The sequence below is a fragment of the Arenimonas aestuarii genome (assembly GCF_054781715.1).
Window position 1 is genome coordinate 168,539 of the sequence record NZ_BAAGTW010000006.1, and the last position, 56,809, is coordinate 225,347.

The following is a 56,809-nucleotide window of genomic DNA, read 5'->3' on the forward strand; positions in this document are numbered from 1 at the left end:
GCGAACGCGGCATCGAGGTCGTGCTGCTGTTCGGCTGCCGTACGCCGCAGGAACTGCTTTATGGCGAAGACTTCCGCGCTTTCGCCGCCGCCAACCCGGGATTCCGTTTCGTGCCCTGCTTCAGTCGCGAGCTGCCCGCCGATGCCGCCCCGGACGACCGGCGCGGCTACGTGCAGGATGCCCTGGCCGACTTCGCGCCTTCGGCCGAGGGCGACATCGCCTACCTGTGCGGCAACCCGAACATGGTCGACGCCTGTTTCGAGACCCTGAAGGCCGCCGGCCTGCCGGTTCCGCATATCCGCCGCGAAAAATACGTCAGCAGCAAATAAGGCCGGTTCCCGCGTCACGTTTCGGCGTCCCGGGACGTCTGTCATCCTGTGGGCCGCTTTTGGCCCGGATGGGAGAGTCCATGAAATCCTCGCTCTTTACGCTGGCGCTTGTGGCGCTGCTGGTACCGCCCCAGGCGGAAGCCCGCAGGATCGGCCAGCTTGAATTCACCGACTGCGACCTGGCCCAGCCGGGTACCGGCGCCACCAGCCGGTTCGAGTGCGCCACCCTTGAAGTGCCCGAAAACCCCGACGCCCCCGACGGCCGCAAGCTGGTGCTGAAGGTCGGCCTGGCCCCGGCGCGCTCGTCCGAACCCGCCTCCGACATGGTGCTGTTCATCGCCGGCGGGCCCGGGCAGTCGGCCACCGAGACCTTTCCTTCCGCCGCCGGGGGATTCGCCCGCCTGCGCGAGAAGCGGCACGTCGTGTTCATCGACCAGCGCGGCACCGGCGAAGGGCATCGGCTGGCCTGCGATTTCCCGGAGGAGATGGCCGAGATCGCCGGATCGGACGAAAAGCAGGTGGAGATGGCCCTCGATTGCCTCGCGTCCTTCGATGCAGACGTTGCGCAATACACCACGTCGGTGGCGGTGACCGACATCGAGGCGCTGCGCCAGGCCCTGGGCGCGCCGGCGCTGAACGTGTACGGCGGCTCCTACGGCACCCGCGTTGCCCAGGAATACGCGCGCCAGTATCCCGACGGCGTACGCAGCCTGCTGCTCGACGGCGTGGTGCCGCCCGGACTGGCCCTGGGCAGCGAACACAGCATCAACCTGGAAGCTTCGCTCAAGGCCATCCTCGGACGCTGCGCCGGCGAACCCGCCTGCCGCGACGCGTTTGGTGATCCGTATCGCACGCTGTATGCCCTGCGCGACCGCGCCCGTGCGAACCCGTCGACGGTGCCGGTGCCGGACCCGCGCACCTTCATCACCCGCGAGCTTCGCCTCGACGAATCGGCGGTGGCGGTTATCGCCCGCCTGTTCGCCTACGCCCCGGAAACCGCCGCCCTGCTCCCGCTGCTTCTCGACGAAGCGCACAAGGGCCGGCCGCAGCCGCTCCTGGCCCAGGCGGCGCTGATCTACGACGAGCTGACGGGGCAGATCAACCACGGCATGCAGCTGTCGGTGATCTGCGCCGAGGATGCGCCGCGCCTGGCCGAACGCAGCGAAGACGCCGAACTGATCCTGGGCAACGCCATCGTCGGCGTCACGCTCAACCAGTGCAGTGTCTGGCCAAGCGGCCCGGTGTCGGAGAACTTCCGCGAACCCTTGGCCAGCGAGGTGCCGACGCTGTTGATGTCGGGTGAGCTCGACCCGGTGACGCCTCCGGGCTACGCCGACGAGGTGGCGAAATCGCTGCCGCGTTCCCGCCACCTGGTCGGCAAGGGCCAGGGCCACATCCTGCTTTCGCGCGGCTGCACGCCGCGCCTGGCGGCCGAATTCGTCGATTCGCTCGATCCGGCCGGCCTCGATACGGCGTGCCTCGACGTGCTCGACGCCTCACCCTTCTTCCTGGATTACAACGGAGCCGCGCCATGATCGAGGTCCTCGACCTGCACAAGGCCTTTGGCAAGGTCCAAGCCGTGGACGGCGTCAGCTTCCGCGCCAACGACGGCCAGATCACCGGCCTGCTGGGGCCCAACGGCGCCGGCAAGACCACCTCCCTGCGCATGCTCTACACCCTGCTGCGGCCCGACCGTGGCCAGGTCCTGGTGGACGGCGTCGATGCCGCCAAGGATCCCGAGGCGGTGCGCCGCCGGCTGGGCGTGCTTCCCGATTCGCGCGGTCTGTACAAGCGCCTCAGCAGCCGCGAGAACATCCGCTACTTCGGCCGCCTGCACGGCATCGACGACGCCACCATCGCCGCACGCACGCAGACCCTGGTGGAGGCGCTGGACATGGGCGACATCATCGACCGGCGCACCGAAGGTTTTTCCCAGGGCCAGCGGGTGAAGACCGCGATCGCCCGCGCGCTGGTGCACGACCCACGCAACGTGATCCTGGACGAGCCCACCAATGGCCTGGACGTGATGGCCACGCGGGCCATGCGCCGATTCCTCCACCAGCTGCGCGACGAGGGCCGGTGCGTGCTTTTCTCGAGCCACATCATGCAGGAGGTGGCGGCGCTGTGTGACCGCATCGTCATCATCGCCCACGGTCGCGTCGTGGCCGAAGGCACGGCGGACGAACTGCGCGCCCAAACCGGCGAGAGCAATCTTGAAGACGCCTTCGTCAAGGCGATCGGCACCGAAGAAGGACTGATGGCATGAGCGCCGCGACTACTGTTTTCCTGAAGGAAGTCACCGAGAACCTGCGCGACCGCAAGACGGTCTTCAACGCCCTGGTGATGGGGCCGCTGCTGGGCCCGATCTTCTTCGTGATGATGATGAGCTTCATGATCACGCGCGAACTCTCCAACGCCGAAAAGCCGATGGCAGTGCCCGTGGTCGGCGCCGAACACGCGCCCAACCTGGTTGGCTGGCTGAGGCAGCAGGGCGTGGAAATCCAACCGGCGCCCGATGATTCCGAAGCGGCGGTGCGCGCCCGCGACGCCCGTGCGGTGCTGCTGATCCCGGCCGACTACCCGGAACGCTGGCGCGCCGGCGAAACCGCGCAGGTGGTGGTGCTGCACGATAGCTCCGACCGCGATGCCAGGGCGCCAGTGTCACGGCTGTCGGCACTCCTCGACGCCTACGCCAGGCAACAATCGGCGCTGCGGGTCAGCGCCCGCGGCCTGCACCCGGCGGTCCTGTCGCCGGTGGTGGTGGCCCAGCGCGACCTGGCCAGCACCCAGCAGCGCGCCGGCCAGTTGATGAGCTTCCTGCCTTACCTGCTTGTGCTGGGTGCGTTCCTGGGCGGCATGTACCTGGCGATCGACACCACGGCCGGCGAACGCGAGCGTCAGTCGCTCGAACCCTTGCTGGCCAGCCCGGCCTCGCGTGCGCAGATCGTGCTGGGCAAGCTGGGCGCCACCTTCGGTTTCGCGATGGTGTCGATGATGCTCAGCCTGGTGGCTTTCGCCGTGGCGTTCCAGTTCATCCCGCTCGACAAACTGGGCATGAAGGTCGAGTTCGGCGCCAGCCTGATCCTTCGCGCCGGCCTGCTGATGGTGCCGCTGGCCCTGGTTTTCGCCGCACTGCAGACCGTCGTCGCGGCGTACGCCAAGAGCTATCGCGAGGCCCAGACCTACCTGTCGCTGCTGATGCTGCTGCCGATGATCCCCTCGGTGCTGCTGATGGTGTCGCCGATGAAGGGCGAGCTGTGGATGTCGGCCACGCCACTGCTCTCGCAGAACCTGCTGATCATGGCGCTGGCGCGCGGCGAAACCGTGTCACTGCTGGATTTCGCGCTCAGCTTCGGCTGCACGCTGGGCCTGGCTGTCCTGGTGGTCTGGCTGGCGGTGCGGATATACCACCGTGAACAGCTGGCGGTGTCTGCCTGAGCCAGCCCGCTTGCAGGAAAAATAAAAGGCCCGGCGAATGCCGGGCCTTTCTTGTTTCCAGCTTCCGCGGGGTTTACGGGCGGAAGGTGAAGGTGCGGGTGATGGTGGCCGGGCCGTCCATCGGCTCGAAGCGCCAGTCGCGCACGGTGTTGAGCACTTCGCGGTCGAAGGTGCCACGCGGCTGCGAGCGCGTGACGCTGACGTTGGTCACCTCGCCGCTGGCGGCGATGGAAATCTCCACGGTGACTTCGCCGGACACGCCGCTGCGGTAGGCCGCACGCGGGTAGGAAGGCTGTGGCGCACGTACGGCCACCGGGTTGCTGCTGCTGGCCAGGTCGGGGCGCGCCGGTTGCGTCGGTGCCGGTGCCGGCGTAGGCGTGGCCGGCTGGGTCGGGGCCGGGGTGGCCGGCTGCGCAGGCTGGGTCGGGGCCGGGGCGGCCGGCTGGGCCGGCTCCGCCTGCGCCGCGGCGGCGGCAGCCGCGGCGGCGGCAGCGGCCTGGTCGGCGGCACGCTGGGCGGCCAGTTCGGCATCGCGTTCCCGCTGGGCGGCGCGCTCGGCTTCCTGTTCCGCACGTTCGACCACGCCGGCGCGTCCCTTGGCGATGGAGTCCTTGATGCGCGGCAGGGCCGGCGTCTGGGCGTCGGTGCGTTCGACCAGGGCGCGCAGGCGTTCGGCTTCGACGAAGTCCTCGCGGCCGATGGCCTGTTCGGCGGCGATGATGGCGTAGGGCATCAGGTCGATGAGGGCACTTTCTGCAGACGCGTCCGGCTTTTCGCTCTTCTCGCGCAGGGTCAGGTAGTACTCCATGGCGTTGTCGCCAGCGGGCGCGTAGAGCCGCTGCTCGCGCAGGGCCTGGGAACCCCGGCTGCGCAGCTCATCGACGCTCAGGTTGGCGAGCGCGGCTTCGGCGGCCTCCTGGGCTTCCATGGCCGCGAGTTCCTCGGCGCTGGGTCCGGCGGGCTGGGCGGCGGCCGGGGGCTTGCCCGCAGCCGCGTCCGGTTCCGCCTCGTCCTTGGAGCAGGCGGCAAGGCTGAGGCCCAGGGCAAGGGCGATGGCCCAGCTCAAGGCACGGGAGGAGGCGGGCATAGACGCGGTCATTAGGTTTTCCCCTGAAAAGTTAACAAACCATGACGTTCAGCACATAAGAGTTTGGCCGGTTTGTCAAGGCGAAATCGTTATGGGCTGCGATCCGGCTCACGGTTTGGCCCAGCCGGGCCGACGGCCGGGCCCTACTTGCCTATGCAGAAGTCCGCGAAGATCCGCCCCAGCAGGGCGTCTGCGTCAATTCGGCCGGTGATTTCGCCGAGGGCGTCCTGGGCCCGGCGCATTTCTTCCGCCGCCAGCTCGCCGGCTCCGTGATGGAGCTGTTTCGCGGCCTGGGCCAGCAGGACGGCGGCCCGGTCCATGGCTTCGAGGTGGCGGGCCCGCGCGCTGAAGGCGCCTTCGCTGCCCTCGCCCTGCCCGGCCGCGACGCGCAGGCGTCGGCGCAGGTCATCGAGGCCGTCGCCGGTGCGGGCGGACAGCCAGAGGTGTTCGCCGTCGTCGTGGCGTTCGCCGTGCACCTTCGCGCCGCTCAGGTCGGCCTTGTTGTGCAGCCACAACACGGGCACGCCGGCGGGCAGGTCCAGGCGCGCCGTGGCGGGTGCCTGGTCGTCGAGCACGGCCAGGACCAGGTCGGCGCGTTCGAGTTCGGCACGGGCGCGCCGGATGCCCTCGCGTTCGATCTGCTCGGGCGCGTCCCGCAGGCCCGCGGTGTCCACCAGGGTCAGCTCGATGCCATCCAGCAGGATCCGTTCGCGAAGCAGGTCCCGGGTGGTGCCGGCGATGTCGGTGACGATGGCGCGCTCTTCGCCGGCCAGGGCGTTGAGCAGGGACGACTTGCCGGCGTTGGGCGCGCCGGCGATCACCACGTGCAGGCCGTCGAGCAGGCGCTTGCCGCGGCCGGCATCGGCGCGCAGTCGGTCGAGGTCGCCGGCGACGCCACGCAGGCGTTGCTGCAGTTCCGGCGCCGCCAGGAAATCCACTTCCTCTTCGGGAAAATCCAGGGCGGCCTCGATCCATACACGCAGCGCCACCAGGCCCTCGACCACCGCATCAACCCGCCGCGAGAATTCGCCGTCGAGTGAGCGGCGGGCGGCGCGCAGCGCGGCTTCGCTGCCGGCGCTGACCAGGTCGGCCACGGCTTCGGCCTGGGCCAGGTCGAGCCGGCCCTCGAGGAAGGCGCGCTCGGTGAACTCGCCGGGCCGCGCGTGGCGGGCACCCAGGCCCAGGCAGCGGCGAAGCAGCCGCGCCAGCAGCAGCGGGCTGCCGTGGCCCTGCAGTTCCAGCACGTCTTCGCCGGTATAGGACTGGGGTCCCGGGAAGAACAGCAACAGGCCGTCATCGATGACCTCGCCATCGGCGTCGCGGAAGCGCAGGTAATGCGCGTGCCTCGGCGCGGGCGGCCGACCCAGCAGGGTCGCGCCGATGGCGCGACTGCCCGGTCCGCTCAGCCGCACGATGCCGACACCGGCCGCACCGGCCGCCGTCGCAATCGCCGCAATTGTTTCGCGTTGACTGGTCATGGAAGGCGATTTAGCCACGGATGAAAGCCGATGAACACGGACGGGCGCGGAAGCGGGCCATGGAAACGAACGGGGGCGGCCAGCATGGCCGCCCCCGGGGGACAGGATCCGTCGTGGCGCGCGTACTAGCCAGTGGTCGCCGGCGCGGGCTTGGTGCCGTGGCGCTTGGTGATGACCCACTGCTGGGCCAGGCCCAGGATGCCGTTGGTGCACCAGTACAGCACCAGGCCCGAGGGGAAGAAGGCCATCATCACGCCGAAGATCAGCGGCATCGCCGTCATCATCTTCTTCTGCATCGGGTCCATGCCCGGGGTCGGCGTCATCTTCTGGGTGAGGTACAGCACCACCAGGTTGATCGCCGGCAGGATGAAATACGGGTCGGGCGCGGTCAGGTTCTGGATCCAGCCCAGCCACGGCGCCTGCCGCATCTCCACCGACTCGAGCAACATCCAGTACAGCGCGATGAAGACGGGGATGGTCACCAGGATCGGCAGGCAGCCGCCGATCGGGTTGATCTTCTCCTTCTTGTACAGCTCCATCATCGCCATCTGGAACTTCTGCTTGTCGTCGCCGTAACGTTCCTTGAGCGACTCGATGCGCGGCTGGATCGCACGCATCTTGGCGAAGCTCTGGTACTGCTTGGCCGACAGCGGGTAAAGCACCAGCTTGATGATCAGCACCGTCAGGATGATCGCCCAGCCCCAGTTGGCGGTCAGGTCATGCAGGGGCTCGAGCACGTAGTCGAACATCGGCTGGGCGAGGAAGGTGAAGATGCCGTAGTCCAGGGTCAGCTTCAGTCCCGGCGCCACGTCCTGCATCTGCTCCTGGAGCTTCGGGCCCACCCACAGCGTGGCTTCGCGCGTGGTGGCGGTGCCCGGGGCGACCTCGAAGGGCGCACCGACACTGCGCACCAGGTAACGCGGCTGGCCGTTGCCCAGGGTCGCCAGCGAAAAGCGCTGCGGCTCGGCCTCGGCCGGCACCCAGGCCACAAGGAAGTGGTGCTGCAGCAGGGCGATCCAGCCGCCGGTGACGTCGAGGTTGAGCGGGCCGTCCTCGGCGAAGTCGTCGTACTTGCGCTTCTCGAACTTTTCCGACGGGCTGTACCAGGCGCCGCCAGTGAAGCTGTAGGCCTCGGGATTGGTCAGGGCCAGGCCCTTGGACTGGGCCACGGGCGGCACGCGCTGCAGCTGCTGGTAACCGTAACCACGCCAGGCGGCGGCGCCGTCGTTGCGGATTTCCTCGCGCAGGGTCACGGCGTATTCGCCGCGCTCGAGCACCCAGCTCTTGCGCACCGTCAGGCCGGTGCTCGGGTCGGTCCACAGCAGCGGGACCTCCAGGCGGTCCTGGCCGTCGGCGAGGCGGAAGTCGGTGCGGCCGCCTTCGGGGCGGAACAGCGCTTCGTGGTTGGGGGCATTGCCGGCGGTGGCGACCAGGCCGGACTGCGCGACCGAGAAACGCGCGGCATCGTTGTCGAACAGGCGCACCTTGCGCTCGGGTTCATCCTTGTCCACCGGGTACTGCAGCAGTTCCGCACCGACCAGGTTGCCGCCGCGCAGGTCCACGCGCAGGTCCAGCACGTCGGTGCGCACGCGCAGCAGGCCGGGGCTGGCCGCAGCCGGCCCGGCGGCCGCGGGCGTGCCGGCGGCGGCGGGCGCGCCGGGCAGGGCGACGGTGGCCGGCACGGCCGACGCGTCCGGTATCGCACCTTCTTCCGGCAGCGCCGCCGAAGGTTCGGGCAGGGCCGCGACGGGTGACGACTCGGCGGGGTTGGACTCGGCCGGACCCTTGTTCCATTCGAGGAACAGAAGGAAGGCAACGGCAAGCCAGGCAATCAGCAGGAAACTACGGGTCTGGTTCATGGGCAGGCTGCGGGCGCCGGGCAGAAGGCCGGGGCCGGCGGGAAGTCTCTGTCAGGAGTCGGTGGCGGGGCGCTCGCGCGCGTCCGGGGAGGCAGGCATTGTGCCGGCAGGGGCGGTGGGCTTCAACGACCGCGCCCTATCCAGCAGCTGCAGCCACTGTTCGCGCAGGCTCGGGTTGTCCAGCGCGGACGCCCCGGGCTGGGCGATCAGCACGTAGTCGCCAGCGGGCAGTCGGTGGCGTTCGCGGCGGAAGACGTCGCGGGCGATGCGCTTGATGCGGTTACGGCCGACGGCTCGTTTGTCCACTTTCTTGGACACGGCGACGCCGAGCCGGGGCTCGGCGGCCTCGGCCCGGACGTGGGCAAACAACCTCAGCTGTGGGCTGGAGAGCCGGCGACCTGCCTTGAACACCGCCTGGTACTGGGCGGATACGCGCAGACGCGCGTTCGGCGGGAAGTCGCTCGGCGGGACGGGCGGGAGTTTATTCACAGCCCGTCAGGCGGCCGCCGGGAAGCCGGCGGCGACGCGTCAGACCGCGAGGCGGGCGCGACCCTTGGCACGACGACGGGCGAGGATCTTGCGACCGTCGGCAGTCTTCATGCGGGCACGGAAGCCGTGGTCGCGCTTGCGCTTGAGGTTGCTGGGCTGGTACGTGCGCTTGGTGGCCATTGGGGCACCCCGGTTGGTTTTTGGGCGGAAAAGACCGCGGACTATAGCGGTTTCCCACCAGGGTCGTCAACTCTCGATTGCGTGGCGGACCGGGCGAGGCGGCGCTAGACTGCACGGCCCCGAACACTTATCCACAGCGCCGTCCGCGGAGCTGTCGCCCGGAATTTCGCTTGAACATGGATGCTGCCTGGCCTCGCTGCCTGGAACGACTGGAAGCCGAACTGCCCGCCGAAGAGGTCCACACCTGGCTTCGTCCGCTGCAGGTGGAAACCCACGCCGACGGCCTGACCCTCTACGCCCCCAACGAATTCGTGGTGGACCAGGTGCGCGAGCACTACCTGGCCCGCATCCGCGAGCTGGTGGCGCACTTCGCCGGCGCCCCCGCCGCCGTGGCCCTGGCCGTGGGCTCGATGCAGCGGGCGGTCGCCAGCCCACCCGTCGCCGCCCAGGCGACGCCGGGGCGGCCCCGCGCTGCCGGGGGCGCGGAATTCACCGGCAACCTGGACGCGCACTACACCTTTGAAAACTTCGTCGAGGGCCGCAGCAACCAGCTGGGCCGCGCGGCGGCGCTGCAGGTGGCGCAGAACCCGGGCAAGGCCTACAACCCGCTGCTGCTTTACGGGGGCTCGGGCCTGGGCAAGACCCACCTGATGTACGCCGCCGGCAACTTCATGCGCCGCAACAACCCGGGCATGCGGGTGCTTTACCTGCGGTCGGAACAATTCTTCAGCGCGATGATGAAGTCGCTGCAGGAGAAGTCCATGGACCAGTTCAAGCGCCAGTTCCAGCAGGTGGATGCGCTGCTGATCGACGACATCCAGTTCTTCGCCGGCAAGAACACCACCCAGGAAGAGTTCTTCCACACCTTCAACGCGCTATTCGACGGCAAGCAGCAGATCATCCTGACCTGCGACCGCTATCCGCGCGAAGTGGAAAACCTCGAAACCCGGCTCAAGACCCGCCTGACCTGGGGCCTGAGCGTGGCCATCGAGCCGCCCGACTTCGAAACCCGGGCCGCCATCCTCACCGCCAAGGCCGCCGAGCGTTCCCTGCGCCTGCCCGAGGACGTGGCCTACCTGATCGCCAAGCGCATGCGCTCGAACGTGCGGGACCTCGAGGGCGCGCTGAACACCCTGGCGGCCCGGTCGAACTTCATGGCCCGGCCGATCACGGTGGATTTCGCCCAGGAAACCCTGCGCGACCTGCTCCGGGCCCAGCAGCAGGCCGTGTCCATAAGCAACATCCAGAAGACCGTGGCAGACTACTACCAGCTGCGCATGGCGGACCTGTTGTCGAAGCGGCGGACGCGCTCACTGGCGCGCCCGCGGCAGATGGCGATGTCGCTGAGCAAGGAACTGACCGAGCACAGCCTGCCGGAAATCGGCGATGCTTTCGGTGGCCGCGACCACACCACCGTGATGCACGCCTGCAAGGTCATCCGCGAACTGCGGGAGATCGACGGCAAGCTTCGCGAGGACTGGGAAAAGCTGCTGCGCAAACTCAGTGAATAACGTGGAACGCCGCCCGTGGAACTCACCCCCGGGCGGACTGTGGATAAGTTGAGGGCAGTTTCAGGGGCGGAAAACTATCCACAGGTTTCCACAGGATCCCAAGGCCTCCGCGCACAGACTTGGCACTACGGTTTTTCGGTTATAAAACAAATGGTTGGCTGTGTTATCCCGCGATTTCGGCGACACTACCACCACCAGTTTTTGATTTATCCACTCATTGGAGCTTGGGGAATCGCATGCGTTTCAGCCTGACGCGAGAAGTTCTGCTCAAACCGCTGCAGCAGGTGGTCAACGTGGTCGAACGCCGGCAAACCTTGCCGGTACTGGCCAACCTGCTGGTGACGGTCGAAGGCGACAAACTGTCGATGACCGGCACGGACCTGGAAGTCGAGATGATTGCCCGTACCGACGTGGACGACGCCCAGGCGGGTGAAACCACGATCCCGGCACGCAAGCTTTTCGAAATCGTCCGGGCGCTGCCCGATGGCAGCAAGGTCACCATCAGCCAGTCGGGTGACAAGGTCACCGTGCAGGCCGGCCGTAGCCGCTTCACCCTGGCCACCCTGCCCGCCAATGACTTCCCGGCCGTCGAGGACCTGGACCTGGTCGAACGCGTCCGGGTGCCGGAAGCCGCGCTCAAGGAACTGATCGAACGCACTGCGTTCGCGATGGCCCAGCAGGACGTGCGCTATTACCTCAACGGCCTGCTCCTGGACCTGCGCGAAGACAGCCTGCGCTGCGTCGCCACCGATGGCCATCGCCTGGCCCTGTGCGAAGCACCCCTGCCCGCCGGTGCCCAGACCCGCAAGCAGATCATCGTGCCGCGCAAGGGCGTGCTGGAGCTGCAGCGCCTGCTGGAAGGCGGCGATCGCGAGGTCGAGCTGGAAGTCGGTCGCAACCACCTGCGCATGCGCCGGGAGGACGTCACCTTTACGTCCAAGCTGATCGATGGCCGATTCCCCGATTACGACGCGGTCATCCCGATCGGTGCCGACAAGGAAGTGAAGCTCGACCGCGAAGGCTTGCGGGCCGCCCTCCAGCGCGCGGCGATCCTGTCGAACGAGAAGTACCGCGGCGTGAAGCTCGAGATCAGCCCGGGCCAGGTGCGGATCGTGGCCCACAACCCGGAACAGGAAGAGGCCCAGGAAGAAATCGAGGCCGAGACCAAGGTTGACGGCCTGGGCATCGGTTTCAACGTGACCTACCTGCTCGATGCGCTCAGCGCCCTGCGCGAGGACACGGTCATCCTGCTCCTGCGGGACGCCAACTCCTCGGCCCTGGTGCGCGAAGCCAGCCACGAGCGCAGCCGCCACGTGGTGATGCCGCTGCGGCTGTGACCCGGCGGTTTGCTGCTCCTGATCACCGCCCGGCTTCTGCCGGGCGGTGTCGTTTCCGGTCCCCGCTACCCCGGGGCGCCGCTGCCCGAGGCCCCTGCCTGCCATGCGCCTGACCCGGCTTGACGTCCAGAACCTGCGTTGCCTGGCCGAAGTGCGCTTCACGCCCGTTGCCGGCCTGAACCTGGTGACAGGGGGTAATGGTGCCGGCAAGACCAGCCTGGTCGAAGCCATGCATTTGCTGGGTTATGGCCGGTCCTTCCGGGGACGGGTCCGGGACGGCCTGGTCCGCAGTGGCCAGCCGGCGCTTTCGGTCTATGCGGAGTGGCAGGACGGCCAGGGCCGTTCCCGTCGGGCAGGCCTGCGGCACACGGGCAGCGAATGGGAGGCGCGGCTGGACGGGGCGCCCGCCCCCAGCCTGACCGAGCTGTGTGCGGAACTGGCCGTGGTCAGTTTCGAACCCGGCAGCCACGAACTGATCGCCGGGGGCGCCGAACACCGCCGGCGCTTCCTGGATTGGGCCCTGTTCCACGTGGAACCGAGCTTCCTGCCCGCCTGGCGCCGGTATGCCCGGGCCCTGAAGCAGCGCAATGCCCTGCTCAAGCGTGGGCCGGCAGCCAGTGCCCTGGACCCCTGGGACCTGGAGCTGGTGGACTCCGGCCAGCGCCTCAGCAGCCTGCGCGCCGACTATCTGGCCAGGCTGGAGCCGGTGCTGGCCGCCACCGCCGCCGAATTCCTCCCAGAACTGGGCCAGGCCGGCATGGCCTTCCTGCCCGGCTGGCGCCAGTCGGAGCATCCGCTGGCCGACGCGCTCCTGCTGGCCCGGGATCGGGATCTGGCCCTGGGCTACACCAGCGTCGGTCCGCACCGGGCCGACTGGCGGGTCGATTACCCCGCATTGCCCGGGAAAGAGGCCCTGTCCCGTGGCCAGGAGAAGCTGACGGCCCTGGCCTGCGTGCTGGCCCAGGCCCGGGCCTTTGCCGCAGAGCGGGGCGAATGGCCCCTGGTTTGCCTGGATGACCTGGCGTCCGAGCTCGACCAGACCCACCTGCGCCACGCCCTGACGGCCGTCCTGGATTCCGGCGCCCAGGTCATCCTGACCGCCACGGACGCACCAGGCATCCTGACTGGCCCCCTGGAGCCCCAGGCAGTGTTCCACGTGGAACGCGGGCAGCTTCGTCCGGGCTGAGGCCGACGCCCGCCGTCTTCCGGTGGGGACTGCTGCCCGGAAGCGCAAGCCACCCACGCGGCGAACCCCCCCCCGCTTCGCCCTGGCTGGCCACAGGTGGCCGCCGAGCCTGAACCCGCTCCCCGGGAGCGCTTTTCGCCGGGAGCCCCGCGTGTGCCATGTGAAGCCGCCACGCGCTATACTCGGACACCTTATTTATAGGCGCGTTGTGCCGCCCCCACCGGGCCGCCAGCGGGCCGCCGTGGACCCGAGTACACGCCTCCGATGACCGACACACCGAATCCGCCGATCCCCGTCAACAACAACTACGACTCCAGCAAGATCACCGTGCTACGCGGCCTGGAAGCAGTCCGCAAGCGGCCCGGCATGTACATCGGCGACGTGCACGATGGCACCGGTCTGCACCACATGGTGTTCGAGGTCGTCGACAACGCCATCGATGAAGCCCTGGCTGGCCACTGCGACGCGGTGCTGGTCACGTTGCACGCCGACGGCTCGTGTTCGGTGTCCGACAACGGCCGCGGCATCCCGGTCGACATCCACAAGGAAGAGGGCGTTTCCGCGGCCGAGGTCATCATGACCGTGCTGCACGCCGGCGGTAAGTTCGACGACAACAGCTACAAGGTATCCGGTGGCCTGCATGGCGTCGGCGTGTCGGTGGTGAATGCGCTCTCGTCCAGCCTGTGGCTGGACATCTGGCGCGACGGCCAGCACTACCAGCAGCAGTACGCGCTCGGCGAGCCGATGTATCCGCTCAAGGAAGTGGGGCCTTCGGCCAACAAGAAGGGCACGCAGCTGCGCTTCCTGCCCAGCGCCGAGATCTTCACCGACGTTGAATTCCACTACGACATCCTGGCCAAGCGCCTGCGCGAGTTGAGCTTCCTCAACTCGGGCGTGCGCATCGAGCTCGTCGACGAGCGTGGCGAAGGCAAGCGCGACGTTTTTGAGTACGAAGGCGGCATCCGTAGCTTCGTGGAACACCTTTCGGCGCTAAAAACCCCGCTACATCAAACAGTTATCTCCGCTTCGGGCGAAAAGGACGGCATCGTCGTCGACATCGCGGTGCAGTGGACCGACAGCTACCAGGAAACGATGTTCTGCTTCACCAACAACATCCCGCAGAAGGATGGCGGCACCCATCTCATCGGTTTCCGCGCTGCGCTGACCCGCACGCTGAGCAATTACATCGAACAAAACGGCATCGCCAAGCAGGCCAAGATTTCCCTGTCCGGTGACGACATGCGCGAAGGCATGATCGCCGTGCTGTCCGTGAAGGTGCCCGACCCCAGCTTCAGTTCGCAGACCAAGGAAAAACTGGTCAGCTCCGAAGTGCGCCCGGCCGTTGAATCGGTCATCGGCCAGAAGCTCGAGGAATTCCTGCAGGAACGCCCGAACGAAGCCAAGGCCATCGCCGGCAAGATCGTGGACGCCGCGCGTGCGCGCGAAGCGGCCCGCAAGGCCCGCGACCTGACGCGCCGCAAGGGTGCGCTCGACATCGCCGGCCTGCCCGGCAAGCTGGCCGACTGCCAGGAAAAGGATCCGGCGCTGTCCGAACTTTTCATCGTCGAGGGTGACTCGGCGGGTGGTTCGGCCAAGCAGGGTCGCAACCGCAAGAACCAGGCGGTGCTCCCGCTGCGCGGCAAGATCCTCAACGTCGAACGTGCGCGCTTCGACCGCATGCTGGCCTCGGCCGAGGTCGGTACGCTGATCACCGCCCTGGGCACCGGCATCGGCAAGGACGAGTACAACCCGGACAAGCTGCGTTACCACCGCATCATCATCATGACCGACGCCGACGTCGACGGTTCGCACATCCGCACGCTGCTGCTCACCTTCTTCTACCGGCAGATGCCGGACCTGATCGAGCGCGGCCACGTCTATATCGGCCTGCCGCCGCTGTACAAGCTCAAGCAGGGCAAGAACGAGCTTTACCTCAAGGACGACGCGGCGCTCAACGCCTACCTGGCCAACAACGCCGTGGAAGGCGCCGAACTGCGGCCGTCCGAAGGCGCGCCGCCGGTGTCGGGTGCCGCCCTGGAAAAACTGCTGCTCGACTACATCGCCGCACGTGATTCCCTGGCGCGTTTCGCCCACCGCGTCGACACGCCGGTGCTCGAGGCCATGCTGGAAATGCCGCCGCTGTCCGCCGAAGGTTTCGCCACCCCCGGTGCGCTCGACACCTGGACCACCGAACTCGAACGTCGCCTCAACGCCACCGGCCTGGGACGCGCGCGCTACTCGGTGTCGGTGCAGGCAGGCAACGCCGAAGAGAACCTGCCGGCCGCCCTGGTCATCACCAAGCAGCACCATGGCCTGGCGTCCACGCAGACGCTGCCCGCCAGCCAGCTGCTTGGTGGCGAACTGCGCCAGCTCACGGAAGTCGCCACGGCGCTCGAAGGCCTGCTCCAGCCCGGCGCCAGCATCACGCGTGGCAACCGTGTGCAGCCGGTCACGCGCTTCGCGCAGGTCCAGGAATGGCTGCTCGAGGAGGCCAAGAAGGGCCGCATGATCCAGCGCTTCAAGGGCCTGGGCGAAATGAACCCGGAACAGCTGTGGGAAACCACGGTGAACCCTGAAACCCGCCGCTTGCTCAAGGTGCGCATCGAGGACGCCGTCGCCGCCGACGAAATCTTCTCCACCCTGATGGGCGACGTGGTGGAGCCGCGCCGCGAGTTCATCGAAGACAACGCCCTGCGAGTCGCCAATCTCGACGTCTGAGGACAGGCCGCCCGCCGGCGGTTCGTCCGGCCACCCGGCCGGGTGGCCGGCGGCGTCCGGGCTGCCCTTGTCGCCCATGTCGCCGGCAATGCCAGCGCCATGACCCTGGCGGCGTACTGAACTTGGTCGAACCCGGGGTTACACTGGCACGCCGCGCGGCCGCAGGGGCACGGCGCCGCGATGGAATCGAACCGGGAACCCTATGAGCAAGCGACACCTTTACCTGCTGGCCCTGGCCATTGTCGTCGCCGCATCCGCGGCGATCTATTACAAGTGGAAGGTGCTGGAGTTCCCGCTCCAGCCTGACGCCCAGGTGCAAGTGTGGACGCTGCAGGCCCACGTCGAATACCAGCCGCGCAAGGGAGCCAACACGGTCACCCTGCAGCTGCCGGAAACCACGCCGGGTTTCACGCTGATCGACGAACGTTTCGTTGCGCGCAACTACACCCACCTGGGTGAAACCTCGGACGGCGGCCGTGAAGTGCAGTGGGCCATCCGCCGCGCCGTCGGTGAGCAGGACCTCTATTACCGCGCCACCGTGGTGCGGGCGGACGAGGCCGAGACCGTCGAGCTCGATTTCGAACCGGAACTGGCGCCGCAGCCGGAATTCGAAGAGCCATACGCCACGGCCGCCAACACCTTGCTCGACCAGGTGCGCGAACGTTCGTCGAACACCGTTACCTATGCCCGCGAACTCCTGCGGCGTCTGAACGAGACCGACCCAAGCGAAGAAGTCGCGCTCCTGCGCGAACTGCATGGCGCCGACGACATCGCCCGCAGCAACTTCGTCGTGCAGCTGCTGGCCGTGCGCAACATTCCCGCGCGCGTGGTGCACGGCCTGAAGCTTTCCCCCGCCGGCGAGGGTATCGACCCCGGGGTCGAAGCCCGCATGCAGTCGTGGCTGCTCGTCCACGACGGCCTCGAGTGGACCATGCTCGATCCGCGGACCACCGCCGAAGGCCGGCCAGCCGACCTGTTCCTCTGGAATGTCACCGGCAAGCCGCTGCTTGCCATCGAAGGCGAACCGCCCTCGACGCTGGCGTTCACGGTCAAGGCCAACCTGGCCGACGCGATGGCGACGGCCGAACGCCGGCTCGAAGTGCGCGACGCGAACCTGGTCCGTTATTCCCTGCTCAGCCTGCCGCTGCAGGCGCAGGAAACCTACCGGATCCTGCTGATGGTGCCGATCGGCGCCTTCATCATGCTGCTGCTGCGCAACCTCGTCGGCGTGAAGACCTATGGCACCTTCATGCCGGTGCTGATCGCCCTGGCCTTCCGGGAAACCGCGCTGGTCGCCGGCATTTCGCTGTTCGTGGTGGTGGTCGGCTTCGGCCTGCTGGTGCGTTTTTACCTTGAACGCCTGCGCCTGCTGCTGGTGCCGCGCCTGACCGCCATCCTGATCCTGGTCGTTCTGCTGATGGCCGCGGTCAGCGTGCTGTCGAACCGCCTCGGGCTGGAAGTCGGCCTCAGCGTGGCGCTGTTCCCCATGGTGATCATGGCCATGACCATCGAACGCATGTCGGTGGCCTGGGACGAGCGTGGCGCCGGCACCGCCATCCGCGAAGGCATCGGCACCCTGGTGGTCGCCGCCCTCGCCTACATCGTCATGAGCTGGCAGCCGCTTGAACACCTGGTCTTCGTTTATCCGGAGGTCCTGCTGATCCTGTTCGCGCTGGCGCTGGTGCTGGGGCGTTATTCCGGCTACCGGCTCAACGAACTGCTGCGCTTCCGCGCGCTGGCCCGCGATCCCGATCCGATCGTGCCGCCGCCGGCGAAGGCCGAGCCGGAAACCAAGGCCTGAGCCATGGCTTTCTTCAATCCCTTCAAGGTGGCACGGCGCCTGCGCGAGATCGGCCTGGTCGGCATCGGCCAGCGAAATGCCCACTACGTGCTGATGCACAACCCGCGCAAGTTCTACCCGCGGGTGGACGACAAGCTGCTGACCAAGAAGCTGGCGATCAAGGCGGGCCTGCCCGTTCCCGACCTGTATGCCGTGGTGCGCGAGGAACACGAGATCGCGGAGCTGCACAAGAAGCTCGAGGGCCGTGACAGCTTCGTGGTCAAGCCGGCGCATGGGTCGGGCGGCGACGGCATCCTGGTCATCAGCGGCCGCCGCGGCAACAAGTACCGGCGCGCCAGCGGCAGCCTGATGACCCGCGAGGAATTCGAGCACCACCTCTCGAACGGGCTCTCCGGCCTGTTCTCGCTGGGCGGCCAGCCCGACCACCTGATCGTCGAATACTGCGTGCAGTTCGACCCGGTGTTCGACAACGTCAGCTTCAAGGGCGTGCCCGACGTGCGCATCATCGTCTTCCTCGGCTACCCGGTGATGGCCATGATCCGCCTTCCCACCCGCATGTCCGATGGCAAGGCCAACCTGCACCAGGGCGCCATCGGCGTGGGCATCGACCTGCCCACCGGCCGGACCAAGCGTGGTGTCTGGGGCACGGAGATCATCCGCGAGCACCCCGACACCGAACACAGCATCGTCAACCTCCTGATCCCGCACTGGCAGCAGCTGCTGGAAATGGCCTCGCGCTGTTACGAGCTCTCCGGCCTGGGCTACGTGGGCGTGGACTTCGTGCTCGATCGTGACCGGGGCCCGATGATCCTCGAGCTCAACGCCCGGCCCGGCCTGGCGATCCAGATGGCCAACGGCAACGGCCTGGAGTCGCGGCTCCGCAAGGTCGAGGCCCTGCGTGATCGCGGCGAACTGTCCCGGGACCCCGCCGAGCGGGTCGCTTTCGCCGTCGCCAACTTTCCGACCACAGGCTGAACGTCACGCGGCGTTTAACGATGTTTTAAGCCCATCGTCGAGAAGCGCGGGCATGCTTGGCTCCAAAGGGGAAACCTATACGGGGGCGAACGGTAAAACCGGACAGCCCACCGCTTGAGTGATTGCTCCATTCCCCGTTACCCTAACCGGCCACCAGTCGCGGAACACCGCGGCGGCGAAGGAGTTCCCAGATGAAGTTTGCCCACGCCCTAAAGCTCAAGGTCCTGGCCGCCGCGGTTATCGCGGCCTCGCTGTCGGTGGGTGACGCCCACGCGCAGCGTGGCAAGGACAGGGACAAGCAGGAAGAGGCCTACCCGGACGCCACCCGCGAATCCCCGGAAGCCAAGAACACCCCGCGCCTGGCCAAGGACATCCAGAAGATGTTCGACCTCTACAACGAGGGCGAGGACATGGAAGGTGCGATCGCGATGGCCGAGAAGCTGCTGGCCAACGAGCGCGCCAAGGCCTACGACCGCGGCGTCGCGCTGATGATCGCCGGCAACGCCGCCCTGGGCGTCGACGACTACCCGCGCGCCATTCCGTATCTCGAGCGCGCGCTCGAGGAAAACGCGCTGCCGAACAACAACCATTTCGCGACCATGCACACCCTGGCGTCGGTTTACGCCCAGGAAGACATGACCGAAAAGTCCATCGCCATGATCGACCGGCTCATCGCCGAGACGAAATCGAAGGACCCTGAGGTCTACGCTCTCAAGGCGGGCGTGCACTACAACGCCGGCCAGTACGAACAGACCATCGACGCGGTCCGCAAGGCCATCGAGCTCAACGACGGCAACTCCGAGAACAACTGGCAGCAGATGCTGATGGCGTCGTACAACGAACTCGGCCGCGAGGGCGACGCCGTCGCCCTGGCCGAGCAGCTGCAGGCCAAGAACCCGGACGACAAGCGCACGCTGCTCAACCTGGCGTCGCTGTATGCCCAGACCGACAACTCCGAAAAGGCCGCCGCCCTGCTCGACACTGCCCGCCAGAAGGGCATGCTGACCGAGCAGCGCGACTACGAGAACCTCTACGCCATCTACCTCAACATGGATGGCAAGGAAGCGGAGGCCGCCGAGGTCATCCAGGAAGGCCTGGAGAAGGGCATCCTGCCGGCCGATGCCCGCACGTATACTTTCCTTGCGCAGTCGCTGTACTTCAGCGACCAGATCGAGGGTGCGGTGAACGCCTACAAGAAGGCGGCGCCGCTCGATTCCACCGGCGACACCTCCCTGGCGCTCTCGCAGATCCTCACCAACGAGGACCGCAACGAGGAAGCCAAGGCGGCGGCCCGCCAGGCGCTGGACAAGGGCCTCAAGCGGCCCGGCGAGGCCTGGATGGTCATCGCCCGCTCCGAGTACTACATGGACAACTTCGCCGCGGCCCGACAGGCCTACGCGGAGGCCGCCAAGGATCCGGCGACCCGCGACCAGGCCCAGAAGGCCCTGGCCCAGATTTCCCGTTGAACGGTTGGTAAACCGATTCCCCGTGGTATAAGCTAACAAGTTCCCGCCGGTCTCCGGCGGGCCACGGCACCTGACGCCGACCGAACGAGAGCTCGAGCCGCCGAACGTATGACGGACAAGAACTACTACAACAGGTACGACACCCCTCCGCAGGGCCTTAGCTGGGCGCGCGTCGGTGGCAACGCATTCGCTATCGCGCTGCATGCGATCGCGTTCATGTTCATGATGGCGCCGGTCAACCCGCCCTCGGTCCAGAAGGCCGCGGAAGAGGTGACCCAGGTGTCCTTCATCGAACCGCCGCCGCCCCCGCCGCCGCCGCCGCCGCCGCCGCCGGAGCCGCCCAAGGTGGTCCAGAAGATCATCCAGCAGCCCAAGCCGACGCCGATTCCGCCGCCGCCTGAAGAGCCGCCGGTGGTGTTCGACGATCCCAGCCCGATCGACATCGAGGCCCCGCCGCCGGCTCCGCCGTCGCCGCCGGCCCCGCCTGCCGACTACGCACCTTCCGAAGACATCTCGGGCCGCGCGCTCTACCAGCCGCGCTATCCCGCCAAGGAAGCCCGCGACGGCGTCGGCGGTACCGTTATCCTGCGCGTCACCATCGACGCCGCCGGCAACGTGCTTGATGTCGCCATCGAGCGCTCCAGCCGTAATCGCAACCTCGACCGCTCGGCCATGGATGCCGCGCGTCGGTGGAAGTTCAACCCGGGACTGCGCAACGGCCAGAGGGTCGGCGGCGCGGTTCTCGTCCCGGTCAAGTTCACGCCTCCGCGGTAACGCCAGCAGTACCCACGTAAACGGTCAAACCACTTAAAGAAAGGCACTCCTTATGCTGCAGGAAATCCTCCTCACGGTCGCAACCGCCGCTGGCGGCGCCGCCGACAACGCCTCCGCCCTGTCGAAGATGGGCTTCTCCCACATGATGGCGGAGCTGCTGCGGAACCCCGCTGAGTTCTTCGTCCAGTGGGTCGTCCTCATCATGCTCATCGTGATGTCGTTTGGCTCGTGGTGGTACACCATCGTCAACGCCATCAAGAACGCGGTCATCTCGAAGCGCGCCGACACCGTCGTGCGTACCTTCTGGGAAACCCCGAACGCCCAGGACGCGATCCGCTTCATGGAAGAACAGCCGGCCAACGAGCCGTTCTCCAAGATCGCGCTGGACTGCGCCCAGGCCGCCGCCCACCACCAGCGTCACGAAGGCAGCCGCCTGGTCGACGCCCTGAACCGCTCGGAGTTCATCGACCGCGCGCTGCGCCAGGCCGTCACCCGCGAGAGCGCCAAGCTCGAGAACGGCATGACCTGGCTGGCCACCGTCGGTGCCACCGCGCCGTTCGTGGGTCTGCTCGGTACGGTCTGGGGCATCTACGGCGCCCTGATCCGCATCGGTGCCACCGGCCAGGCGTCCATTGACGCGGTCGCGGGCCCGGTCGGCGAGGCGCTGATCATGACCGCCATCGGTCTGTTCGTCGCGATCCCGGCGGTGCTGGCCTACAACGCCTTCAACCGCGCGAATCGCAACACCTATGCCAAGTTCGACACCTTCGCCCACGACCTGCACGACTTCTTCGCCACCGGCTCGCGCGTCGGCGAAGTTCCGGCCAAGCGCTAAGTCGAACGTCTAACCAGGAGTCGCAGGCATGGCATTTTCATCCAACTCCGGCGGTGGCGGCCCGATGGCCGACATCAACGTCACGCCCCTCGTGGACGTGATGCTGGTCCTGCTGATCATCTTCATGATCACGGCGCCCCTGATGTCCCACAAGGTGAAGGTGGAGCTGCCCCAGGCAACCCTGGAAGAGAAGCCGGAAATCGACCAGCCGCCGATCACCCTCGCGGTGACGGCGGATGGCAAGGTCTACTGGAACGACGAAGAGGTATCGGCCGACGTGCTCGATGCCCGCCTCGCCGTGCTGGCCCAGAAGACCCCGCAGCCGCAGGTCGACATCCGCTCCGACAACATCACCAAGTACGCCGTCATCCACGAAGTGGTTACCGACGTCCGCCGCGCGGGTATCCGCAAGGTCGGCTTCGTTTCCACCCCTGAGCGCTGAGGACGACAGACCATGGCATTTGCCTCGAATTCCGGCGCGGGCCCGATGGCCGACATCAACGTCACGCCCCTGGTGGACGTGATGCTGGTGCTGCTGATCATCTTCATGGTGACGGCCCCGGCCCTGTCCTACCAGATCCAGGTCGACCTTCCGCAGCGCACGTCCAATCCGCCGCCGCCGCCGAAGGATCCGCCCGAGCCGATCCGCCTGCGCATCGAGGCGGGTGGCACGGTGACCTGGAACAACACGCCGATCCCGCTGTCCACGCTCCAGGCGGCCCTTGAGGTCGAGGCCGAGCGTGCCGGCGCCGACGTGACCCGGCAGCCTACGGTCGAGATCCAGACCGACATGGAAGCCCAGTACGAAACCCTGGCCAAGGTGCTCTCGCGCACCAAGAACGCCGGGATGGCAAAGATCGCTTTCGTGGAACCCGGCGCCTGATCGAGGCCGCGCTTCCCGCACCCTGCAGCAACGCCGCCTCCGGGCGGCGTTTTTTTTGCTGAACCATTCCGGAACCGACTCCCGGCCGGTGGCTTGTTCCCGGCAGCAGGCAGGCGTATCGATGAAGACAGTCCACCCCGGGAGAACACCATGGCTTTCGCCGCTGTCCGTTCCGATCAGGGTTCCATGGCCGAAATCAACATCACCCCGCTCGTGGACGTGATGCTGGTGCTGCTGGTGATCTTCATGGTCACCGCGCCACTCCTGGACCACCGCATGGACCTGACCCTGCCCCGGGACACGTCGCGGCCGCCCAGGCCGCCGGTGATCGTGGCGCTCGAGGTCGCCCCGGGCGACGTCTTCCGGCTTGCCGGGCAGCCCGTCGCACCCGCCCGCCTGCAGGCCCTGCTCGAAAGCCAGCTCCGGGACCAGCCGGGTTTAGTGCTCAAGCTCGCCGTGCATCCCGACGCCGATTACCAGTCCGCCACGACCGCCATGGCCGCCGCGAACCGGGCCGGCGTGGCCAACATCAGCCTGGACTGAGCCGGTCAGCCGGCAGCGGTGATGAGCGCCAGGTAGGCGCGAACGGTTGGCGCCAGGCCCGCGTAAAGGGCCTCGCCAACCAGGGCGTGACCGATCGAGACTTCAAGCACCCCGGGTACGCCGCGCAGGAAGGCTTCCAGGTTGGCCTGGCTCAGGTCGTGGCCGGCGTTGACGCCAAGGCCCGCGGCCTGGGCCTCCAGGGCGCTGCGCCGGCACAACGCCAGCGCCGCGGCCGGGTCGCCCGCGGCGAAAGCCTGGGCATAGGGCCCGGTGTAGAGCTCGATCCGGTCGGCGCCCAGTTCGGCCGCGCGGGCGATGTCCGGTGCCCCGGCGTCCATGAACAGCGACACCCGGGCCCCGCAGGCCTTGAGCCCGGCCACCAGCGGACGCAGCCTGTCGGCGTCCCGGGCCAGGTCGAAACCGTGGTCGGACGTGATCTGGCCGTCGCTATCCGGAACCAGGGTGGCCTGCTGCGGGCGGGTTTCGCGGACCAGGGCCAGCAGGCCCGGATAGTCGCCCCGGGGCGGGGCAAAGGGATTGCCCTCGATATTGAATTCGCCGCGTCCGGCGACCAGGCGGGCCAGGTCGCGCACGTCGTCCGGCCGGATATGGCGCTGGTCGGGGCGCGGATGCACCGTTATCCCCCCGGCACCGGCCCGGAGGGCGGCCTCGGCCGCGTCGGTCACGCGCGGCTCTGTACCGCCCCGGGAGTTGCGAAGCACGGCGATCTTGTTGACGTTGACGCTGAGCACGGTCATGCCGGCAAGCCTACCCTGCGGCCCCTCGGCCGGAAAGCCGGAAAAGGGGAGAGATTCGCGCTTTCGCGCGCCCGGTTTCGGCCATAATCCGACCATGCGCCCGTTCCTGCCGCTGCTTGTCCTGCTGGGCCTCTTGGCCTGTCCGGTGGTTTCGCTGGCCGAAACTGTTCCGGGTGCGCCGCTTTCGCGCAGCTTCGGTTCGGAACACACCCGGGTCAAACCGGGCCACATGGCCTTGGCCACGTCGCCGGACGGCGAACTCTATGCCGGTAACCAGGACGGCGTGCTGCGCTTCAACGGCATCGATTGGCGACTGACGATGTTGCCGGCGCGATCGGCCGCGCACTCCCTGGCCATAGGTACCGACGGGCTGGTCTACGTCGGCGGCTACGACACCTTCGGTCGACTGGCGCCGGACGGCGAAGGCGGCGTCGCCTACGAAGAGCTGCTCGACACCGCCGGACTCACCGGAGACCAGCGCCACCTGGGTTTCGTCTTCCAGACGATCTCAACCCCCGACGGGGTCTATTTCCGTAGCGAAAAACGCCTGATCCTCCTGCCCGCCGACGGCAGCAAGGCGCGACACTGGCCGGTGCCGGAGACGGCGCGCAGCTTCTACTGGGTGGGCGAGGATCTGCTGGCGCGCGTGCAGGGGCAGGGGCTTGTGCGCTTCGAAGACGGCAAGCTCGTGCTGCTGCCGGGCGGCGAGGCCCTGGCGGACATTCCGCTTCCCGGCATCGTCGCGCGGGAAGACCACCTGCTGCTCGTTACCAACGATGGTTTCTACCGCGCAGACGAGCACGGCGTGTCGCGACTGCCGGGTCCGGCCAGCGACCTCCTGGCAGGCGAGCGCGCCTACACCGTGCTGGACCTGTCCGACGGCTCGCTGGTGGTCGGCACCCTGGACGGCAGCCTGCTTCGCTTCGACGCCCAGCTGCGCATCCGCCAGAACTTGAACCTGGGCACCTACGGCATCCTCGCGCTTTCCGTTGATCGCGAAAGTGGCCTGTGGCTCGCCACGGAAAACGAACTGACGCGCCTGACCCTGCCGTCGCCATGGTCACACCTGGGCGAAGACCAGGGCATCGCCGGAAACCCCAACGATTTCGAGTGGTTCGACGGCGCCCTGTGGCTGGCCACCAGCCAGGGCGTGCAGCGCATGCGTCCCAGCGAAGACGGCCAGCCTGTCGCCGAACGACTGCCCTGGACCGAATACGAGGCCTACGCCGTTCTCGCCGCCAAGGGCGAGCTGCTCATCGGCGTGCGCGAGGGCCTGCTGGCCTTGGGACCGGGCGACGACGCGCCGCGGCGCCTGCATGAGCACCAGAACCATGGCGTGTTCGCACTCATGGCCTCGCGCCATGACCCGGAGCTGGTTTACGGCCTGAGCGGGCCGGACGTGGTGCTCCTGCACCACCGGCAAGGCCGCTGGCAGCAAGGACCCCGCTTGTCGCTCGGGGACATCAGCATCTTCGGCCTGGAAGAAGGCGATGTCGCCGGCGAACTGTGGCTCGGCGATTCACGTGGCGCCGTCCAGCGCTGGACCATCGACCCGCAGACCGGCGCCGTCGATTCGCGCGAGGTTTACGACGACAGCCGGGGCCTGGTCGTCAGCCCGCAGTTCGGCACCAGTGTTTACCGCTTCGAGGGCCGCATACACGCCACCAGCGGTGAGGCCGGGTTCCGCTTCGAGGACGGTCGTTTCGTGCCCGACGAGGCGCCGCCGATCACCCTGGTCGCCCGGCCGCACGAAATGTACGTCGAACAGACGCCGCTGGGCGACTACGCCTATACCACCCGGGAACTGTGGCACCGCCCCAAGGGCGAAACGCAGTGGCAGCCGCTTTACCCGGGCGGCCGGGGCATGGCGGGCTATTCATCGGTCCGGTTTGGCCAGGACGGCGTGCTGCGCATCGCCACCTGGACGGGCCTGCTGCAGTTCGATCCGGATGAGTCGCGCACCGAACTGCAGCCCCTGCAGCTGGCCATGGAGTCGGTTGTCGCCCACAACGAAGCCGGGGAATCCCTCGTCCTGCCCACGCGAAACGACGGCGCCGAGCCGGTGCGCCTGCCGCCCGGCTACAGCCTGAGCCTGCGCTTCGCCATGGTCAGCATGGAAAGCGGCGCCGAGTTCCGCTACATCCTGCACGGCGTCACCCCGGACTGGAGCGAATGGGCCGATCGCGACCTGTTCATCCGCGCGCTGCCACCTGGCGATTACGCGCTGGAAGTGCAGGCGCGCACTGGCACCGGCCGCCAGCCGGCGGCGATGACCTACCGGTTCCGCGTGCTGCCGTTCTGGTACCAGCAGTGGTGGGTGCAGGTGCTGGGTGCGCTGGTGGTGCTGGGCCTGGCCGTCACCGTGGCGATGTGGCTGGTGCGGCTGCGCACCGAGCGCTTCCTGGAAGCCAACCGCCGCCTCGAGGCGCGCATCGCCGAGCGCACGCATGAACTCGAGGACGCCAATCGCAAGCTGGCCGAGCTGGCCACCGAAGACGCCCTGACCGGGGTCGCCAATCGCCGCGCGCTGGAAAACGGCCTGCGCCGGGAATGGTTCCGCTGCCTCGACCAGCGCCGGCCGCTGAGCGTGCTGATGATCGACGTGGACCACTTCAAGGCCTACAACGACGCCCACGGCCACCTCGAAGGCGACGTGCAGCTGCGTGGCATCGCGCAGCGCCTGTCGCAGCAGCACGACCCGCAGCGGGAGCTGTTGGCGCGTTATGGCGGCGAAGAGTTTGCCCTGCTGCTGCCGGGTGTGCGCGCCGAGGAAGCGCTCCGGCGCGCCGAGCTCATTCGCGCGGCCATCGCTTCAAGCGACGCCGGCATGACCGTCAGCATTGGCGTGGCGGGAATGGTTCCCGACGTGCAGTCCGAACCCGACAGCCTGCTGCGTCGCGCCGATGCGGCGCTCTATGAAGCAAAACGCGCCGGCCGGAACAGGGTCGCGGCCGACGCGGGTGTCGCCGCCGGCTGAGCTTGCCGGCCGGTGCAGGGGCGCGGGTGTCAGGCCCGCTTGATCAGGCTGATGATCGCCAGCAACAGCACGGCACCAATGAAGGCGGTGATGAAGACGCCGATCTCGCCGCCGAAGCTGATGCCGAGCTTGGGCAGCAGCCAGCCACCGAAGAACGCGCCCAGCACGCCCACGATCATGTTGACCAGGATGCCGAAGCCGCGGCCCTTCATGACGAGCCCGGCCAGCCAGCCGGCGAGTGCACCAATGATCAGGAATACGAGCAGGCTAGTTACGTCCATCGAGTTGTCTCCTTCAGGAACGGTGGGTGGAGTCTTCGCCTCGTGCCGCCTTGCGCGCTTCGGCCTGCTCGCGCAGGTGGCGGAGCTCTTCGGCCGTCATGATGTGGCTGGCGTCGCGCGACGTGCTTGCGATGCGCGAATTGAGCCAGCCAAGCAGGAACGCCACCATCAGCGCGAACGCGCCGGCCAGGAACACCAGGACGCCCAGCGTGGGCATCGAACGCAGCATGGCCAGTCCAAGGCAGGCCAGCGAACCGAGCAGATATAGCCAATGCATGGGTCACCTCGCGGATTTTCCGGAAGTTTAGCCCAAGCGGCTGGCGAGTCCAGCCAACGCCTTCAGAGCAACGGGGAAAGCAGGCGGGTGGCGTTGTCGGCCAGACGGCGCAGGAAGGGCGGCGGCGGGTCGCCGGACTTCACCTCCCGGCACTGGGCCAGCGTCGCCTCCATTTCCTGCTCGAGCTCCCTGGCCAGGCCGCGGTCGTGCAGCAGCAGGCTGAGCTCGAAGTTGAGCCGGAAGCTTCGGTGGTCGAAGTTCGCGCTGCCGACGACGCAGGTGTCCTCGTCCACCAGCAGCGCCTTGCTGTGCAACATGCGCGGCTCGTATTCGAAGACGCGTACGCCCGACGCCAGCAGTTCGTCGTAGTACGAACGCGCGGCGGCGCTGACCAGGATCGAGTCGCTGCGTGCCGGCACGACCACGCGCACGTCCAGTCCGCGCATCGCCGCCGAGGTCAGCGCCATGCGTGCGGCCTCGCCGGGCACGAAATAGGGGGTCACCAGCCAGACGCGCTTGTCGGCCTGGTGGATGGCTTCGACCTTCACCCGATGGATCGACTCCCAGACCGAATCCGGCCCCGACGGCAGCGCATGCGCAAGCATCGTGCCTTCACGGGCTTCGGGCCAAAGCCGTTCGTCGCGAAGCGCGACGCCGGTGGCGTAGTGCCAGTCTTCCAGGAAGGCCAGCTGCAGCCAGCGCACGATCGAGCCTTCCAGGCGCAGGTGCAGGTCGTGGAAGGCCTTGGGATTGACCGCCTCGTTTTCTTCGTCGGTGATGTTGATGCCGCCGGTGAAGGCCACGCAGCCATCGACGATGACGATCTTTCGGTGGTTGCGCATGTTGATGCGGGGGCGCCATATCCAGCGCAGTTTCAGCGGGTGGAACCAGCCAACCTCGACCCCGGCATCGAGCAGCGGCGCCAGGAAGGCCTTGGACAGCCTGGCGGAGCCGACGGCGTCCAGCAGCAGGCGCACCCGGACGCCCTCGCGTGCCTTGGCCACCAGTGCGTCGCGCAGCGGCGTGCCGGTCTGGTCGGGCTCGAAGATGTAGTACTCAAGGTGCAGGTGGTGCCTGGCGCCGGCGATGGCTTCGTGCAGGGCCGCATAGGTGGCCTTGCCACCGACCAGCAGTTTCACGTCGACGGCGCTGCTTGGCGCGAAATGGGTGATGGTCTGGGCCAGGTGCGAAACGGTGGCACAGTCGTCGCTGGTCACCAGGTCGGCCGGAAGCACCGGTTCGAGGCTGCGCCGCGACAGGCTGCGCCGCCGCTGCTGGCGCACGATGCGCTGCGGGCCCAGGAAGTGGTAGATCAGCAGGCCGACCCAGGGCAGCGCCGCCAGCGACAGGATCCAGCTCAGGGTGGCAATCGGCTCGCGCTTCCGCATCACGATCCAGCCGGCCATCACCGGCACGTAGAGCGCCCACAGGCCGATCAGCCAGGGTTTGAGGGTCTCCCAATCGAACGACGGTTCCATGCCAGCTCCCTGCGGTCTCGCCGGACGAGACGCGCCGGCGGCAAACTGGTGTCCATGATGGCAGGAAACCCACCTCCGAAGCCCACGAAGGGCCGCGGTGCCGCCGGCAATGCCGAGGGCCGCTTCGCGAAAACAACGCGCGAGGCCGAACACGACGGCTGGGCGGACGACGACCCGGGCCCGCCCGATCCGCGCACCACGGTCAGCGAAGAAAACGCGCGCAGCGTCATCAGCCGCAACCGTTCGCCCGACGTGCCCTTCGACCGTTCGGTAAACGCCTACCGCGGCTGCGAACACGGCTGCAGCTATTGTTTCGCCCGCCCCTCGCACGCCTACCTGGACCTGTCACCCGGACTCGATTTCGAAACCCGGCTTTTCGCCAAGACCAACGTCGCCGACGTCCTGCGCGATGAACTCGCCAAGCCCGGCTACACCTGCGCGCCCATCGCCATGGGCACCAACACCGACCCCTACCAGCCCATCGAACGCCGCTACCGGCTCACCCGCGCCATCATCGAAGTGCTGGCCGACTGCGGCCACCCTTTCACCCTGCTCACCAAGAACGCACTGGTCGAACGCGACCTCGACCTGCTCGAACCCTTGGCGAAACGCAATCTGGTCAGCATCGCGCTGTCGGTCACCACGCTCGACAACCGGCTCTCGGCGAAACTCGAACCGCGCGCCAGCGCGCCGCATCGCCGTCTGCAGGCGATCCGCCGCCTCAGCGAAGCGGGCATTCCCACCGGCGTGATGTTCGCGCCGGTCATCCCGGCGGTGAACGACGCGGAAATGGAAGCGGTGCTGGCGGCGGCGCGCGAGGCTGGTGCAGGCAACGCCGGCATGGTGCTGCTGCGCCTGCCGCACGAAGTCGCGCCCATCTTCCGCGGCTGGCTGGACGCGCACCTGCCCGCGCGCGCCGGCCACGTGATGAGCCTGGTCAACCAGGCCCGCGGCGGCCGCGACTACGACGCCCGCTTCGGCCAGCGCCAGTCCGGCACGGGGGAATGGGCCAGGCTGGTCGGCCAGCGCTTCGACCTGGCCGTGCGCAAGCTCGGCCTGTCCACGAAGCGCGGAATCCCGCTCGACTGCAGCCAGTTCGTCGCCCCGCGCAAAGCCGGGCCACAGGGCGAACTGTTCTGAGACCCGGGCTCAGCTGCCCTTGCCGAAGATCTGCTCGGCGCGATTGAACAGCACCCAGCTGGTGGCGATGTACTTGTCGCCGTTTTCCGGACGGTTGCCGCGGTGGGTGTGGGTGAACGCGGCCGGCGCGATCAGCAGGCTGCCGGTGCGCGGCGCCACCTTGCGCTGCTGGTACAGGAATTCGGTTTCGCCGGCCTGGAAGTCATCGTTGAGGTACACCGTCCACAGCAGGTGGCGATGCAGGGTTTCGCAGGCCGGATCACGTGGGTAAAGCTCGCAGTGCCAGTAGGGATACCCACCCTCGCCCGCGCGGTAACGCTGCAGGTTGATGCGTCCGGGCCGGAAGATCGAACGGATGATGTCGTCGAGCGCGGCGGCGGGCAGCGTGGCGAAATCGTCGGCCATCAGGCGCCGGACCTCGGTCGGGCTGCTGCCATGCTGGACCATCAGGGGCGCGATCAGGGTGTAGGGATACGTGCGCAGGTACGCCGCCACGCCCTTGAGGATGGCGTGTACGAAAAGCGCTTCGATGTCGCGCCATTCGGGCTTGCCCGAAATACTGATGTCGCGGCTGTTCTTGAGGTCGGGGAAGAGCCCGCCGCCGACCAGGCCGGGCTGGTCCTGGCCGCAGGCCTCGAAGCGCCGGATGATCTCCGCGCAGGTCGCGGCCGGGATGGCGTCCTCGTAGATTTCGATGAAATCGCCGCTGCCCACCTCAGGACTCCGCATCGTGTTCGCGGTGGTAACGCACCGCTTGCTCAACCTCGTCGCGCGAGCCCAGGAACACCGGCACGCGCTGGTGCAGGCCGGTCGGCTGCACGTCCAGCATGCGCTGGCGGCCGGTGCTGGCGGCGCCGCCGGCCTGTTCGATGATGAAGGCCATCGGGTTGGCTTCGTACATCAGCCTCAGCTTGCCACCCTTGTCGTGGCACTTGCTGTCGAGCGGGTAGCTGAAGATGCCGCCGCGGGTGATGATGCGGTGCACGTCGGCCACCATCGACGCGACCCAGCGCATGTTGAAGTCCTTGCCGCGCGGGCCTTGTTTGCCCTGCAGCAGGTCGCCGATGTATCGCTGCATCGGCGCCTCCCAGAAACGCTGGTTGGACATGTTGACGGCGAACTCCTTCGTTTCCGCCGGCACCTGCACGTCGCGCCGGGTCATCATGAAGCTGCCGATCTCGCGGTCCAGGGTGAACACATGGGTGCCGTGGCCGACGGTCAGCACCAGCATCGTGCTCGGCCCGTAGGTCGTGTAGCCGGCGCAGACCTGGGTGTTGCCGGGCTGCAGGAAGTGTTCGTCGCTTGGCGCGGTGACGTCGTCCGGGCAGCGCAGCACCGAAAAGATGGTGCCTACCGAGATGTTCACGTCGATGTTGGAGCTGCCGTCGAGCGGGTCGAACAGCAGCAGGTAGTTGCCGCGCTGGAAGGCATCGGGAATGGGCTGGCTGTGGTCCATTTCCTCCGAGGCCAGGCCGGCCAGGTGGCCGCCCCAGGCATTGGCCTCGAGCAGGATGTCGTTGCTCAGCACGTCCAGCTTCTTCTGGGCTTCGCCCTGGATGTTCATGCTGGCCGAGCCGGGGGTGCCGGCGTCGCCGAGTACGCCGCCCAGCTCGCCCTTGCCGATGGCGATGGAAATGGTCTTGCAGGCGCGCGCCACCACCTCGATCAGCAGGCGCAGGTCGGCGTTGATGCGGCCGGCGTGCTGTTCCTCGATGAGGTAGCGGGTCAGGGAAATCGGCTTCATGGGGCTCCAGCAGGGTGGCGGCGGACCCCGGCATTGTCCGGGCCCGCGCCGGGCTTGCAAGCGCGGGCCTGCTTGCGGGCACGATTTCCCGGCACAATTGGTCATGGCTCCGATCACCGCCGACGCCCTGCCCCTGCTGCCCTTGGGCACTGCCCTGGGTGTGGGGCTGCTGGTGGGCGCCGTTCGTGAGCGCCGGCATCCGGGCCGCGACACCTCGGCTGGATTGCGCACCCACGCGCTGGCGGCCCTGTCCGGGGCCGTGGCGCTGTGGCTGGGCCTGGCCGTGTTCGTGGTGGTGGTGGCGATGGCGGGCCTGTTCGCGGCGCTGAGCTATCGCCAGAGCCGGGCCGAGGACCCCGGGCTGACGGGCGAGATCACCCTTGTCCTGACCTCCCTGCTGGGTGGCCTGTCCCTGTCCCTGCCGGCCCTGGCCGGAGGCCTGGGCGTGGTGGTGGCGGCCCTGGTCTACCTGAAGGCACCGCTGCACCAACTCGCCCGCGAACGCGTCAGCGAGGCCGAGGTGCGCGACGGCCTGGTGCTGCTGGCTTCGGCCCTCGTGGTCCTGCCCCTGGTGCCCGACCGCAGCATCGGGCCATTCGACGTCTTCAACCCGGCCATGCTGTGGAAGCTGGTCGTGCTGGTGATGGCGATCAGCGCCCTGGGCCACGTGGCCCTGCGCCTGGTCGGCAATCGCTGGGGCCTGGCGGTGGCGGGCTTCTTCGCCGGCTACGTGTCGTCGACCGCGGCCGTGGCCGGGTTCGGCCAGCGCGTGCGGGAAACCCCGGCCCTGCGTTCGCCGGCGGTGGGGGCGGCGATGCTGGCCAACCTGGCGTCCCTGAGCCTGTTCGTGCCCATCCTGCTGGCGGTGGCGCCGGCGCTGCTGCCCCAGGTGGCCGGCGAGCTTGCCGCGGGCGGCGCCGTACTGCTGGTCGGGGGCCTGCTCGGCCTGCGTCCGGACGACCACGGCGAACCACCGCCCACCGCCCAGTCGCGCATGTTCCGGTTCCGGCACGCGCTGCTGTTCGCGGTGGTCATCACCGCGGTGCTGTTCGCCTCGGCGGCGCTCAATGCCTGGCTGGGCCCGCGTGGGGCGATGGCCGGCGCAACCCTGGCGGCCCTGGCGGAAGTGCATGCCGCGGCCGCCAGCGTGGCCAGGCTCTCGGCCAGCGGTGCCTTCGATGCCGGGCAGGCGCGCTGGGCCATCGTGCTGCTGCTGGCGGCCAGCGCGCTGGCCAAGTCGGTGGTTGCCTTCGCCAGCGGCGGCCTGGCCTATGGCGTGCGTGTTGCCGCCGGCCTGGCCGCCATGGTCGCCGCCACCGCCGCCGTCGCCCTCCTGGCCTGAAACAGGCGGCCAGGTGTCGCCTGGTTTCAGATGATGCGCAGGGTGATGGCTTTCAGGACGGCGCGGGTGCGGTCGCGGGTACCGAGCTTGTCGAGGATCTCCGAGACGTAGTTTTTCACCGTGCCCTCGGACAGGAAGACGGCCTTGGCGATTTCCCGGTTCGAGTAGCCGCCGGCGATCAGGCGCAGGATCGCCACTTCGCGTTCACTGAAGGTATCGGTCGGTGCCGACTGGTCGCGATAGGCGTAACGCGCGCGCACCGGGTCGGTGGGTACCGGCGCCAGCAGGGTTTCGCCGGCGGCAACGCGGGTGATCGCCTCGTACAGGTCTTCCGGCGAGGCGTCCTTGAGCAGGAATCCCTGGGCCCCGGCCGCGGCCGCGGCCAGCGGCAGGCTTTCGTCGTCGAAGGTGGTCAGCAGCACCACCGGGGTGGCGTCGCCGCGTTCGCGCAGCGCGCGCACCAGGCCGAAACCGTCCAGGCCAGGCATCCGGATGTCGGAAAGGATGACGTCCGCCGGCGACGAGGCCAGCGCGTCCAGCAGGGCCTGGCCGTCCTCGGCCTGCACCACCATTTCCAGCCGCGGGAATCCCGCCAGCAGCGCGATCAGGCCACTGCGCACCAGGGCCTGGTCGTCTGCCAGCGCGACGCGGATCGCGGCGCCGCTCATGCCGCAACCGGCAGCCAGGCCTGCAGGTGCACGCCGCCGGTCCGGGTGCGGCCCAGTTCAAGCCCGCCACCCAGGGCCTGCAGGCGTTCACGCATGCCACGCAGGCCGTTGCCCGGCTCCAGCTCGCCGCGACCGCGGCCGTCGTCGCGGATGTCCAGGCGCAGGCCGCCTGGTTCGCGCGCCAGCACCACCCACAGGTTGTTGGCCTGGGAGTGCCGGGCGGCGTTGGTCAGGCCTTCCTGCACGGCACGCAGCACCGCCTCGGCCTGCGCCAGCGAGCTCACGCGGGCGTTGCCGTCGATCTGCAGGTGCAGCCGCGGTCTTGGGAAGGGCGTGGCCAGGGCTTCCAGCGCCGGTGCGAGGTCCATGCCGTCGGAGCGGCGCATCTGCTGCACCACCTCGCGGATGTCGGCCAGCAGTTCGTCGGCCAGGCGGGCACACAGCGCGACCTGGGCATCACCGGCCACGCGCGGGTCGCGGGAAAGCGCTGCCAGGTTCAACTTCAGCGCGGTGAGCTTGTGGCCGGCGACGTCGTGCAGTTCGCGCGACAGCCGCAGGCGTTCGCCGTCGCGGGCGGTTTCGGCCAGCAGCGAACGGGTGGCCAGCAGGTCGGCATTGGCGGCAGCCAGATCGTCGCGCGCACGTTCGGCGCTCACCCCGAACCAGGCCGCGCTGGCCGCGAATACCTGGAAACACCCCAGCATCAGCGTGCCGACCAGCGGCGAGCCCCAGCCCCAGACGACCGCATAGATGCCGTACAGCGCGATGTTCACAAGGGCCAGCACCACGCCGGAACCGCGGGGCGACCAGGCGTGCACCACCTGGATCGCACACAGGATCAGCAGGATCGGCAGGGTGCTGTTGCGCGCCAGGGCCATCATCGCGAACGCCAGCAGGTACTGGATGACGATGTAGACGCGCAGCCGCGGGAGCGGGGCGTCCTCGCGACCGACGACGGCCATGAACAGGACCAGGTAGGCCACGTGCAGGGCGCCCAGTCCCCAGGCCGGCGGCGCTCCATCCAGCCAGGCCGGCACGCCGCTGCCGCCGAACACCAGATCCCAGCCGATGGCGCCCCAGGTGACGTAGCCGGCGAAGTTGAGCGGGGTGAAAAGCTGTTTCAGTCGTTCGCGCATGGGGCCAGCTTGGGCCCGGCACGCGGGAGGCTCAAGTCCTGGACTGCACAAAGTGACTTCCGGCACCTCGATCCGGTGACCGCCGGCACCTGAGCCGCGTCGGCGCGCCACGGAAACTGGCCGCATACCGAAGGAGCACGCCATGGAACCTGCCTCGATCCCACTCATCCTGCATGTCGCCGCCGGCATCGTCGCGCTGGTGAGCTTCTGGACCGCCGGCCTGGTGAAAAAGGGCACGCCCTTCCACCGCGGCGTCGGCAGGGTCTACCTGCTGGCCATGCTGGGCATCGTGCTCACCGGCGTCCCACTGGTGCTGCAGCTCGCCGACCGCGGCCATCCGGTGGGCGCGCTGTTCCTGACCTACCTGCTGGTGCTGGTCGGCAACGCCAGCTGGTTCGCCTGGCGCGCCATCCGCGACCGCCGGGATCGTGCGGCGTTCTATGGCCCGATGTACTGGTTCGTGGTCGTGCTGACCGCCGTCAGCGGGCTGGCGATCATCGCGCTGGGGTGGCAGGTGGGGTCGGTGCTGCTGCAGGTGTTCGGAGGCGTCGGCGTGGTCGGTGGCATCGGCGCCTTCTTCAGCTGGCGGCGTTCGGCCAGCGACCCGACGTGGTGGCTCAAGGAACACTACGGCGCGATGATCGGCAACGGCGTCGCCACCCACATCGCGTTTTTCGGCATTGGCCTGCGCGGGATGCTGCCGGGCGTGGACCCGCAGGTGATCCAGCTCTATTCCTGGTTCACGCCGCTGGCCGGCGCCGTCATCGCGGGCTGGTGGCTCAATCGCAAGTACGGCCGGCCGGCCGGGAAGACTCAGACGTCGCCGTCGTCGAGCCAGCCTTCGCCGGTGCCGCGGTTGAACACCTGATCGCCCGGCTGCACGCTGCCGGCCGGGAAGCTCTCGACCTTGCCCAGGCGTTCGTAGATGGGCGTGAAATCTGGCTGCGTCGCTTCCATCAACTGCTCGTAGCTGTCGATCACGAAGTAGGTCTTCTGGAAGGTGTCGATGCGGTAACGCGTGCGCATGATGCGCTCGAGGTCGAAGCCGATGCGGTTGGGCGCCTTCGATTCCAGGCAGTGGATCGATTCGCTCTTGGAGCTGACGATGCCGCTGCCGTAGATGCGCAGGCCGTCGTCTTCCTTGATGAGGCCGAATTCCACCGTGTACCAGTAAAGGCGCGTCAGGTTCACCAGCGCTTCGGGACCAATGCCGTGCGCCTTGACGCCGCCGCGGCCGTAGGCGGCCATGTAGTCGGCGAAAACCGGATTCATGAGCAACGGCACGTGGCCGAACAGGTCGTGGAACAGGTCGGGCTCGCTCAGGTAGTCGAGCTGGTCGGGCTTGCGAATCCACCAGGTGACCGGGAAGCGCCGGTTGGCCAGGTGTTCGAAGAAGGTGAGTTCCGGCAGCAGGCCCTCGACGCCGATCAGTTCCCAGCCGGTGGTCTTGCGCAGCACCGGATTGAGTTCGTCGAACTTCGGGATGCGGTCGGCCGACATGCCCATCACTTCCTGCTGGGCCAGGAACTCCTTGCTGGCCCGGCCGGGCAGGATCTCGCGCTGGCGCTTGAACAGCGTCGCCCAGACCTCGTGGTCGGTGGCGGTGTAGTCGCCCCAGGGCTGTTCGACCACGGCCGTGGTGTAGACCGGCACGTAGCCCTTGTCGGTGAGCTGGTGTTCGACGCGGCGCGGGGGGTTCATGCCTTTCTCCGTACGCTTTGCATCAGTCTATCGCTCGTTGGCCGCAATCGGCTTGCGTAGTTGCACAACGGGACCTTAAGTGAGCAATATTATTGCGCCAACAGGGTCAGGGGCCGCAAAAAGTGGACCATCTCAAGTTCGACCGCACCGACCTGGCCATCCTGGCCGAACTCCAGCGCGAAGGCCGGCTGAGCAATGCCGACCTGGCTGAGCGGGTGAAGCTTTCGCCCTCGGCCTGCCTGCGCCGGGTACAGCGCCTGGAACAGGACGGCGTACTGGCCGGTTATGCCGCCCGCATCGACCCGGACCGCGTCGGGCTGGGCCTGCAGGCCTTCGTGCGCGTGCAGCTGGCCCGCCACGACGCCGGGGCCGTGCAGGCCTTCACCGAGCGCGTGAACCGCTGGGACGAAGTGGTGGCCTGCCACGCCCTCACCGGCGAAATGGATTACCTGCTGCAGGTGGTCGTGCAGGACCTGGCGCACTTCTCGCGCTTCCTGCTTGACCACCTGCTCAACGCCAGCGGCGTCGCCGACATCAACTCCAGCTTCGTGCTGCGCACCGTGAAGCAGGCCCGCGGCCTGCCGCTGGGCCACCTGGGCTGACTACTGCCCGCCGAAGGTGCGGCCGAAGAAATCGCCCTCCTTCCAGCCCGGCTTCTGTTCCGCGTCTCCCACCCGGCGGCCGATGGCGGCGTTGAGCTTCGCCAGGCGCGCGGCGCTCGGGTAATGGATGGGCAGCGAGGTGTCATCGCTGGGCTGGTGGTAATGGCCGGTCAGGAAATCCTCGTAGAGCGCCAGCGCGTCAACGTCCGGCGAGTGCGCCTTGATGCCCGCGTCCAGGTACACGGCGGGAATGCCCTTGCGCACGAAGGCGTACTGATCCGAGCGCACGAACACCACCTCTTCGGGCTTGGGGTCGGCGGTGAGCCCGATGCCCAGCATGTCGGCGGCGGCCCTGACGTCGTTCTCCAGGCTGCTGTGCTCGATGCCGATCGGCACCACGTCGGTGACGTCGGCCAGGAACACCGGCATGTCCATGTTGATGTTGGCCACCAGCGTGCCGTCGCCCCCGGGGTTGGAGGCAAAGTGCTCGGCGCCGAGCAGGCCGCGTTCTTCGGCGGTAAGTGCCACGAACAGCAGGCTGCGTTTCGGCGCCGCCGGCACCAGTTCGGTGGCCGCCTCGAGCATCACCGCCGTGCCCAGGGCATTGTCGAAGGCGCCGTTGTAGATGTCGTCCCCGTCCACTTCGGCACCCCGGCCAACGTGGTCGAGGTGGGCGGTATAGACGATGTGCTCGGACGCCAGCGTGGCGTCGGTGCCGGTGAGCCGGCCGACCACGTTGTGGCTGGTCACCGGCGCCAGCGTGGTTCGCCCGGCCAGCGTGGCCTGGCCCTTGAGGTCGAAGGCCTCCAGCGTGCCGGCCTCGCGGCGCGCGAAGACTTCGTCGGCGTCCATGGCCGCGTCCTCGAACAGGCGGCGCGCCGCATGCACGCCCAGGCTGGCGGTGGCGCGAAGTTCCGGGAACGCGTCGATCGGCTGGCCGTCCGGGCCGACCAGGCGCATGCCGGGCATGGCCCAGTTGCGGGCGCCGCGTGCCCAGGGATATTTGGCCTCGTCCACCGGGTTGCCTATCTGGACCGCGCCGACGGCGCCGCGCGCGGCCAGGCCGATCAGCTTCTGCCGGCCCGAGGCGTGGTAGGCACGCTGGGTATTGGGGAAGTCCGCCGGGGCGCCCGAGAAATACACGGCGATCTTGCCGCGCACGTCCACGCCTTCGAAGTCGTCGTGGTCGAGTTCCGGCGCGTGCACCGCCTGGCCGACGAAAACCAGTGGCGCGGTCACCGCGTGGCTGGCGGCGTTGTAGTTCACGCCGGGCAGGAAATCGTCCTGGAAGGCGAAGTGAATCCGTTCGCCATCGCGGCTGAGGCTGAAGGCGGCGCCGTTGCGTTCGCGCCGGCCCTCGAGCAAGGGCACCGCCTGCAGGAAGCTGCCATCGTCGCCGGCCGGTTCCAGGCCGATGGCGCGGTAGCGATTGGCCACGTAGAGCGCGGCGAGGTCATAACCGCGGGTGCCGGCGGCGCGCCCTTCCAGCAGGTCATCGGCCAGGAAGGCGACGTCGGCCTGGATGCGGCGGGCACCGTCGGCTTCGCTCGTGGCGGTGCCCGGCGCGGTGATGGGCGCCTCCGGGGCCGGCTCGCGGCTGCAGGCCACCAGCAGGGTCAGGGCGATCGGAACCAGCAGCTGCTTCATTCGGGACACTCCCAGGGTCGATCCCCCGACGCTACCACCGGGCCTGGCTGCTGGGAATGAAGGTCGTGTTCTCAGGCGGCGGGGTTTTCCCAACCGCTCATCGCATCGGCCATCACCAGGTCGCGGCCGGCGTGTTTGGCTGCGTACATGGCTCGGTCGCCGCGTTGGAGCAGCTGGGAAAACAGCCGGTCGGCCGGCGCAAGCACGGCCACGCCGATCGACAGCGTCACCTTGCGGGCTTGGCCGCGCAGGTCCAGCGGTCGTTCCGAAAACGCCTCGCGGATGCGCTCGGCGGCCGCCGTCGCGGCGGCGCCGTCGGTATTGGGCATCAGCACGATGAACTCCTCGCCCCCGAGCCGGCCCAGCAGGTCTTCGGCACGCAGGCATTCACGGATGCGTTCGACCGCGCGGACCAGCGCCAGGTCGCCGGCGGCATGGCCCAGCTCATCGTTGATGCGCTTGAAGTGGTCGATGTCCACCACCTGCAGCGCAAGCGGCATGCCGTGGCGGCGGGCACCGGCGATGGCGCGGGTGCCCAGCTCTTCGATGGCGCGGCGGTTGTAGACGTTGGTGAGGTAGTCCATGCGCGCGGCGCGCTCGAGATCGCGCTGGCTTCGGTCGGTGCACAGCAGCAGGAATCCCACCGTCGCGACCACCGGCAGGATGCTGCCGACGGCATAGGTAAGCAGCTGCACATGGGTGAGCTGGAACACGGCGATCACCTGGCCCGGGTCCCAGGTCAGGGCAAGGGCGCGGTAGCCCATGATGAGGGCGGCCAGCAGGAAGGCGCCGCCGGCGACATGGCGGACGAGGCCGCGCCCTTCGGGGCCTCGGTAAATCGTCCAGGCGCAGTAGCCCAGCATCCAGCCCAGCACCAGTGAGATGGCGATAAGCCGCAGGGTCAGGTCGGGCTGCACCAGTCCGAACCAGGCCGAGACGCCCAGCGCCAGGGCCACCATGCCCCAGAGCAGGAAGTGCGGCACCTTCAGCCGGTGGAACCGCCGCAGCGCCACCGCATAAGCGGCGAAGGCGCCGGCGATGCAGGCATTGGCGACCACGATCGTTACCCAGGCAGGCAGCTGGTCGCGCTGGCTGAGCAGCACGAAGCCGGTGGGCTGCAGGAGGGTCGCGGCCACCCACCAGTTCATCGCCGGCCGGAAGGCCGCGGGCATGGCGCGGGCGACGATCGCCAGGACGATGCCGATCAGCAGGGTGAGAAGGGCTCCGACCAGCAGGCCGGAACGGATGTCGAAGGACCACTCCACGGGCAGCATCGCCTCCTTTGGCGATGGCGGGTCTCGGGCCAAGGGTTCCACCCCTGCGCCGGGGGCGCAAGCCCGAGAAATTCAGCGGCCGGCGTCGTCTTCGTCGCGCCGCGGCCGGAACGGCAGCACCACGCCGCCGGGCGGGGGCGCCGGGCGCTGCCAGAGCACCGGGACGTCGTCGGGACGCGGCGGCTCGAATTGCGCGGCCTCGGCCTCGGCCATCGCGGCCGCCTGCTCTTCCTCGATTTCCCAGCTGTAGCGCTTGCGCGGCGGTTCCGGGTCCAGGCGCCGCCAGCGCCAGGCCGCGACGATGCCGGCCAGCGCGCCGCCCAGGTGGTACTCCCAGGACACGCCCGGTTCGCGCGGCAGGATCGTCAGCACCATGCCGCCGTAAAGGAAAAACGCAATCAGCGCCGCCGCGATGGCGGCCTTGTCGCGCCGGAACAGGCCCAGGAACAGCAGCAGGAACATCAGGCCATGGGTCAGCCCGCTGGCGCCGATATGAAAGGACGGCCGGCCGATCAGCCAGGTGACCAGGCCCGACAGCAGCCAGAGCACCGGCAGCGCCCGCAGCGCCGCGCGCGGGTAAACGGTGCCGACCAGGGTGCCCAGCACCAGCAGCGCGGCCGCGTTGGCCAGCCAATGCCCGGCCGAGCCGTGCAGCAGTGGCGCGGTGAGGATGCCGACCAGGCCGTGGGCCTGCAGCGGCACCAGGGCGAGCTCGCGCAGCCCGCCCAGTGCCGGGGTGGCGAAGAAGATCGCGCCGATCAGCGCCACGAAGGCCATCGAGGCCAGCAGCGCCCGGCGGAAATGGCGGCCCACGGCGTCGGCGTGGCGCTGGCGTTCGGAGTCCATCCTTCTCAGGTGGGGACCGGCGGGCGTGGGCGCAAGGGCAGGATCAGCGCGGCGGCTGCAGGGGACCGGGCGGCCGCGGCTTGATCCACAGGCTCATCACCATGGAGGTCGCGATGGTGGCCGCGACCACGCCCAGCGAGATCGCCACCGGGATCTTGTAGAGGTCCACCAGCAGCATCTTGGTGCCGATGAAAATGAGCACCATCGCCAGGCCGTAGGCCAGCAGGTGGAACTTCTCGGCCGCGCCGGCCAGCAGGAAGTACAGCGCACGCAGGCCCAGCACCGCGAATACGTTCGAGGTCAGCACGATGAACGGGTCGGTGGTGATGGCGAAGATGGCCGGGATCGAGTCGACCGCGAAGATGACGTCGGTGACCGCGATCATCACCAGCACGATGAACAGCGGCGTGTACTTGCGCCGACCGCCCTGGCCCAGCCAAAGCGCCTCGCCGTGGTAGCGCCGCACCATCGGGAGCCGCCCGGTGAGCCAGCGCAGCACCGGGTTCTTGTCCATGTCCGGCTCCTGCCCGGCGGCCCAGAGCATCTTGGCCCCGGTGACCAGCAGGAATACGCCGAAGATGTAGAGGATCCAGTGGAACTGCGCGATCAGCGCCGCGCCGACGAAGATGAGGATGCCGCGCAGCACGATCGCGCCCAGCACGCCCAGGATCAGGACCCGCTGCTGCGACTGCGGGGGTACCGCGAAGTAGGTGAACAACATCAGGAAGACGAAGATGTTGTCGACCGCCAGCGCCTTCTCGACCAGGTAGCCGGTGAGGAATTCCAGCGCGATGCGGTCGGCGTCCTGCGCCGGCATCTGGCCCTGCAGGTACCACCACAGGCCGACATTGAAGACCATGGCCAGCGCGATCCAGGCCAGCGACCAGATCACCGCCTCGCGCGTGCTCACCTTGTGCGGGCCGTTCTGCCGCAGGACCAGCAGGTCGACGGCAAGTGCGACCAGGACCAGGCCCGTGAAGGCGGTCCACATGAGCGGGGTACCGATGGTTTCCAAGGCGGGGTCTCCGGTGCGTCGGCCTGTCGTCCGGGCCATGGCGCATCGTTCCGGGACGGAATGACCTTCGCCGTGGGCGGGCGAAGGTCTCGCTCGCAGGCCTGGGCCTGCCTGCCGGACCGGGGCTTTGGACGAGGGTCCGGGCCCGTGATGACGATCTCGGCAGCGGGAGCTACTCCCCTTCTGTGCCCAGATTCTGTCATACCGGGTTAACTTGATGTCAATCACACACGCCGGGTGCGCCTACGGGCTAACCTCTGGCGCGCGGTGGGGCGGCGGCAAACGGGGGTGGCATGGCGCTGGACATACTTTCGGTGATGGTGGTGGGCGTGCTTCTCAGCGCGCTGACGGTGCTGTTCCTGACCCAGGCCAGCCTGCATTTCCCGCCCGAGCGCCGGCGCCACCTGCGTATCTGGACCGTGGGCCTGCTGATGCACCCCCTGGCCTGGGCCATGCTCGCCGCGCGCGGCGAGCTGCCCGACCCGGTGTCGATCGCCCTGGGCAACGGCCTGCTGCTGCTGGGCTTCGCCGAAATGGCCCGGGCCGTGCGCGGTTTCCAGGGGCTGCCCGAATATCGTTCCCGGCTGTGGGGCGTGGTGCTGGTGGCGGTGGCCAGCCTGATCTGGTTCTCGGAGTTTCGCCCGCACTACAGCGCGCGCGTGCTGGTCAATTCGGTCGCAGCCATCGTGCTGCTGGGCAGCATCGCCCTGGCGATGGCGTCCGACTACCGCCGCGGCGGGTTCACCGCGGCGCGGCTGACCGGCGCTTTCGCGGCCTTCGGGGTGCTGGTTGCCTGCTGGCGTTTCGTCGAGCACCTGCTGGCGCTCCGGCCCGAGGGCAGCCTGCTGGAGGCGGGGCCGAGCGACATGGTCGTCTTCGTCTATGCCTGCGTGGGCGTGATGTTCCTGAGCCTGGGCTTCGTGCTGATGCACACCGAACGGGCCTACGACGACCTGCGCAAGCTCGCCACGGTTGATCCCCTGACCGGCGTGCTGACGCGCAGCGGCCTGGTCGAACAGGGCCATCGCCTGGTCCTGGAGTCGCGCCGGCACGGCCGGCCGCTGGGGGTGCTGCTGCTGGACATGGATCAGTTCAAGGCGATCAACGACACCCTGGGCCATGCCGCCGGCGACGGCGTGCTGCGGCACCTGGCGGCGCGCGCCCGGCTGGTGCTGCGCGGCGAAGACATCCTGGGCCGCCTGGGGGGCGACGAATTCGTGGCCCTGTTGCCCAGCACCGACGCCGGCGGCGCCAGGATCGTGGCCGAGCGCCTGCGCGCGGCCATCAACCATGCGCACATGCTCTACCGGGGCGAAGAGATCCCGGTTCCGGTGTCGATCGGCGTCGCCCAGATACGCGCCGACGAGTCGCTGGAGGCGGCACTGCAGCGCGCCGACCTGGCCATGTACCAGGCCAAGCGGGCCGGTGGCGATCGCGTGGAGCTCTCGCCGGCCGGCTGAGGCGGGGCAGCGCCGGGCCGGCCCCGGTACAATCCGCCGATGAATACGCCTGCCCTTCCCGTCATTTCGCTCAAGATCGAGCGCCGCTCCAACCACCCCTGGATCTTCCAGAAGATGGTGGTCAAGCCCGAGGCCAAGCCCAAGCCGGGCAGCATCGTGGACATCGTGGACAACACCGGCAAGTGGGTCGGCCGGGGGTTCTACAACGGCCATTCACGGATCGCCCTGCGCGTGCTCACCGAAGATGCCGACGAGGCGGTGGACGAGGCCTTCTTCGCCCGCAAGATCGCCGACGCGGTGACCCTGCGCCGGCAGTCGCTGCGCCTGGACGAAACCACCGACGCCTGGCGCGTGGTGCATTCGGAAGGCGACGGCCTGTCGGGCCTGGTGGTGGACCGCTACGGCGACCTGCTGGTAGTGGAGTTTTTCTCTGCCGGCGCCTTCCGTCACCGGGAGTGGGTTTACGCCGCGCTGCGCGAGCAGTTCCCGGGCTGCCGCTTCTACAGCTTCTCCGAGGAGCACGTGCAGAAGCAGGAAAGTTTCGACTTCCGCGCGCCGCCGGCGCCGGAGCCGAGCCTGATCACCGAAAACGGCCTGAAGTTCCGCGCCAGCCCGGGCAGCGGCCACAAGACCGGCTTTTTCGCCGACCAGCGCGACAACCGTGAATTCCTTGCGCGCTTCACGGCCGGCAAGCGCGTGCTCGACGTCTGCTGCAACTCGGGCGGCTTCGCCATATACGCGAAGGCGCGAGGCGGCGCCGACGAGGTGATCGGCATCGACCTGGACGAGGAAATCCTCGAGGTCGCCGAGAAGAACGCACGCCTCAACGATGCACGGATCAAGTTCGTGCAGGCCGACCTGTTCCACTACCTGCGCGACGCCCACCAGCGCGGCGAACAGTTCGACGTGGTGGTGCTGGACCCGGCCAAGCTGACCCGCGACCGCGAACAGGTGATTCCGGCGCTGAAGAAATACAACGACATGAACAAGCTGGCCATGCAGGTGGTCCGGCCCGGCGGCATCCTGCTCACCTGCTCTTGCACTGGCCTGGTGTCGGAAGAAGAGTTCCTGGACATGATCCGGCGCGCGGCCTTCTATTCCGGCCGCACCGTGCAGGTGCTGAAGGTGGCCGGCGCCGGTGGCGACCATCCGTTCATGGCCCACGTAAAGGAAAGCCGCTACCTCAAGGCGGTGTTCTGCCGCGTGCTCTGAGGAAGACCCATGGACGCGTCCCTGCCGGGAGTGCCGCGCGTGCGCAGGGCGGCGCTGGTCTTCATCTTCATCACGGTGCTGGTGGACGTGATGGCCTTCGGCCTGATCATCCCGGTGCTGCCGCACCTGCTCAAGCGCGTGACCGGCGGCGAGATCGCCGACGCCACGATGTGGCATGGCCTGTTCGCCACCGGCTACATGGTGATGCAGTTCTTCGCCCAGCCGGTGCAGGGCGCGCTGTCGGACCGTTTCGGCCGCCGGCCGGTCATCCTGGTCTCGAACGCCGGCCTGGCGATCGACTTCCTGATCATGGCCATGGCCGAAACACTGCCGCTGTTGTTCATCGCGCGACTGATGTCGGGGGCCACCTCGGCCAGCTTCAGCACCGCCAACGCCTACATCGCCGACGTCACGCCGCCGGAACGGCGCTCGGCCGCATTCGGTCGCCTGGGCATGGCCTTTGGCATCGGCTTCACGGTGGCGCCGGTGATGGGCGCCTGGCTGGGCGCGGTCGACCTGCACCTGCCGTTCTGGGTGGCGGCCGGGCTGTGCGCGGCGAATTTCTGCTACGGGTATTTCGTACTGCCCGAGTCGCTTCCGCCGGAGCGGCGTGCGCCTTTTGAATGGCGGCGCGCCAACCCGCTGGCCTCGCTGAAGATGCTGCGCGCGCACCCCGAACTGTTCGGCCTGGCCGGCGTCAGCTTCCTGATGGCGCTGGCGCACCTGGTCTATCCCACCACCTTCGTGCTCTACGCCGACTATCGTTTTGGCTGGGGCCTGGAAATGGTCGGCTGGACCCTGTTGCTGGTCGGCGTGCTGACGATCATCGTGCAGGGAGGCCTGGTCGGGCGCATCGCCCGCACCTTCGGTGACCGGCGCACGGTGATGATCGGCGCCGGCGCCGGCGCCCTGGGATTCACGATGTACGCCCTGGCGCCCAACGGCTACTGGTTCTGGGCGGCGATGCCGGTGGCGGCGCTCTGGGCCGTGGCTGGTCCGGCGGCGCAATCGCTGATGACCGCACGCGTGTCGCCGAGCGAGCAGGGACGGCTGCAGGGTGCGATCGGCAGCCTCAATTCCATCGCCGGCATCCTGGGTCCGACGCTGTTCACCCAGACCCTGGCCTTCGTGGCGGCGAACCAGGTGCGCGGCCCGCTGGCCGGCGCCAGCTTCTGGCTGGCCGCGGTCATGGTCTCGCTGGGTGGCCTGCTGGCCTGGCGGGCCACCACCACGCGGCCCTGACACGGGCCGGGGTTAGGATGGGCGCCATGTTCGAGGAGCGATTGCCATGACCAAGCCCGTCACCCAGGACCAGGCCGAGGATGCCGTCCGCACCCTGCTGCGCTGGGCCGGCGAGGACCCCGCGCGCGAAGGCCTGCTCGACACCCCGCGCCGGGTGGCGAAAGCCTACGGCGACTGGTTCAGCGGCTACAGCGTCGATCCGCGCGAATACCTGGCGCGCACCTTCGAGGAGGTCGAGGGTTACGACGAGCTGATCGTGCTGCGCGACATCGAGTTCGAGTCGCACTGCGAACACCACATGGCCCCGATCATCGGCAAGGCCCACGTCGGTTACCTGCCGGCCGGCAAGGTGGTGGGCATCAGCAAGCTCGCCCGCGTGGTCGAGGCCTACGCCCGCCGGTTCCAGGTGCAGGAGAAGATGACCGCGCAGATCGCCAACTGCATCCAGGACGTGTTGCAGCCGCGCGGCGTCGGCGTGGTGGTGGAAGGTGCGCACGAGTGCATGACCACGCGCGGCATCCACAAACGTGGCGTCAGCATGATCACCTCCAAGATGCTGGGCAGCTTCCGCGAGGATGCCCGCACCCGGGCCGAATTCCTGCGCTTCATCGATGTCGGGCCCGGCCGCTAGGTCTATACTGGCCGCCAGATGAGCGACCCCCGCGCCCAACTCAACGCCCTCCGCGAAGCCATCGTTGCCGGCTCCCCGGCGCAGGCCGCCCAGCTGCTGATGCTGCTCGACACCCTGGACAAGGACATGGCCACCCTGTCCGCCCAGCGCGACCGCCTGCGCCAGGACGTCGAGGACGCCGAACATGCCCGCGACGCCGCCAACCTGGCGCGCATGAAGGTGATGGGCCAGCTCAACACCCTGCAAAAGATCCTGGCCGCGGCCGTGCCCGAGGTGCCGTCCGGCAAGGACCCGCAGAGTGATGCCCAGCGCCGCGTCGAATGGCTGCTGAAGAACGGCGGCACCGACCCTTCCGCCGCCGAGGCCGCCAAGTCCGCGGAAATGGAAGCCCCCATGCCTGGCCGCGCCGTGCTCGAGGCGGTGATCGCCGGCGAGCGCAAGTTCACCAAGGCACAGCTGGAGTTTTCCATTGCCGAAGCCATGGTGCTGACTGGCTGGCAGATGACGCCACTCGAGCTCACCCAGAAGGGCGAGCCCTGGCTGGCCGACCTGATCCTGCAGAACCAGTCCGACCTGGCCTGAGCATGCCTCGGGCCGGTGTGTGGCCGGCTCCCAGGGCGCGTGGCGTATCAACATTAGGCCGGTTCGCTACGAGGAAAGCCCATGCCCGTCGGTATCCGTGACGCCTTGCTGGGCGCACTTGTCTGTATCTGCGCGGCACCTGCCCTTGCGGTTGACCCGTCCCTGCCGCCCGTCGAGCCCGTGACCGAAACCGTCAACGGTGTGGAGATCCGCGACCCATATCGGTGGATGGAAGCAGGCGGCGATGACTTCGATCGCTGGGCCCGGGCCGAAGCCACCCATGCTCGCGCGACGCTTGATGCCATTCCGGGGCGAGCGGCCTTGCAGCAGCGCATCGCCGGACTGGATTCGCCCGGCATGGCCATCCGCGGCCTTCAGGTGCAAGGTGGACGTTGGCTCTACCGCCGGACCGCCGGCGACGGTGGCAAGTTGTCCCTGTACACGCGGGTCGGGCGCGACGGGGCGGAGCGGCCAGTGGACCTGCTTGGCCAGCTGCCTGCGACCGACGGGCCCTGGTCGGAGGTCGATGCCGCGCGCGTGCTTTCGCCCGACGGTCGCTACCTCAGCTTCGGCACTACCCGGAAAGGCGAAGCCAACCCCACGCTGCGCGTGTTCGATCTTGAACACATGCGGCTTCTGCCCGACGCGATTCCCTGGCCGCTGTGGGCCGATGCCAACGGCTTCAGGCCGCGTTGGCTGGCGGACAGCTCCGGCTTTCTCTATGTGCGCCGGCCCGACGCCGACGAGGCGATGGGTGATACCGAACGAGCGCGTCGCGGGCAGGTCCTCCTGCATCGCCTGGGAGAAGCCGTTGCCCGCGACCGAAGCGTGTTCGGATATGGCCTGACGCCGCAGATCACGGAAACCGACACGCTGTACGTGCAGGGTGCGGCCCATCCGCGCTGGCTGGCGATTCTCAGGCGCATGCCGGAAGGGCGGGAGGTGTGGGTGATCGATCTTCACACGCTTGAAGAGCCCGGTCTGCCCGAAGCGCGCCGGGTTTATGCTTCCGATGTGTTGATCCGCGGCCACGGCGTGCTTGGTGACCAGCTCTATGTCATCGATCCGGCGGCCCCGCGTCACCAGCTGCTTCGATTTGACCTGACCCAGGCATCGCCCGAACCGGAAGTGGCGCTGCCCGAACAGGAAGGCGTGCTGCGCCTGATGGCCACGGCGGACGATGCCGTCTATGTCACCGAGGACCTGCTCAATCGCACCCGGCTGCACGTCGTCGATGCCGCAGGTGCGCGCACGGTGGCGCTTCCGGAGGGCGTGGTGACCTCGCTGGAGCCCGGTGTCGAAGGAAAGGGCGCCTGGTTGAGCCAGGTGGATTGGCTGACGCCGCCGCGAGGCTGGCTGGTAAATCCCGGGGAAGGGGCTCCGGCGGCGCTGGACTTCGGACAGATGACGACCGAGCCGCGGATCGAACGGTATGTCAGCCGCCTGGCATGGGCCACGGCGCGTGACGGCGAACGCATCCCCTACACGCTCGTCGAAGCCAAAGCGGCCAGGCGCGATGGATCGGGCTTCGTGATGATGGATGGTTATGGGTGTTTTGGTTCGGCCAACCAGCCGTTCTACTGGCCCTCGCTGCAGGCCTGGCTGGAACGGGGCGGCGTTTTCGTCAGCGTAGCGCTGCGAGGCGGCGGGGAGTTGGGCGCCGACTGGCATCGCGCCGGCCGCGACCGCAACAAGCCGGCTGCTTTCGAGGACGCGATCGATGTCGCCAAGGATTTGGTGCGCTCCGGTGTCACCCGGCCGGGCCGCATCGGCGTCACGGGCGGCAGCTGTGGCGGCATGACCATGGGAATGGCGGCGCTTGAAGCTCCCCACCTCATCGGAGCTGCCCAGCTTTCGGTGGGCGCGTTCGACCTTTGGCGCATGGCCGACAAGTCCGCGGCGGGCGCCCGCAGCATCAGGGACATCGGCGATCCGTCGACGCCCGAGGGCACGCGGAGAATCCTGGCCCTGTCGCCTTACATGCAGGTTCTGGACGGCGCGCCGCGGCCGGCCCTGCTGATCGGCAGCGGCGCCACCGACTACACGGTTCCGCTTTGGGTCGGCGGAAAAATGGTCGCCCGCGCCCGGGCGGCGACCCCGGACGGCAAGCCCGTGCTCTGGAACATCGGCTGGGAGTCCGGCCACAACGCCGGCGTGGACTACGTGCAGCTCGATACCGACCAGATGGCCTTCATGTTCTGGCAGCTGGGCCATCCCGACTTCCAGCTCCCGCCGCCCGATCCCAGCCCATGACTTCCGGCCCGTAGACAGGGCGCCGCTTCCTACTACACTCGTAGAACGACAGGTGTAGAGGAAGGCCCGTGAGTCCCCAAGACAGCGATAACCCTGGTGATTCCCCCGACGGCGTCGCGCTGAGCGAACTGCAGCTCGACGTCATGCGCGTGCTCTGGCGCGGCGAGGCCAGCGTGGCCGAGGTCGCCGCCGCCCTGGCCGACAGCCGCGGCCTGGCCCACACCACCGTGGCCACGGTGCTGACGCGCCTGGGTCGGCGCGGCGTGGTGGCCGCGCGTCGCGACGGCCGCCAGCTCTATTACCTGCCGACCGTCAGCGAATCGCAGGTTCGCCGAAGCATGGTCGGCGACCTCATCCAGAACCTGTTCGAAGGGGATCCCCGCGCCCTGCTGGCCCATCTGGTCAGCGAAAGCGAGGTCGCGCCCGGCGACCTCGAGCAGGTGCAAGCCCTGCTGGACAAGCCGGCTGGCAAAGGCCGGGACCGGTCATGAGCGCGCTCGACGGGCTGCTTTCATGGCTGCTGACCCTGGCGCTGCACGCCACCGTGCTGCTGTCGCTGGCCTGGGGCCTGCAGCGCCTGGGCGCGCTGCGCCACCCCGGCTGGCGCGAACTGGCCTGGCGCGGCGCGCTGTTCGGCGCGCTGCTGTCCTCGGTGCTGGCTACGGCGGCACCGGCCTTGCCGACGATGGGCGGGTGGGGCGGAACGCAGGAAGCGCCCGCCGCTTCCCTTGCCCCGGCCACGGACAAGCGCCCTGACCCCCGCCAGGCCCTGCGCGCGACCCTGCCCGGCGAGTCCGGCCTGCCGCGGGTGCTCGTCCCGCGGGAAAGCACCGCGCCGAACAGCGCGCCGCGCCCCTCCGAAACGTCCTTCCCGCCGGCGCCGTGGCGGCTGCCCGGCCCGACAGCGGCCCTGCTTGTGCTGGCCTGGGTGTTGGGTGGCGCGCCCGTCGCCCTGCGTTTGCTGCGCCAGGCCTGGAGCCTGATGCGCTGGACACGCCGGCAGCCCGGCACGGTTCCGCGCCCCGGTTCTCGGCTGCCGGCCCTGGCCGCGGACCTGGGCCAGGCGCTTGAACTCAAACAGCTGCCGCGCCTGCGCCTGCTCGAGGGGCTCGCCAGCCCGATGCTCCTGCCCGGGCGCCGCCTGCTCCTGCCCGCCTGGGTGGACGAGCTGTCGCCGGCGCAACAGCGGGCCCTGCTGGCGCACGAGCTGGCCCACCTGCAGCGCCACGACCCGGCCTGGCGCCTGGCCCAGCGCCTGGCCGTGCTGCCGCTGTACTTCCATCCGCTTGCCTGGCTGGCCCTGCGCCGGCTCGAGGCCCTGGCCGAAGACGCCTGCGACGAACGCGCCGCCGCACTGTGCGGCAGCGGCCGCCCGCTGGCTGAATGCCTGGCGGCCTGCCTCGCCCGGGGCAAGGCACCACAAACCATCACCCCCACCCTGGCCGTGGCCATGGCCGCCGAACCCGGCCCCGTGGTCCGCCGCGTCAGGAACCTGCTGGAGGAAACCCCCATGCCCCGTCCCATCCCCGCTTCGCTCCGCCGTACCGCCGTGGCCGTCGGCCTGGCCGCCGCCCTTGCCCTGCCCGGCCTGGCAATCACCAGCGTGGCCAATCCGGCCCATGCCGAGGGTCTTTTCAGCGGGCTTTTCACCGGCACGTCGGTGACCAACTCCAACGGCAGGGACCACTACCTGCATCGCAACGGCCGCACGGGCGAACGGCAGGAGTTGACCCTGCGCGGCGACATCCAATTCACCGCCGCGGAGGACGACGTAACCCGCATGGCGAACGACGCCGAGTTCGAACTGTCGGTGAAGCGCGACGGCGTCGAGCGTTCGCTGCGGATCCTGCCGGCACAAGGCGGCATGACCCGCGACTACCGCGTCGATGGGCGCAAGCAGGCGTTCGATGCCCAGGCCCGTGCCTGGCTCGCCACGGCCCTGCCCGACGTGCTGCGCGAATCCGGGTTCAAGGCCGAAGAACGCGCCCGGCGCATCCTTGCGCAGGGTGGACTGGAGGCCCTGTTCACCGAAATCGACCGCATCCGGGGCGACCATTCGCGCGGCCGGTACCTGCAGATACTCTTCAGCCAAGCGCCGCTGGACGATGCCGGATTTGCCCGTGCCCTGGAACTGGCCGGCAAGATCGGCTCGGACCATGCGCTGCGCCGCGTGTTGGAAGCGGGCTTTGGAAACATGGGGCTGACGGACGCCGCCCAGACACAGCTGCTGGGCCTGGCCAGCAAGATCGGCTCGGATTACGAGCAGTCCCAGCTGCTGATCGCGTTGGTCGAAAAACAAAGCATCCAGGGTGATCTTCTGATCGCCTGGCGCGAGGTGCTTGCCGGCATCGGCAGCGACTACGAACAGCGCAAGGTGCTCTCCGCGCTGCTGGCTCGCAGCGAGCCCGAATCTACCCGGATGGCGCTCGAAAGTGCCCAGTCCGTGGGCAGCGACTACGAAGCCCGGAAGATCCTGGAACAGGCGGTCCCCATGGCGCGCGACGATGCCGGGGCGCGGGACGCCTGGTTCGCGCTGCTGGCGGGCGTGGGTTCGGACTACGAACAGCGCCAGGCACTTGGCGCCCTGATCGCGGGCGGGGCCGTGGACGCGTCGCTTGCCGGCGCCGTGCTCGATTCGCTCGAGGAAATTGGTTCCGATCACGAGACCACGCAGGTGTTGCGCGTCCTCGCGGCGGTCATGCCGGCGGACCCGGAACTGATCGCGCGTTACCGGGCGGTGGCGCGACGCCTTTCCGACCACGAACGTGGCCAGGCTGAACGTGCGCTGGACCGCTTCGCGGTGGCGGGGGTGGACCAGTCAGGTACCTGAACCCTTCCCGCGCCGCTTCACCGAAAGGCACGCGGATGGGTGCATGCTCCCTTGGCATCTCCACCCCTTTCCAGGAGTACTGCCATGAAAACTAGAAACCACGTGCTCATCGCCACCGCCATCTCGGCTGCGCTGCTCGCCGGCTGCACCACGACGGGCGGCGGCTATTACGGATCCAACCCGCCGCCGCAGCAGCAGCCCGAACCCGAACGGGACGGCATGAACCGCACCCAGCGCGGTGCGCTCATCGGCGCGGCCGTCGGTGCCGTGGCCGGCTTGCTCAGCGGAGACGACGCCACCGAGCGCCGCCAGCACGCCCTGATCGGCGCCGGTGTCGGCGGCCTGGCCGGCGGTGCCATCGGTCGTTACCAGGACAACCAGGAGCGCGCGCTGCGCGAGCGCATGCAGGGCACCGGCGTCGGCGTGGTCCGCGACGGCGACCACATCACCCTGGACATGCCCGAGGCGATCACCTTCGCCTTCAACTCCAGCACGCTCAACCGCGATGCCTACTCGGTGCTCGACCGCGTGGCCGACACGCTGCGCGAGTATGACCAGACCTTGATCGAGGTCGCCGGCCATACCGACAGCATCGGCAGCGACGCTTATAACGACAAGCTGTCGCGCGAACGTGCCCAGGCCGTGGCCAACTACCTGACCGGCCGCGGCATCAGCGGCCAGCGCCTGATCATCACCGGTGCCGGCGAGCGTTACCCGATCGCCAGCAATGACACCGAAGCGGGCCGCGCAAAGAACCGCCGCGTCGAGATGACGATCGTGCCGATCCGCAACGACTGACCGCAGCCGTTGACGCAAAAAGAAGCCCCGGCATTGCCGGGGCTTTCTTGTGGCCGGGACTGGCGGGTGTGGGCGGGATCTCAGTCCCGATGCTACTCGGCCACGATCTCCACCCAGCTACCCACCGTGTTCGCGCGGCTGGCGCGCCCGTACATCAGCTCGGCCACGGCCGGCGGCGCGAAATAGCGCCCCGGATGCTGGGCCTGCGCGAAGTAATGCACCTCGTGGGACCCGGGAGGCAGGGTTTCGGCGTAAAGCCTGACTTCCGTGGCGCCCGTCTGGCGGGTGTCGAACCACCAGCTGCCCTCGTTCGCGACCTCGCGCACGTTGGCACCGGCGACGCCGGCCAGGCCGACATCGCGCGTCGACCAGCCGCCGGGCACGGTATCGGTGATGGCCACGAAGTGGCGCAGTGCCGGCACCTGCAGGTGCAGGGTGACGCGGATCCACTCGCCGCGCCGGGCCGGTCTGTTGCGCAGGGGCTGCCAGCGGCCGTCGCGCAGCACGGCGTAGCGGCGCTCGATCGCCAACCCGACACTGCGTGCTTCGACCTGGGCCTGGTCCTGCCGGTAGCGAAATTGCGCCACGTAGTTGAGCGTGCCCTGCGCGTTACCGGCGGGCATTAGCTCGAGCGTGCTGGCCTGGGCCTTGCCCTGCCAGGTGTCCTGGCGGCGTTCTTCGTTCACCGACATCGCGGCCGAGGCCGGCCCGTGCGTTAGCTGCACGGTGGCGGCAGCGGTGTCGCTGCCCGGCGCGGCATCGACGGCACGCAGGGCCATCAGGCAATACAGGCTCGACTGCGTGTCCTGGCTGGCGGTGCCGCCGGCGTACAGGTCCTGCAGGCCGCGCAGGAACGCTTGCCGCTGCGGCAGCCGGTCCGGTTGCTTGTCGAGCATCCACAGCGCGTGCGTCACCGCGCATTGGTCGCGCAGGTCCGAGCCCATGGCCCATCCGAACGGTCGCGGATCGCTGATCACGCGTCGTAAGCCGCGCATCTCGCCGGCGTCGTACAGGCGCGCCAGGCCTTCGGAGGTTTCCCCGGCGAACGCCGGAACCGCGGACAGCGCGATCACCAGTTCGCTGCGTGCGTGCCAGCTCAGCCGTCCCCAGTCCTGCCAGAGGCGCTGCAGGGCCGGCGCGGGAACGGCCTTGCCATCCTCGGACAGCGCCGCGACGGCAACGGCCAGTGCTTCGAGTTCCCTCGAGGATCGGGATTTGGCGGCCTGCTGCGCCTGGTCCAACACGTTGATGCGCAGATCGGCATGCAGTTGCTCCGGCACGGCCTGGCCCAGGCGCCGCAGCCAGCCGAGCTGGCGCAGGGTGTGGCCGTCGAGCAGCAGGTTGCCACGCGATTTCCAGGGCTCCGACGGCGGGAAGAAGTGGAAATGGCCTTCTTCGTCGCGGAAACCTGGCGCCGCCGCCAGGGCTTCGTCCACCACCGCCTGGGCGTCAGGCCACGCGGTGTGGTCCTGGGCATCCTGCAGCGCCAGGGCTGCCCCCAGGGCGCGGCTCAGGGTCTGCTCCCAGCAGCGGTGCGGGTAGTCGCGCAGGTCGCGCAGCCAGTGCGCGCGCCAGGCGCCGGTGCCGCCCGACACTTCGACGTGCAGCGTCGCTGCCTCGGCGCCTTCCGGCAGCGCGGGCAGCGGCAGGGACACCGGCGACACCAGCCAGCCGGCCTGCGGCAGCAGCACGTCGGCCCAGCGTGACTGCACCGGAACACGCGACGAGATCGCATCCTGGCCCGCGGCCGACTCCGCGCGCGCCAGCAGGTCGATGGTGTCGGCGGCGGTCGGCTGCAGCGGCACGTCACGGCTCATGGCCGCGAACGGCGCCAGTTCGGATGCGGCTTCGTCCACGCGGGCCAGCCCTGCGCCGTCGATTGCCGTTTTCAGGCTCATCGCCTGCGTGGTGTCGGTGGCGTTGCGTGCCGACACGCTGGCCTGGGCGCGATCGCCTTCGAACAAGCGGGCGGGCAGTCCGAAGCGCAGCTCCACCGGCAGGCTGGTCGTGGCCGTGGCCTGGGTCAGGTCGAACCCTTCCGCCTGGTCGCTGCTCCAGGCGATGACCCGCCAACGCGTCAGGTTGTCGGGCAGCGTGACCGACAGTTCGCGGGTTTCGCCCGGCGCCAGTTCGATTCCGGGGTTCCAGTACGCCGCGTCGGGGAAGTTCCTGCGCACGCGCGGGGCGTCGCGTCCGGGGGCGGAGGATGGCTCACGCGCCAGCACCTCGTAGGCGGGCTCGTCGCTGAAGATCTCGCCGCGGCTGATCCGGCTGCCCGTGACCTCGATCGTATCCAGCACGTCACTGCCGGGCTTGAACATCACTGGCTGCTTCCCAACGATGTTGTCCTGGCTCTGGAAGAAGTTGGGCACCCACTCCCAGGCCTCCAGCCCGTGCCAGTGGCCTTCGCCCCAGGCCGACAGGCTGCCCAGGAACTCCGGGAGTTCCGGATCGAGCCGCTCGTGCAAGTAAGCCATCTGCTGGTGCACGGCATCGTCCACGACCGACACCACCACCAGGCGCGGTTGGCCGGATGGATTGTGCAGGCCGATGCGCAACTGATCGCCGGGCGCCAGCGTCTCGTCGGCAAGCGTCAGCGCCAGCCTGCCTTGCCCGGCGCGCGGGATGTCCAAGCGCATCGCGGCGTCCAGCGTGGCGGTCTCCAGGCCTTGTTCGGCGGAGGGCCGGACCGGGCGCAGCATCACGCGAAGCGTCGCGCCTGGCGCCAGCGCCGACGTCACGGGCACGTCGATCGCGGTTTCCGGGCCCACCGTTTGCGTCCAGTGCCGGAGCACGCGGTCGTATTCGAGAACGAACAAGGCGCGGGCCTGCGCGTGCGGCTGGCGCAGGCGAAGACGCGCCGCCGACTCGCCGTCGCTGGCCTGCACCAGCGTAAGTTCGGCTGCCTCGCCTTCGTCGTCTTCGGGCACGAACCGTCCGAACCAGCGGCTCAAGCGCGTTGGCGCGGCTTCGCCGGACTCGGCGACGAAAACATATCGGCCTGGTTTGACGACGGAAATCGCGCAGGGCGACGGCGTGCCGGACACCAGCGTGCAGCGGCCCAGCACCTCGGGCGTTTCCTGGTCGGTGGTTTCCAGTCGGACCTCGACGGGCCGGCCCGGTCGCGCTACGCCGTCGTGGCCAACGACCACGGCTTCGAGCACCGGCGTCTGGTCCATTGCCTGCCAGTCATCCTCGCTGCGCAGTCCGACGTAGCTTTCGAAGGCGGCGATGCGCAGGTCGGCGGTGGGGCTGGAAGCGCCGGCTTCGCCGCCGACCATCAGCGAGGAATTGAGTTTTATCTGGGCCAGGGCAAGCGGCGTGATGTCGTTGCTGTCGTCGTCCCGGTGTTCCAGCGTGGCCGGCACCACGTACGTGATATCCGCCCGCCCGCGGGCGTCCACGGTGGCGGGCACCTCGGTCGCGGCCAGCGGGTCCGCTTCGGAGGCGCCGCGCACACCGGCGTCTACGAACCGAAACGCGGCATATGCCGGATAGACCTCGGTGAAGTCCAAGGGCACCAGCAAACCGAAGACCTGGAGCCGGGCCCCGGCGGCGGGACCACCCGAGTAATAGCCAGCTTCAGCCGCCAGCGTCACGCGGCTACCGGGACGCTGCATCGTTATCGGTACCGACAACCTGGCCCACAGGGCCTGCGTCTCGAAGCGCCTGACTTCGAAGCAGGCACCCATGGAACTCCATGATTGCGCGAGCTCGTCCGCCTCGTTGATGCAGTAACTGCCGTCGCGCAGGTTCGCCGGCAGTTGCACCTCGCCCGACACGCTGCCCCAGGCGTCCATGCTGGCTTCCCAAGTGCGTACGGGCGCCTCGGAGGGTTCGCCCAGCGCCAGTTCCATCGGCGTTCCGGCGTCAGGCCGGTGCAGGTGGTTCAAACGGCGTTCGCGCTGCCACATTCTGAAGTACACGCTGTCGCCCGGGCGGTAGAGCAGGCGGTCGGTGACGCCGAAGCGCGGGATTCCCAAGCGACGCGGGCTATCGCGCCATTCGACGGTGTCGTCGCTCGCC

At 68.6% G+C, this 56,809-nt stretch carries 49 protein-coding genes (2 of these 49 cut by a window edge); 30 read left to right on the forward strand and 19 right to left on the reverse strand.

Annotated elements, in window-relative coordinates; genetic code table 11:
* The 4 genes from ACYVJH_RS10395 to ACYVJH_RS10410 all read left to right on the forward strand — a co-directional run.
* A protein-coding gene (locus ACYVJH_RS10395; protein WP_460454576.1) for an FAD-binding oxidoreductase crosses the window boundary here: on the forward strand, positions 1–329 show its end. It extends 424 nt beyond the left edge of the window; 329 of the gene's 753 nt are visible here — the last part of the coding sequence; the start codon falls outside the window, past its left edge; its stop codon occupies positions 327–329.
* A gap of 80 nt (positions 330–409) precedes the next feature.
* Positions 410–1,864: an alpha/beta fold hydrolase gene (locus ACYVJH_RS10400; protein ID WP_460454577.1), complete on the forward strand. Its 1,455-nt coding sequence runs from the start codon at positions 410–412 to the stop codon at positions 1,862–1,864.
* The gene (locus ACYVJH_RS10405) at positions 1,861–2,595 is read left to right on the forward strand and encodes an ABC transporter ATP-binding protein (protein ID WP_460454578.1); all 735 of its coding nucleotides are present in this window, start codon (positions 1,861–1,863) and stop codon (positions 2,593–2,595) included. The genes ACYVJH_RS10400 and ACYVJH_RS10405 overlap by 4 nt, the downstream gene beginning before the upstream one ends.
* Complete coding sequence (locus ACYVJH_RS10410) at positions 2,592–3,767, forward strand: ABC transporter permease (protein WP_460454579.1); 1,176 nt, start codon at positions 2,592–2,594, stop codon at positions 3,765–3,767. The genes ACYVJH_RS10405 and ACYVJH_RS10410 overlap by 4 nt, the downstream gene beginning before the upstream one ends.
* 73 nt (positions 3,768–3,840) lie before the next feature.
* Here the strand turns inward: ACYVJH_RS10410 and ACYVJH_RS10415 are convergent, their stop codons facing one another.
* The 5 genes from ACYVJH_RS10415 to rpmH all read right to left on the reverse strand — a co-directional run bounded on the left by ACYVJH_RS10415 (position 3,841) and on the right by rpmH (position 8,860).
* On the reverse strand, positions 3,841–4,854 hold the full coding sequence (locus tag ACYVJH_RS10415; protein WP_460454580.1) for an energy transducer TonB: 1,014 nt from the start codon (positions 4,852–4,854) through the stop codon (positions 3,841–3,843).
* A 143-nt stretch (positions 4,855–4,997) separates the two neighbouring features.
* Positions 4,998–6,332 carry a tRNA uridine-5-carboxymethylaminomethyl(34) synthesis GTPase MnmE gene (gene mnmE / locus ACYVJH_RS10420; protein ID WP_460454581.1) on the reverse strand — a complete coding sequence of 445 codons (1,335 nt, stop codon included), beginning with the start codon at positions 6,330–6,332 and terminating at the stop codon, positions 4,998–5,000.
* Between the two features lie 125 nt (positions 6,333–6,457).
* Positions 6,458–8,191 (reverse strand): membrane protein insertase YidC, encoded by a 1,734-nt coding sequence (yidC, locus tag ACYVJH_RS10425; RefSeq protein WP_460454582.1) that lies wholly within the window; start codon positions 8,189–8,191, stop codon positions 6,458–6,460.
* Positions 8,192–8,242: 51 nt separating this feature from the next.
* Positions 8,243–8,680, reverse strand: a complete 438-nt coding sequence (rnpA, locus tag ACYVJH_RS10430; protein ID WP_460454583.1) for a ribonuclease P protein component — start codon at positions 8,678–8,680, stop codon at positions 8,243–8,245.
* A gap of 39 nt (positions 8,681–8,719) precedes the next feature.
* On the reverse strand, positions 8,720–8,860 hold the full coding sequence (gene rpmH / locus ACYVJH_RS10435) for a 50S ribosomal protein L34 (protein WP_026817103.1): 141 nt from the start codon (positions 8,858–8,860) through the stop codon (positions 8,720–8,722).
* A 176-nt stretch (positions 8,861–9,036) separates the two neighbouring features.
* On the opposite strand from rpmH, the gene dnaA reads away from it, so the two are divergent.
* The 12 genes from dnaA to ACYVJH_RS10495 all read left to right on the forward strand — a co-directional run bounded on the left by dnaA (position 9,037) and on the right by ACYVJH_RS10495 (position 22,889).
* Positions 9,037–10,371, forward strand: a complete 1,335-nt coding sequence (gene dnaA / locus ACYVJH_RS10440) for a chromosomal replication initiator protein DnaA (RefSeq protein ID WP_460454584.1) — start codon at positions 9,037–9,039, stop codon at positions 10,369–10,371.
* Between the two features lie 236 nt (positions 10,372–10,607).
* Positions 10,608–11,708 carry a DNA polymerase III subunit beta gene (dnaN, locus tag ACYVJH_RS10445; RefSeq protein ID WP_460454585.1) on the forward strand — a complete coding sequence of 367 codons (1,101 nt, stop codon included), beginning with the start codon at positions 10,608–10,610 and terminating at the stop codon, positions 11,706–11,708.
* 103 nt (positions 11,709–11,811) lie between these two features.
* Positions 11,812–12,894, forward strand: coding sequence for a DNA replication/repair protein RecF (gene recF, locus ACYVJH_RS10450; protein WP_460454586.1), 1,083 nt, complete (start codon positions 11,812–11,814; stop codon positions 12,892–12,894).
* Positions 12,895–13,158: 264 nt separating this feature from the next.
* Positions 13,159–15,612 (forward strand): DNA topoisomerase (ATP-hydrolyzing) subunit B, encoded by a 2,454-nt coding sequence (gene gyrB / locus ACYVJH_RS10455; RefSeq protein WP_460454587.1) that lies wholly within the window; start codon positions 13,159–13,161, stop codon positions 15,610–15,612.
* Between the two features lie 202 nt (positions 15,613–15,814).
* Positions 15,815–17,413: a UUP1 family membrane protein gene (locus ACYVJH_RS10460; RefSeq protein ID WP_460454588.1), complete on the forward strand. Its 1,599-nt coding sequence runs from the start codon at positions 15,815–15,817 to the stop codon at positions 17,411–17,413.
* Positions 17,414–17,416: 3 nt separating this feature from the next.
* Positions 17,417–18,388, forward strand: coding sequence for an alpha-L-glutamate ligase-like protein (locus ACYVJH_RS10465; RefSeq protein ID WP_460454589.1), 972 nt, complete (start codon positions 17,417–17,419; stop codon positions 18,386–18,388).
* A 191-nt stretch (positions 18,389–18,579) separates the two neighbouring features.
* Positions 18,580–19,854, forward strand: coding sequence for a tetratricopeptide repeat protein (locus tag ACYVJH_RS10470; RefSeq protein WP_460454590.1), 1,275 nt, complete (start codon positions 18,580–18,582; stop codon positions 19,852–19,854).
* A 108-nt stretch (positions 19,855–19,962) separates the two neighbouring features.
* Entirely contained in the window at positions 19,963–20,628 is a 666-nt protein-coding gene (locus ACYVJH_RS10475; protein ID WP_460454591.1) for an energy transducer TonB, read from the forward strand.
* Between the two features lie 52 nt (positions 20,629–20,680).
* On the forward strand, positions 20,681–21,463 hold the full coding sequence (locus ACYVJH_RS10480; protein ID WP_460454592.1) for a MotA/TolQ/ExbB proton channel family protein: 783 nt from the start codon (positions 20,681–20,683) through the stop codon (positions 21,461–21,463).
* Positions 21,464–21,491: 28 nt separating this feature from the next.
* Entirely contained in the window at positions 21,492–21,905 is a 414-nt protein-coding gene (locus ACYVJH_RS10485) for an ExbD/TolR family protein (RefSeq protein WP_460454593.1), read from the forward strand.
* 12 nt (positions 21,906–21,917) lie between these two features.
* Positions 21,918–22,346 carry an ExbD/TolR family protein gene (locus ACYVJH_RS10490; RefSeq protein WP_188663586.1) on the forward strand — a complete coding sequence of 143 codons (429 nt, stop codon included), beginning with the start codon at positions 21,918–21,920 and terminating at the stop codon, positions 22,344–22,346.
* Positions 22,347–22,496: 150 nt separating this feature from the next.
* Positions 22,497–22,889, forward strand: coding sequence for an ExbD/TolR family protein (locus ACYVJH_RS10495; RefSeq protein WP_460454594.1), 393 nt, complete (start codon positions 22,497–22,499; stop codon positions 22,887–22,889).
* 5 nt (positions 22,890–22,894) lie between these two features.
* Here the strand turns inward: ACYVJH_RS10495 and ACYVJH_RS10500 are convergent, their stop codons facing one another.
* Positions 22,895–23,647, reverse strand: coding sequence for a pyridoxine 5'-phosphate synthase (locus ACYVJH_RS10500; protein ID WP_460454595.1), 753 nt, complete (start codon positions 23,645–23,647; stop codon positions 22,895–22,897).
* A 94-nt stretch (positions 23,648–23,741) separates the two neighbouring features.
* On the opposite strand from ACYVJH_RS10500, the gene ACYVJH_RS10505 reads away from it, so the two are divergent.
* Positions 23,742–26,624, forward strand: a complete 2,883-nt coding sequence (locus tag ACYVJH_RS10505) for a ligand-binding sensor domain-containing diguanylate cyclase (protein WP_460454596.1) — start codon at positions 23,742–23,744, stop codon at positions 26,622–26,624.
* A 29-nt stretch (positions 26,625–26,653) separates the two neighbouring features.
* Here the strand turns inward: ACYVJH_RS10505 and ACYVJH_RS10510 are convergent, their stop codons facing one another.
* The 3 genes from ACYVJH_RS10510 to cls all read right to left on the reverse strand — a co-directional run bounded on the left by ACYVJH_RS10510 (position 26,654) and on the right by cls (position 28,660).
* Positions 26,654–26,905 carry a GlsB/YeaQ/YmgE family stress response membrane protein gene (locus ACYVJH_RS10510; RefSeq protein ID WP_460454597.1) on the reverse strand — a complete coding sequence of 84 codons (252 nt, stop codon included), beginning with the start codon at positions 26,903–26,905 and terminating at the stop codon, positions 26,654–26,656.
* Between the two features lie 13 nt (positions 26,906–26,918).
* The gene (locus ACYVJH_RS10515; RefSeq protein WP_460454598.1) at positions 26,919–27,182 is read right to left on the reverse strand and encodes a hypothetical protein; all 264 of its coding nucleotides are present in this window, start codon (positions 27,180–27,182) and stop codon (positions 26,919–26,921) included.
* Between the two features lie 62 nt (positions 27,183–27,244).
* Positions 27,245–28,660, reverse strand: coding sequence for a cardiolipin synthase (gene cls, locus ACYVJH_RS10520; RefSeq protein WP_460454599.1), 1,416 nt, complete (start codon positions 28,658–28,660; stop codon positions 27,245–27,247).
* A gap of 57 nt (positions 28,661–28,717) precedes the next feature.
* On the opposite strand from cls, the gene ACYVJH_RS10525 reads away from it, so the two are divergent.
* On the forward strand, positions 28,718–29,800 hold the full coding sequence (locus tag ACYVJH_RS10525; protein WP_460454866.1) for a PA0069 family radical SAM protein: 1,083 nt from the start codon (positions 28,718–28,720) through the stop codon (positions 29,798–29,800).
* Between the two features lie 9 nt (positions 29,801–29,809).
* On the opposite strand, the gene ACYVJH_RS10530 is transcribed toward ACYVJH_RS10525, so the two are convergent.
* Positions 29,810–30,529: a 2OG-Fe(II) oxygenase gene (locus tag ACYVJH_RS10530; RefSeq protein ID WP_460454600.1), complete on the reverse strand. Its 720-nt coding sequence runs from the start codon at positions 30,527–30,529 to the stop codon at positions 29,810–29,812.
* A complete protein-coding gene (locus ACYVJH_RS10535; RefSeq protein WP_460454601.1) occupies positions 30,516–31,544 on the reverse strand; it encodes a class 1 fructose-bisphosphatase in 1,029 nt (342 codons plus the stop codon). Before ACYVJH_RS10535 ends, ACYVJH_RS10530 begins: the two co-directional genes overlap by 14 nt.
* 103 nt (positions 31,545–31,647) lie before the next feature.
* Between ACYVJH_RS10535 and ACYVJH_RS10540 the strand changes: the two genes are divergently transcribed.
* On the forward strand, positions 31,648–32,886 hold the full coding sequence (locus ACYVJH_RS10540) for an MgtC/SapB family protein (RefSeq protein WP_460454602.1): 1,239 nt from the start codon (positions 31,648–31,650) through the stop codon (positions 32,884–32,886).
* Between the two features lie 26 nt (positions 32,887–32,912).
* Here ACYVJH_RS10540 and ACYVJH_RS10545 read toward each other — a convergent pair whose 3' ends face one another.
* Together ACYVJH_RS10545 and ACYVJH_RS10550 are read right to left on the reverse strand one after the other, a co-directional pair.
* A complete protein-coding gene (locus tag ACYVJH_RS10545) occupies positions 32,913–33,554 on the reverse strand; it encodes a response regulator (RefSeq protein WP_460454603.1) in 642 nt (213 codons plus the stop codon).
* Positions 33,551–34,690: a sensor histidine kinase gene (locus ACYVJH_RS10550; protein WP_460454604.1), complete on the reverse strand. Its 1,140-nt coding sequence runs from the start codon at positions 34,688–34,690 to the stop codon at positions 33,551–33,553. The genes ACYVJH_RS10545 and ACYVJH_RS10550 overlap by 4 nt, the downstream gene beginning before the upstream one ends.
* 142 nt (positions 34,691–34,832) lie before the next feature.
* On the opposite strand from ACYVJH_RS10550, the gene ACYVJH_RS10555 reads away from it, so the two are divergent.
* Positions 34,833–35,558 (forward strand): hypothetical protein, encoded by a 726-nt coding sequence (locus ACYVJH_RS10555; protein WP_460454605.1) that lies wholly within the window; start codon positions 34,833–34,835, stop codon positions 35,556–35,558.
* Here the strand turns inward: ACYVJH_RS10555 and phhA are convergent.
* Entirely contained in the window at positions 35,504–36,391 is an 888-nt protein-coding gene (phhA, locus tag ACYVJH_RS10560) for a phenylalanine 4-monooxygenase (RefSeq protein WP_460454606.1), read from the reverse strand. The two genes, ACYVJH_RS10555 and phhA, sit on opposite strands and share 55 nt — an antisense overlap.
* Positions 36,392–36,513: 122 nt before the next feature.
* Between phhA and ACYVJH_RS10565 the strand changes: the two genes are divergently transcribed.
* Positions 36,514–36,993 carry an Lrp/AsnC family transcriptional regulator gene (locus ACYVJH_RS10565; protein WP_460454607.1) on the forward strand — a complete coding sequence of 160 codons (480 nt, stop codon included), beginning with the start codon at positions 36,514–36,516 and terminating at the stop codon, positions 36,991–36,993.
* Here ACYVJH_RS10565 and ACYVJH_RS10570 read toward each other — a convergent pair whose 3' ends face one another.
* From ACYVJH_RS10570 to ACYVJH_RS10585, 4 genes are all read right to left on the reverse strand, one after another.
* Positions 36,994–38,640, reverse strand: coding sequence for a M28 family metallopeptidase (locus ACYVJH_RS10570; RefSeq protein WP_460454608.1), 1,647 nt, complete (start codon positions 38,638–38,640; stop codon positions 36,994–36,996).
* Positions 38,641–38,711: 71 nt separating this feature from the next.
* A complete protein-coding gene (locus ACYVJH_RS10575) occupies positions 38,712–39,905 on the reverse strand; it encodes a GGDEF domain-containing protein (RefSeq protein ID WP_460454609.1) in 1,194 nt (397 codons plus the stop codon).
* An 81-nt stretch (positions 39,906–39,986) separates the two neighbouring features.
* On the reverse strand, positions 39,987–40,760 hold the full coding sequence (locus tag ACYVJH_RS10580; protein WP_460454610.1) for a rhomboid family intramembrane serine protease: 774 nt from the start codon (positions 40,758–40,760) through the stop codon (positions 39,987–39,989).
* A gap of 43 nt (positions 40,761–40,803) precedes the next feature.
* Complete coding sequence (locus ACYVJH_RS10585) at positions 40,804–41,775, reverse strand: TerC family protein (RefSeq protein ID WP_460454611.1); 972 nt, start codon at positions 41,773–41,775, stop codon at positions 40,804–40,806.
* 293 nt (positions 41,776–42,068) lie between these two features.
* On the opposite strand from ACYVJH_RS10585, the gene ACYVJH_RS10590 reads away from it, so the two are divergent.
* From ACYVJH_RS10590 to ACYVJH_RS10630, 9 genes are all read left to right on the forward strand, one after another.
* Positions 42,069–43,235, forward strand: a complete 1,167-nt coding sequence (locus ACYVJH_RS10590) for a GGDEF domain-containing protein (protein ID WP_460454612.1) — start codon at positions 42,069–42,071, stop codon at positions 43,233–43,235.
* 39 nt (positions 43,236–43,274) lie between these two features.
* Positions 43,275–44,447 carry a class I SAM-dependent rRNA methyltransferase gene (locus ACYVJH_RS10595; protein WP_460454613.1) on the forward strand — a complete coding sequence of 391 codons (1,173 nt, stop codon included), beginning with the start codon at positions 43,275–43,277 and terminating at the stop codon, positions 44,445–44,447.
* A 9-nt stretch (positions 44,448–44,456) separates the two neighbouring features.
* Positions 44,457–45,689 (forward strand): TCR/Tet family MFS transporter, encoded by a 1,233-nt coding sequence (locus tag ACYVJH_RS10600; protein WP_460454614.1) that lies wholly within the window; start codon positions 44,457–44,459, stop codon positions 45,687–45,689.
* A gap of 46 nt (positions 45,690–45,735) precedes the next feature.
* On the forward strand, positions 45,736–46,320 hold the full coding sequence (folE, locus tag ACYVJH_RS10605; protein ID WP_460454615.1) for a GTP cyclohydrolase I FolE: 585 nt from the start codon (positions 45,736–45,738) through the stop codon (positions 46,318–46,320).
* Between the two features lie 18 nt (positions 46,321–46,338).
* Positions 46,339–46,902, forward strand: a complete 564-nt coding sequence (locus ACYVJH_RS10610; protein ID WP_460454616.1) for a hypothetical protein — start codon at positions 46,339–46,341, stop codon at positions 46,900–46,902.
* Positions 46,903–46,983: 81 nt separating this feature from the next.
* Positions 46,984–49,155: a prolyl oligopeptidase family serine peptidase gene (locus tag ACYVJH_RS10615; RefSeq protein ID WP_460454617.1), complete on the forward strand. Its 2,172-nt coding sequence runs from the start codon at positions 46,984–46,986 to the stop codon at positions 49,153–49,155.
* A gap of 68 nt (positions 49,156–49,223) precedes the next feature.
* Entirely contained in the window at positions 49,224–49,646 is a 423-nt protein-coding gene (locus ACYVJH_RS10620) for a BlaI/MecI/CopY family transcriptional regulator (protein ID WP_460454618.1), read from the forward strand.
* Positions 49,643–51,985, forward strand: a complete 2,343-nt coding sequence (locus tag ACYVJH_RS10625; RefSeq protein WP_460454619.1) for a M56 family metallopeptidase — start codon at positions 49,643–49,645, stop codon at positions 51,983–51,985. The genes ACYVJH_RS10620 and ACYVJH_RS10625 overlap by 4 nt, the downstream gene beginning before the upstream one ends.
* An 84-nt stretch (positions 51,986–52,069) precedes the next feature.
* Positions 52,070–52,783 (forward strand): OmpA family protein, encoded by a 714-nt coding sequence (locus tag ACYVJH_RS10630; RefSeq protein WP_460454620.1) that lies wholly within the window; start codon positions 52,070–52,072, stop codon positions 52,781–52,783.
* Positions 52,784–52,875: 92 nt separating this feature from the next.
* Here the strand turns inward: ACYVJH_RS10630 and ACYVJH_RS10635 are convergent, their stop codons facing one another.
* Positions 52,876–56,809: the 3' portion of an alpha-2-macroglobulin family protein gene (locus tag ACYVJH_RS10635; RefSeq protein WP_460454621.1), read on the reverse strand. The gene runs 1,613 nt beyond the window's last position; the window shows 3,934 of its 5,547 coding nt (coding positions 1,614–5,547); the start codon falls outside the window, past its right edge — the gene reads right to left on this strand; its stop codon occupies positions 52,876–52,878.

Excerpts from the sequence above, each read along its gene's own strand:
- ACYVJH_RS10400 (WP_460454577.1), top strand. The coding sequence starts at position 410 with ATGAAATCCTCGCTCTTTACGCTGGCGCTTGTGGCGCTGCTGGTACCG.
- ACYVJH_RS10405 (WP_460454578.1), top strand. The coding sequence starts at position 1,861 with ATGATCGAGGTCCTCGACCTGCACAAGGCCTTTGGCAAGGTCCAAGCC.
- ACYVJH_RS10410 (WP_460454579.1), top strand. The coding sequence starts at position 2,592 with ATGAGCGCCGCGACTACTGTTTTCCTGAAGGAAGTCACCGAGAACCTG.
- ACYVJH_RS10415 (WP_460454580.1), bottom strand. The coding sequence starts at position 4,854 with ATGCCCGCCTCCTCCCGTGCCTTGAGCTGGGCCATCGCCCTTGCCCTG.
- mnmE (WP_460454581.1), bottom strand. The coding sequence starts at position 6,332 with ATGACCAGTCAACGCGAAACAATTGCGGCGATTGCGACGGCGGCCGGT.
- yidC (WP_460454582.1), bottom strand. The coding sequence starts at position 8,191 with ATGAACCAGACCCGTAGTTTCCTGCTGATTGCCTGGCTTGCCGTTGCC.
- rpmH (WP_026817103.1), bottom strand. The coding sequence starts at position 8,860 with ATGGCCACCAAGCGCACGTACCAGCCCAGCAACCTCAAGCGCAAGCGC.
- dnaA (WP_460454584.1), top strand. The coding sequence starts at position 9,037 with ATGGATGCTGCCTGGCCTCGCTGCCTGGAACGACTGGAAGCCGAACTG.
- dnaN (WP_460454585.1), top strand. The coding sequence starts at position 10,608 with ATGCGTTTCAGCCTGACGCGAGAAGTTCTGCTCAAACCGCTGCAGCAG.
- recF (WP_460454586.1), top strand. The coding sequence starts at position 11,812 with ATGCGCCTGACCCGGCTTGACGTCCAGAACCTGCGTTGCCTGGCCGAA.
- gyrB (WP_460454587.1), top strand. The coding sequence starts at position 13,159 with ATGACCGACACACCGAATCCGCCGATCCCCGTCAACAACAACTACGAC.
- ACYVJH_RS10460 (WP_460454588.1), top strand. The coding sequence starts at position 15,815 with ATGAGCAAGCGACACCTTTACCTGCTGGCCCTGGCCATTGTCGTCGCC.
- ACYVJH_RS10465 (WP_460454589.1), top strand. The coding sequence starts at position 17,417 with ATGGCTTTCTTCAATCCCTTCAAGGTGGCACGGCGCCTGCGCGAGATC.
- ACYVJH_RS10470 (WP_460454590.1), top strand. The coding sequence starts at position 18,580 with ATGAAGTTTGCCCACGCCCTAAAGCTCAAGGTCCTGGCCGCCGCGGTT.
- ACYVJH_RS10475 (WP_460454591.1), top strand. The coding sequence starts at position 19,963 with ATGACGGACAAGAACTACTACAACAGGTACGACACCCCTCCGCAGGGC.
- ACYVJH_RS10480 (WP_460454592.1), top strand. The coding sequence starts at position 20,681 with ATGCTGCAGGAAATCCTCCTCACGGTCGCAACCGCCGCTGGCGGCGCC.
- ACYVJH_RS10485 (WP_460454593.1), top strand. The coding sequence starts at position 21,492 with ATGGCATTTTCATCCAACTCCGGCGGTGGCGGCCCGATGGCCGACATC.
- ACYVJH_RS10490 (WP_188663586.1), top strand. The coding sequence starts at position 21,918 with ATGGCATTTGCCTCGAATTCCGGCGCGGGCCCGATGGCCGACATCAAC.
- ACYVJH_RS10495 (WP_460454594.1), top strand. The coding sequence starts at position 22,497 with ATGGCTTTCGCCGCTGTCCGTTCCGATCAGGGTTCCATGGCCGAAATC.
- ACYVJH_RS10500 (WP_460454595.1), bottom strand. The coding sequence starts at position 23,647 with ATGACCGTGCTCAGCGTCAACGTCAACAAGATCGCCGTGCTTCGCAAC.
- ACYVJH_RS10505 (WP_460454596.1), top strand. The coding sequence starts at position 23,742 with ATGCGCCCGTTCCTGCCGCTGCTTGTCCTGCTGGGCCTCTTGGCCTGT.
- ACYVJH_RS10510 (WP_460454597.1), bottom strand. The coding sequence starts at position 26,905 with ATGGACGTAACTAGCCTGCTCGTATTCCTGATCATTGGTGCACTCGCC.
- ACYVJH_RS10515 (WP_460454598.1), bottom strand. The coding sequence starts at position 27,182 with ATGCATTGGCTATATCTGCTCGGTTCGCTGGCCTGCCTTGGACTGGCC.
- cls (WP_460454599.1), bottom strand. The coding sequence starts at position 28,660 with ATGGAACCGTCGTTCGATTGGGAGACCCTCAAACCCTGGCTGATCGGC.
- ACYVJH_RS10525 (WP_460454866.1), top strand. The coding sequence starts at position 28,718 with ATGGCAGGAAACCCACCTCCGAAGCCCACGAAGGGCCGCGGTGCCGCC.
- ACYVJH_RS10530 (WP_460454600.1), bottom strand. The coding sequence starts at position 30,529 with ATGCGGAGTCCTGAGGTGGGCAGCGGCGATTTCATCGAAATCTACGAG.
- ACYVJH_RS10535 (WP_460454601.1), bottom strand. The coding sequence starts at position 31,544 with ATGAAGCCGATTTCCCTGACCCGCTACCTCATCGAGGAACAGCACGCC.
- ACYVJH_RS10540 (WP_460454602.1), top strand. The coding sequence starts at position 31,648 with ATGGCTCCGATCACCGCCGACGCCCTGCCCCTGCTGCCCTTGGGCACT.
- ACYVJH_RS10545 (WP_460454603.1), bottom strand. The coding sequence starts at position 33,554 with ATGAGCGGCGCCGCGATCCGCGTCGCGCTGGCAGACGACCAGGCCCTG.
- ACYVJH_RS10550 (WP_460454604.1), bottom strand. The coding sequence starts at position 34,690 with ATGCGCGAACGACTGAAACAGCTTTTCACCCCGCTCAACTTCGCCGGC.
- ACYVJH_RS10555 (WP_460454605.1), top strand. The coding sequence starts at position 34,833 with ATGGAACCTGCCTCGATCCCACTCATCCTGCATGTCGCCGCCGGCATC.
- phhA (WP_460454606.1), bottom strand. The coding sequence starts at position 36,391 with ATGAACCCCCCGCGCCGCGTCGAACACCAGCTCACCGACAAGGGCTAC.
- ACYVJH_RS10570 (WP_460454608.1), bottom strand. The coding sequence starts at position 38,640 with ATGAAGCAGCTGCTGGTTCCGATCGCCCTGACCCTGCTGGTGGCCTGC.
- ACYVJH_RS10580 (WP_460454610.1), bottom strand. The coding sequence starts at position 40,760 with ATGGACTCCGAACGCCAGCGCCACGCCGACGCCGTGGGCCGCCATTTC.
- ACYVJH_RS10590 (WP_460454612.1), top strand. The coding sequence starts at position 42,069 with ATGGCGCTGGACATACTTTCGGTGATGGTGGTGGGCGTGCTTCTCAGC.
- ACYVJH_RS10595 (WP_460454613.1), top strand. The coding sequence starts at position 43,275 with ATGAATACGCCTGCCCTTCCCGTCATTTCGCTCAAGATCGAGCGCCGC.
- ACYVJH_RS10600 (WP_460454614.1), top strand. The coding sequence starts at position 44,457 with ATGGACGCGTCCCTGCCGGGAGTGCCGCGCGTGCGCAGGGCGGCGCTG.
- folE (WP_460454615.1), top strand. The coding sequence starts at position 45,736 with ATGACCAAGCCCGTCACCCAGGACCAGGCCGAGGATGCCGTCCGCACC.
- ACYVJH_RS10610 (WP_460454616.1), top strand. The coding sequence starts at position 46,339 with ATGAGCGACCCCCGCGCCCAACTCAACGCCCTCCGCGAAGCCATCGTT.
- ACYVJH_RS10615 (WP_460454617.1), top strand. The coding sequence starts at position 46,984 with ATGCCCGTCGGTATCCGTGACGCCTTGCTGGGCGCACTTGTCTGTATC.
- ACYVJH_RS10625 (WP_460454619.1), top strand. The coding sequence starts at position 49,643 with ATGAGCGCGCTCGACGGGCTGCTTTCATGGCTGCTGACCCTGGCGCTG.
- ACYVJH_RS10630 (WP_460454620.1), top strand. The coding sequence starts at position 52,070 with ATGAAAACTAGAAACCACGTGCTCATCGCCACCGCCATCTCGGCTGCG.